Annotated in this window: 60 protein-coding genes and 1 riboswitch (2 of these 61 cut by a window edge); of the genes, 47 read left to right on the top strand and 13 right to left on the bottom strand. The window is 39.4% G+C overall.

The annotated features are described in order from the left end of the window. Window positions 1-127, bottom strand: the start of a protein-coding gene (locus ACSR9O_RS17360) for an AraC family transcriptional regulator (protein WP_260358591.1). The gene continues 776 nt to the left of window position 1, outside the view; 127 of the gene's 903 nt are visible here — the first part of the coding sequence; its start codon is at window positions 125-127; the stop codon falls past the left edge of the window. Window positions 128-437: 310 nt separating this feature from the next. Here ACSR9O_RS17360 and ACSR9O_RS17355 point away from each other — a divergent pair, with 310 nt between their 5' ends. From ACSR9O_RS17355 to ACSR9O_RS17325, 7 genes are all read left to right on the top strand, one after another. Then, the gene (locus tag ACSR9O_RS17355; RefSeq protein ID WP_459735120.1) at window positions 438-1,421 is read left to right on the top strand and encodes an aldo/keto reductase; all 984 of its coding nucleotides are present in this window, start codon (window positions 438-440) and stop codon (window positions 1,419-1,421) included. Window positions 1,422-1,444: 23 nt separating this feature from the next. Next, window positions 1,445-2,296, top strand: a complete 852-nt coding sequence (locus ACSR9O_RS17350; protein WP_101223308.1) for an aldo/keto reductase — start codon at window positions 1,445-1,447, stop codon at window positions 2,294-2,296. A 188-nt stretch (window positions 2,297-2,484) separates the two neighbouring features. After that, window positions 2,485-2,868: a hypothetical protein gene (locus ACSR9O_RS17345; protein WP_491724812.1), complete on the top strand. Its 384-nt coding sequence runs from the start codon at window positions 2,485-2,487 to the stop codon at window positions 2,866-2,868. Between the two features lie 347 nt (window positions 2,869-3,215). Beyond that, window positions 3,216-3,623 carry a YbaN family protein gene (locus tag ACSR9O_RS17340; RefSeq protein WP_260358589.1) on the top strand — a complete coding sequence of 136 codons (408 nt, stop codon included), beginning with the start codon at window positions 3,216-3,218 and terminating at the stop codon, window positions 3,621-3,623. Window positions 3,624-3,901: 278 nt separating this feature from the next. Further along, window positions 3,902-4,609, top strand: a complete 708-nt coding sequence (locus ACSR9O_RS17335; protein WP_491724811.1) for a DNA alkylation repair protein — start codon at window positions 3,902-3,904, stop codon at window positions 4,607-4,609. A gap of 88 nt (window positions 4,610-4,697) precedes the next feature. Further along, entirely contained in the window at window positions 4,698-5,081 is a 384-nt protein-coding gene (locus ACSR9O_RS17330) for a class I SAM-dependent methyltransferase (RefSeq protein WP_491724810.1), read from the top strand. After that, window positions 5,059-5,541 carry a hypothetical protein gene (locus tag ACSR9O_RS17325; protein WP_491724809.1) on the top strand — a complete coding sequence of 161 codons (483 nt, stop codon included), beginning with the start codon at window positions 5,059-5,061 and terminating at the stop codon, window positions 5,539-5,541. Before ACSR9O_RS17330 ends, ACSR9O_RS17325 begins: the two co-directional genes overlap by 23 nt. A gap of 288 nt (window positions 5,542-5,829) precedes the next feature. On the opposite strand, the gene ACSR9O_RS17320 is transcribed toward ACSR9O_RS17325, so the two are convergent. Continuing rightward, a complete protein-coding gene (locus ACSR9O_RS17320) occupies window positions 5,830-6,000 on the bottom strand; it encodes a hypothetical protein (RefSeq protein WP_491724808.1) in 171 nt (56 codons plus the stop codon). A gap of 411 nt (window positions 6,001-6,411) precedes the next feature. Here ACSR9O_RS17320 and ACSR9O_RS17315 point away from each other — a divergent pair, with 411 nt between their 5' ends. The 13 genes from ACSR9O_RS17315 (at window position 6,412) to ACSR9O_RS17255 (ending at window position 21,345) form a co-directional block, all read left to right on the top strand. Continuing rightward, a complete protein-coding gene (locus tag ACSR9O_RS17315; RefSeq protein WP_459735116.1) occupies window positions 6,412-6,855 on the top strand; it encodes a MarR family winged helix-turn-helix transcriptional regulator in 444 nt (147 codons plus the stop codon). 1 nt (window position 6,856) lies between these two features. Continuing rightward, entirely contained in the window at window positions 6,857-7,933 is a 1,077-nt protein-coding gene (locus ACSR9O_RS17310) for a threonine aldolase family protein (RefSeq protein ID WP_101223302.1), read from the top strand. After that, window positions 7,902-8,621: an alanyl-tRNA editing protein gene (locus ACSR9O_RS17305; protein WP_101223301.1), complete on the top strand. Its 720-nt coding sequence runs from the start codon at window positions 7,902-7,904 to the stop codon at window positions 8,619-8,621. The genes ACSR9O_RS17310 and ACSR9O_RS17305 overlap by 32 nt, the downstream gene beginning before the upstream one ends. A 161-nt stretch (window positions 8,622-8,782) precedes the next feature. After that, entirely contained in the window at window positions 8,783-9,598 is an 816-nt protein-coding gene (locus tag ACSR9O_RS17300) for an STAS domain-containing protein (protein WP_491724807.1), read from the top strand. A 252-nt stretch (window positions 9,599-9,850) separates the two neighbouring features. Further along, window positions 9,851-11,122, top strand: a complete 1,272-nt coding sequence (locus tag ACSR9O_RS17295; protein WP_101223299.1) for an MFS transporter — start codon at window positions 9,851-9,853, stop codon at window positions 11,120-11,122. A gap of 462 nt (window positions 11,123-11,584) precedes the next feature. Continuing rightward, window positions 11,585-12,388, top strand: coding sequence for an ABC transporter ATP-binding protein (locus ACSR9O_RS17290; protein WP_101223298.1), 804 nt, complete (start codon window positions 11,585-11,587; stop codon window positions 12,386-12,388). Between the two features lie 55 nt (window positions 12,389-12,443). Beyond that, window positions 12,444-13,433: an ABC transporter substrate-binding protein gene (locus ACSR9O_RS17285; RefSeq protein ID WP_101223297.1), complete on the top strand. Its 990-nt coding sequence runs from the start codon at window positions 12,444-12,446 to the stop codon at window positions 13,431-13,433. Window position 13,434: 1 nt separating this feature from the next. Then, a complete protein-coding gene (gene fhuB / locus ACSR9O_RS17280; protein WP_491724806.1) occupies window positions 13,435-15,414 on the top strand; it encodes a Fe(3+)-hydroxamate ABC transporter permease FhuB in 1,980 nt (659 codons plus the stop codon). Between the two features lie 486 nt (window positions 15,415-15,900). Then, window positions 15,901-16,602, top strand: coding sequence for a response regulator transcription factor (locus ACSR9O_RS17275; protein WP_101223295.1), 702 nt, complete (start codon window positions 15,901-15,903; stop codon window positions 16,600-16,602). After that, the gene (locus tag ACSR9O_RS17270) at window positions 16,599-17,942 is read left to right on the top strand and encodes a sensor histidine kinase (RefSeq protein WP_491724805.1); all 1,344 of its coding nucleotides are present in this window, start codon (window positions 16,599-16,601) and stop codon (window positions 17,940-17,942) included. The genes ACSR9O_RS17275 and ACSR9O_RS17270 overlap by 4 nt, the downstream gene beginning before the upstream one ends. A 28-nt stretch (window positions 17,943-17,970) precedes the next feature. Next, window positions 17,971-18,705, top strand: a complete 735-nt coding sequence (locus ACSR9O_RS17265) for a PepSY domain-containing protein (RefSeq protein WP_491724804.1) — start codon at window positions 17,971-17,973, stop codon at window positions 18,703-18,705. A 272-nt stretch (window positions 18,706-18,977) separates the two neighbouring features. After that, window positions 18,978-19,571: a beta-class carbonic anhydrase gene (locus ACSR9O_RS17260; protein WP_101223292.1), complete on the top strand. Its 594-nt coding sequence runs from the start codon at window positions 18,978-18,980 to the stop codon at window positions 19,569-19,571. A gap of 16 nt (window positions 19,572-19,587) precedes the next feature. After that, complete coding sequence (locus tag ACSR9O_RS17255) at window positions 19,588-21,345, top strand: SulP family inorganic anion transporter (RefSeq protein ID WP_260358583.1); 1,758 nt, start codon at window positions 19,588-19,590, stop codon at window positions 21,343-21,345. Between the two features lie 236 nt (window positions 21,346-21,581). Here ACSR9O_RS17255 and ACSR9O_RS17250 read toward each other — a convergent pair whose 3' ends face one another. Next, window positions 21,582-22,241: a DUF1796 family putative cysteine peptidase gene (locus ACSR9O_RS17250; RefSeq protein WP_491724803.1), complete on the bottom strand. Its 660-nt coding sequence runs from the start codon at window positions 22,239-22,241 to the stop codon at window positions 21,582-21,584. 190 nt (window positions 22,242-22,431) lie between these two features. After that, entirely contained in the window at window positions 22,432-23,223 is a 792-nt protein-coding gene (gene blaOXA, locus ACSR9O_RS17245) for a class D beta-lactamase (RefSeq protein ID WP_491724802.1), read from the bottom strand. Window positions 23,224-23,421: 198 nt separating this feature from the next. Here blaOXA and ACSR9O_RS17240 point away from each other — a divergent pair, with 198 nt between their 5' ends. The 3 genes from ACSR9O_RS17240 (at window position 23,422) to ACSR9O_RS17230 (ending at window position 25,119) form a co-directional block, all read left to right on the top strand. Continuing rightward, window positions 23,422-24,066, top strand: coding sequence for an alpha/beta hydrolase (locus ACSR9O_RS17240; protein WP_491724801.1), 645 nt, complete (start codon window positions 23,422-23,424; stop codon window positions 24,064-24,066). A 94-nt stretch (window positions 24,067-24,160) separates the two neighbouring features. Further along, window positions 24,161-24,547 carry an iron chaperone gene (locus tag ACSR9O_RS17235; RefSeq protein ID WP_101223286.1) on the top strand — a complete coding sequence of 129 codons (387 nt, stop codon included), beginning with the start codon at window positions 24,161-24,163 and terminating at the stop codon, window positions 24,545-24,547. An 80-nt stretch (window positions 24,548-24,627) separates the two neighbouring features. Continuing rightward, on the top strand, window positions 24,628-25,119 hold the full coding sequence (locus ACSR9O_RS17230) for a PTS sugar transporter subunit IIA (protein ID WP_101223285.1): 492 nt from the start codon (window positions 24,628-24,630) through the stop codon (window positions 25,117-25,119). 112 nt (window positions 25,120-25,231) lie between these two features. On the opposite strand, the gene ACSR9O_RS17225 is transcribed toward ACSR9O_RS17230, so the two are convergent. Then, window positions 25,232-25,810: a hypothetical protein gene (locus ACSR9O_RS17225; RefSeq protein WP_491724800.1), complete on the bottom strand. Its 579-nt coding sequence runs from the start codon at window positions 25,808-25,810 to the stop codon at window positions 25,232-25,234. 578 nt (window positions 25,811-26,388) lie between these two features. Between ACSR9O_RS17225 and ACSR9O_RS17220 the strand changes: the two genes are divergently transcribed. After that, a complete protein-coding gene (locus ACSR9O_RS17220) occupies window positions 26,389-26,805 on the top strand; it encodes a VOC family protein (protein WP_101223282.1) in 417 nt (138 codons plus the stop codon). 156 nt (window positions 26,806-26,961) lie between these two features. Further along, window positions 26,962-27,978, top strand: a complete 1,017-nt coding sequence (locus ACSR9O_RS17215; protein WP_260358577.1) for a LacI family DNA-binding transcriptional regulator — start codon at window positions 26,962-26,964, stop codon at window positions 27,976-27,978. Window positions 27,979-28,030: 52 nt separating this feature from the next. Here ACSR9O_RS17215 and ACSR9O_RS17210 read toward each other — a convergent pair whose 3' ends face one another. After that, a complete protein-coding gene (locus ACSR9O_RS17210; protein WP_260358576.1) occupies window positions 28,031-28,546 on the bottom strand; it encodes a GNAT family N-acetyltransferase in 516 nt (171 codons plus the stop codon). Window positions 28,547-28,720: 174 nt separating this feature from the next. Here ACSR9O_RS17210 and ACSR9O_RS17205 point away from each other — a divergent pair, with 174 nt between their 5' ends. The 10 genes from ACSR9O_RS17205 to ACSR9O_RS17160 all read left to right on the top strand — a co-directional run bounded on the left by ACSR9O_RS17205 (window position 28,721) and on the right by ACSR9O_RS17160 (window position 37,491). Then, a complete protein-coding gene (locus ACSR9O_RS17205) occupies window positions 28,721-29,161 on the top strand; it encodes an ATP-dependent metallopeptidase FtsH/Yme1/Tma family protein (RefSeq protein WP_260358575.1) in 441 nt (146 codons plus the stop codon). A gap of 175 nt (window positions 29,162-29,336) precedes the next feature. Then, on the top strand, window positions 29,337-30,200 hold the full coding sequence (locus ACSR9O_RS17200) for an amidohydrolase family protein (protein WP_491724799.1): 864 nt from the start codon (window positions 29,337-29,339) through the stop codon (window positions 30,198-30,200). Then, a complete protein-coding gene (locus ACSR9O_RS17195) occupies window positions 30,181-30,510 on the top strand; it encodes a UxaA family hydrolase (protein WP_491724798.1) in 330 nt (109 codons plus the stop codon). The genes ACSR9O_RS17200 and ACSR9O_RS17195 overlap by 20 nt, the downstream gene beginning before the upstream one ends. Beyond that, on the top strand, window positions 30,507-31,670 hold the full coding sequence (locus tag ACSR9O_RS17190; protein WP_260358572.1) for a UxaA family hydrolase: 1,164 nt from the start codon (window positions 30,507-30,509) through the stop codon (window positions 31,668-31,670). The genes ACSR9O_RS17195 and ACSR9O_RS17190 overlap by 4 nt, the downstream gene beginning before the upstream one ends. Before the next feature lie 30 nt (window positions 31,671-31,700). Continuing rightward, window positions 31,701-32,516, top strand: a complete 816-nt coding sequence (locus tag ACSR9O_RS17185; protein WP_491724797.1) for an SDR family NAD(P)-dependent oxidoreductase — start codon at window positions 31,701-31,703, stop codon at window positions 32,514-32,516. Further along, window positions 32,513-33,286 (top strand): SDR family NAD(P)-dependent oxidoreductase, encoded by a 774-nt coding sequence (locus ACSR9O_RS17180; RefSeq protein WP_491724796.1) that lies wholly within the window; start codon window positions 32,513-32,515, stop codon window positions 33,284-33,286. The genes ACSR9O_RS17185 and ACSR9O_RS17180 overlap by 4 nt, the downstream gene beginning before the upstream one ends. A 15-nt stretch (window positions 33,287-33,301) precedes the next feature. Then, window positions 33,302-34,216, top strand: a complete 915-nt coding sequence (locus tag ACSR9O_RS17175) for a fumarylacetoacetate hydrolase family protein (protein ID WP_427571435.1) — start codon at window positions 33,302-33,304, stop codon at window positions 34,214-34,216. Then, window positions 34,209-34,634, top strand: a complete 426-nt coding sequence (locus tag ACSR9O_RS17170) for an RbsD/FucU family protein (RefSeq protein WP_491724795.1) — start codon at window positions 34,209-34,211, stop codon at window positions 34,632-34,634. Before ACSR9O_RS17175 ends, ACSR9O_RS17170 begins: the two co-directional genes overlap by 8 nt. Before the next feature lie 22 nt (window positions 34,635-34,656). Continuing rightward, the gene (locus tag ACSR9O_RS17165) at window positions 34,657-35,997 is read left to right on the top strand and encodes a sugar porter family MFS transporter (protein WP_491724794.1); all 1,341 of its coding nucleotides are present in this window, start codon (window positions 34,657-34,659) and stop codon (window positions 35,995-35,997) included. A 109-nt stretch (window positions 35,998-36,106) separates the two neighbouring features. Then, a riboswitch (ZMP/ZTP riboswitch) is annotated at window positions 36,107-36,185 on the top strand. A gap of 106 nt (window positions 36,186-36,291) precedes the next feature. Further along, window positions 36,292-37,491, top strand: a complete 1,200-nt coding sequence (locus ACSR9O_RS17160) for a phosphoglycerate dehydrogenase (RefSeq protein WP_491724793.1) — start codon at window positions 36,292-36,294, stop codon at window positions 37,489-37,491. A 94-nt stretch (window positions 37,492-37,585) separates the two neighbouring features. Here the strand turns inward: ACSR9O_RS17160 and ACSR9O_RS17155 are convergent, their stop codons facing one another. From ACSR9O_RS17155 to ACSR9O_RS17145, 3 genes are all read right to left on the bottom strand, one after another. Further along, the gene (locus ACSR9O_RS17155) at window positions 37,586-37,753 is read right to left on the bottom strand and encodes a hypothetical protein (RefSeq protein ID WP_170971670.1); all 168 of its coding nucleotides are present in this window, start codon (window positions 37,751-37,753) and stop codon (window positions 37,586-37,588) included. After that, window positions 37,750-37,911 (bottom strand): hypothetical protein, encoded by a 162-nt coding sequence (locus tag ACSR9O_RS17150; protein WP_491724792.1) that lies wholly within the window; start codon window positions 37,909-37,911, stop codon window positions 37,750-37,752. Before ACSR9O_RS17150 ends, ACSR9O_RS17155 begins: the two co-directional genes overlap by 4 nt. A gap of 400 nt (window positions 37,912-38,311) precedes the next feature. Continuing rightward, window positions 38,312-38,779, bottom strand: coding sequence for a hypothetical protein (locus ACSR9O_RS17145; protein ID WP_491724791.1), 468 nt, complete (start codon window positions 38,777-38,779; stop codon window positions 38,312-38,314). A 379-nt stretch (window positions 38,780-39,158) separates the two neighbouring features. Here ACSR9O_RS17145 and ACSR9O_RS17140 point away from each other — a divergent pair, with 379 nt between their 5' ends. The 4 genes from ACSR9O_RS17140 (at window position 39,159) to ACSR9O_RS17125 (ending at window position 42,045) form a co-directional block, all read left to right on the top strand. Then, the gene (locus ACSR9O_RS17140; protein WP_260358564.1) at window positions 39,159-40,220 is read left to right on the top strand and encodes a M4 family metallopeptidase; all 1,062 of its coding nucleotides are present in this window, start codon (window positions 39,159-39,161) and stop codon (window positions 40,218-40,220) included. 32 nt (window positions 40,221-40,252) lie between these two features. Continuing rightward, complete coding sequence (locus tag ACSR9O_RS17135; protein ID WP_491724790.1) at window positions 40,253-40,570, top strand: protealysin inhibitor emfourin; 318 nt, start codon at window positions 40,253-40,255, stop codon at window positions 40,568-40,570. Window positions 40,571-41,052: 482 nt separating this feature from the next. Continuing rightward, window positions 41,053-41,607: a competence protein ComK gene (locus tag ACSR9O_RS17130; RefSeq protein ID WP_491724789.1), complete on the top strand. Its 555-nt coding sequence runs from the start codon at window positions 41,053-41,055 to the stop codon at window positions 41,605-41,607. Between the two features lie 168 nt (window positions 41,608-41,775). Next, window positions 41,776-42,045 carry an excalibur calcium-binding domain-containing protein gene (locus ACSR9O_RS17125; protein ID WP_101223275.1) on the top strand — a complete coding sequence of 90 codons (270 nt, stop codon included), beginning with the start codon at window positions 41,776-41,778 and terminating at the stop codon, window positions 42,043-42,045. Between the two features lie 208 nt (window positions 42,046-42,253). Here ACSR9O_RS17125 and ACSR9O_RS17120 read toward each other — a convergent pair whose 3' ends face one another. Beyond that, entirely contained in the window at window positions 42,254-42,565 is a 312-nt protein-coding gene (locus tag ACSR9O_RS17120; RefSeq protein ID WP_101223274.1) for a hypothetical protein, read from the bottom strand. 429 nt (window positions 42,566-42,994) lie between these two features. On the opposite strand from ACSR9O_RS17120, the gene ACSR9O_RS17115 reads away from it, so the two are divergent. Both ACSR9O_RS17115 and ACSR9O_RS17110 read left to right on the top strand, forming a co-directional pair. Beyond that, window positions 42,995-44,308 (top strand): Nramp family divalent metal transporter, encoded by a 1,314-nt coding sequence (locus tag ACSR9O_RS17115; protein WP_491724788.1) that lies wholly within the window; start codon window positions 42,995-42,997, stop codon window positions 44,306-44,308. A 96-nt stretch (window positions 44,309-44,404) separates the two neighbouring features. Further along, window positions 44,405-45,382, top strand: a complete 978-nt coding sequence (locus ACSR9O_RS17110) for a 2-hydroxyacid dehydrogenase (protein ID WP_491724787.1) — start codon at window positions 44,405-44,407, stop codon at window positions 45,380-45,382. Window positions 45,383-45,720: 338 nt separating this feature from the next. Here ACSR9O_RS17110 and ACSR9O_RS17105 read toward each other — a convergent pair whose 3' ends face one another. Beyond that, window positions 45,721-46,992 (bottom strand): cation:dicarboxylate symporter family transporter, encoded by a 1,272-nt coding sequence (locus ACSR9O_RS17105; RefSeq protein ID WP_230178133.1) that lies wholly within the window; start codon window positions 46,990-46,992, stop codon window positions 45,721-45,723. A gap of 196 nt (window positions 46,993-47,188) precedes the next feature. Here ACSR9O_RS17105 and ACSR9O_RS17100 point away from each other — a divergent pair, with 196 nt between their 5' ends. Together ACSR9O_RS17100 and ACSR9O_RS17095 are read left to right on the top strand one after the other, a co-directional pair. After that, window positions 47,189-48,460 carry a sensor histidine kinase gene (locus ACSR9O_RS17100; protein ID WP_491724786.1) on the top strand — a complete coding sequence of 424 codons (1,272 nt, stop codon included), beginning with the start codon at window positions 47,189-47,191 and terminating at the stop codon, window positions 48,458-48,460. Then, complete coding sequence (locus ACSR9O_RS17095; RefSeq protein WP_137018319.1) at window positions 48,457-49,380, top strand: response regulator; 924 nt, start codon at window positions 48,457-48,459, stop codon at window positions 49,378-49,380. The genes ACSR9O_RS17100 and ACSR9O_RS17095 overlap by 4 nt, the downstream gene beginning before the upstream one ends. Window positions 49,381-49,579: 199 nt before the next feature. Here the strand turns inward: ACSR9O_RS17095 and ACSR9O_RS17090 are convergent, their stop codons facing one another. Then, window positions 49,580-49,837 carry a zinc ribbon domain-containing protein gene (locus ACSR9O_RS17090; protein ID WP_230178137.1) on the bottom strand — a complete coding sequence of 86 codons (258 nt, stop codon included), beginning with the start codon at window positions 49,835-49,837 and terminating at the stop codon, window positions 49,580-49,582. A gap of 403 nt (window positions 49,838-50,240) precedes the next feature. Between ACSR9O_RS17090 and helD the strand changes: the two genes are divergently transcribed. The 4 genes from helD (at window position 50,241) to ACSR9O_RS17070 (ending at window position 56,704) form a co-directional block, all read left to right on the top strand. Continuing rightward, window positions 50,241-52,580: an RNA polymerase recycling motor HelD gene (gene helD, locus ACSR9O_RS17085; RefSeq protein ID WP_491724785.1), complete on the top strand. Its 2,340-nt coding sequence runs from the start codon at window positions 50,241-50,243 to the stop codon at window positions 52,578-52,580. A gap of 98 nt (window positions 52,581-52,678) precedes the next feature. After that, window positions 52,679-52,894 carry a hypothetical protein gene (locus tag ACSR9O_RS17080; protein ID WP_402939620.1) on the top strand — a complete coding sequence of 72 codons (216 nt, stop codon included), beginning with the start codon at window positions 52,679-52,681 and terminating at the stop codon, window positions 52,892-52,894. A 245-nt stretch (window positions 52,895-53,139) separates the two neighbouring features. Then, the gene (sspL, locus tag ACSR9O_RS17075) at window positions 53,140-53,271 is read left to right on the top strand and encodes a small, acid-soluble spore protein L (RefSeq protein ID WP_034304091.1); all 132 of its coding nucleotides are present in this window, start codon (window positions 53,140-53,142) and stop codon (window positions 53,269-53,271) included. Between the two features lie 262 nt (window positions 53,272-53,533). Then, window positions 53,534-56,704: an ATP-binding cassette domain-containing protein gene (locus ACSR9O_RS17070; protein WP_491724784.1), complete on the top strand. Its 3,171-nt coding sequence runs from the start codon at window positions 53,534-53,536 to the stop codon at window positions 56,702-56,704. Window positions 56,705-57,194: 490 nt separating this feature from the next. On the opposite strand, the gene ACSR9O_RS17065 is transcribed toward ACSR9O_RS17070, so the two are convergent. Next, window positions 57,195-57,671 carry the 3' portion of an ATP-binding protein gene (locus ACSR9O_RS17065; RefSeq protein ID WP_491724783.1) on the bottom strand. It continues 792 nt past the right edge of the window, so 477 of the gene's 1,269 nt are visible here — the last part of the coding sequence; the start codon falls outside the window, past its right edge; the stop codon is at window positions 57,195-57,197.

Genomic DNA, 57,671 nt, shown 5'->3' with positions numbered 1-57,671 from the left:
CGGTAACTGTAGAGAATCGAGAGTAAAATAAAGAAGGAATTGCAGTCGGATGAGACCCGTCCTCGCCTGTGTGACTCTCAATGAGTTGGGTGAGCTCTGCCCGCTGTTTATAGATTTGTTCAGACATAAAAACCTCCTTGATTCCTTATTCTTTCTAGTTCCATTCTAATACATATCGCTCTGGAATTTAAGTGATGTGAGAGGATTAGGCAATGATTTGGCAGGAATGGTATAAGGGTTTCTTATTTATATATTGCATAATAAGGGAGTAATTGAATGTGTTGAAACGCACTATGGCTAACTCTTATCATTTTTTAGTTCGAACATCTCAATTACCCAATCAGATTTTCTTACTGCCGCCCATGTGCTTAACACCACATCGGTTGCGGATAAAATATAACAGCAAAGTGACAATCAAAAAAGAGGAGGGAATAGTTATGCAAAAACGTAAATTAGGAAAAAGTGACTTAGAAGTTTCTTCTATCGGACTTGGATGCATGGGCATGAGCCATGGTTACGGTCCTGCTTCGGACAAGAAGTTGATGATTTCGCTGATTCATGAGGCAATTGACCGAGGTGTTACTTTTTTCGATACTGCTGAAGTATATGGTCCATTTGTAAATGAGGAGTTGTTAGGAGAAGCGCTTGCTCCTTTCAAGGGAAAAGCGGTTATTGCGACTAAATTTGGTATCCAAATGGTAAATGGCAAGCAGGTGCTTGACAGTAAGCCGGAGCGTATTAGGCAATCAATCGAAGGCTCGCTTAAACGGCTTAAGGTTGACACCATAGATCTGTACTATCAGCATCGGGTGGACCCAAGTGTTCCAATTGAGGAGGTTGCCGGAGTAATACAAGACCTGATCAAGGAAGGCAAGATTAAGCATTGGGGACTTTCTGAAGCAGGGGTGGAAACGATTCGTCGTGCACACTCGGTTTATCCACTCACTGCCATTCAAAGTGAATACTCAATGATGTGGAGAAGTCCTGAAGAAGAACTACTGCCTGCCCTTGAAGAGCTTGGAATTGGATTTGTTCCTTTCAGTCCGTTGGGTAAGGGATTCCTTACTGGGAAAATTAATAAGGACGCAACGTTCGGCAGTTCCGATTTCCGCAGTATTGTTCCTCGCTTCAAACCTGAGAATATCGAAGCAAATCAGGTATTGGTCGAACTGATAAAGAAGATTGCTGCAGGAAAAGATGCAACGCCTGCTCAAATCGCTCTATCATGGGTACTTGCTCAGAAGCAATGGATTGTTCCGATTCCCGGTACACGGAAATTGGAGCGCCTCGAAGAAAATCTTGGTGCAGCAGATATTGAACTGACCCATGAGGAATTAAAAGATTTGAACAATGCGCTCTCGAAAATCGAGATTTCAGGAGATCGCTATCCGGCAGAATACGCAAATAGAGTAGGTAAATAACAGATAAAACAGGAGGATTTCATATGCAAAAAGTAATCTTGAACAATGGTGTTGAAATGCCGATACTAGGTTTTGGGGTTTTTCAAATTCAAGATGAAAATGAATGCGAACAAAGCGTTTATGACGCTATTATGGCAGGCTATCGTCTTATCGATACCGCTGCCTCTTATCTAAATGAAGAAGCAGTAGGCAGAGCAATCAAGCGGAGTGGTGTGCCACGAGAGGAATTGTTTATTACTACAAAACTCTGGGTTCAGGATGCTGGTTATGAGAGCACAAAGAACGCATTCACAAAATCGCTGAAAAGACTACAATTGGATTATTTGGATTTGTATCTGATCCATCAGCCATTTGGGGACGTATTTGGTTCTTGGCGTGCAATGGAGGAATTGAACCGTGAGGGAAAAATTAGGGCAATTGGGGTTAGTAACTTTCAGATGGACCGTCTAGTGGATTTGATTATCCACAATGACGTAATTCCTGCAGTAAACCAGGTTGAAACTCATGTTTTTAATCAACAAATAGAAAGTGCGAAACTTATGAAAGAGAACAATGTTCAAATAGAGTCGTGGGGTCCATTTGCTGAAGGAAAAAATGATATGTTCCAGAACGAAATATTAGTGTCCATCGCCGAAAAGTATAATAAATCTGTGGCACAGGTGATTTTACGATGGTTGACACAAAGAGGAGTCGTTGCGATTCCAAAGTCTGTTCGTAAGGAAAGAATCATCGAAAACTTCAAAATCTTTGACTTCGAATTGGACCAAGAAGATATGGAGAAGATTGCTGCGTTAGATACGAAAGAGAGCTTGTTCTTTTCTCATAGCGATCCTGAAATTGTGAAATGGATCAGTACCCGTAAACTTGATATTTAACGCTCTCTTCCAAAATGAAGCGAAGAAATAGTCGATTTCCTTTTAGGAATATCGGCATTTCTTCGTTATAAACATTTGATAGGGATTTTAAAAAGCGGAAAAGGATTTATGCACAAAAAGGATTACTGATGAAGTTTACCAAAGAAATGAGTAATTGTTGTTGATCTATCGGGTGCGTTAGCTGAAGGTTGGAGCTGTCTTTAAGACAGCTTTTTCAAATTGAGGTAAAGGGGCAGGGAAATCTGGTAACTTTATTTGGAAACTATGTTAAGATTGGGGTATTGATTTTTGAAAGGCGTTGGAATATGAGTCAAGACAATCCAAAAACAAAGATACACCTCTGGCTATCTGTTACGCTTTTACTCTGTGGAATTGTTTCTTGGATTCCTTATTTGGTCTTTAAAATTGAAGTATCTTACGGGATGCTAACATTTGTTCTTAACCCAATTGGAGTAATATTAGGTTCATTTTCAAACAATAGATTAATAGCCTTTAGCAATTTATTTATGGTCTTTAGTTTTATTCCTGTTATGATATTTGTATATCTAACAAAAGGGTACATTCCTATGTGATTGGCAGGGGGTTTTTTGACACTCCATCAAACGTTATATAGAAGTAATAGATGCAAGAGCAGTAAATCAGATCTGTCATCTATATAGGTTTAGTTATGTGAAAATGATACTCCATCTAAAAAATAATAAAGAAAAAGTTATTGTATCGCAGTTCGATAGAATTGTGGTAAAAAATAGGATGATAATTGTTCAACTAACAGGTGCTTCACTTCACTAAGAAAGGTTGCTGCGGCATCCTGTTTCATATGAAACTAACGGGGTCAGGTTAGTTCAAGAAGGTAAAGGGAAGATACTAATCAATTAGACTTCCTCTTTATGTAATAACGGAATAGAATATAAATAAAAAGGTGATTACAATTAAAAAAGTAAAAAGTATCCTATTTTTTCTTCTTGGATCCATATCTCTTTTGATTGGTATTGCAGGGACTGTGTTACCAGTTCTGCCGGGCGGTCCATTTTACTTATTTGCTGCTTTTTGCTTTGCTAAAAGTTCCAAGTCGATTGAAAACTGGTTCAAGAGCACCTCATTATATGAAAAATACGTTGAAGCATTCCTGCAAAAAAAAGGTATGACCCGAAGAGAGAAAATCAGAATCAATATAATTGCCGATTTCTTCATCGTAATTTCTGTATTTTATGTGGACATCCTATTAGTGAAAATCTTATTGGTCGTGCTAGCCCTCTACAAACATTATTATTTCATTAAAAAAATTAAGACAATTGACCGAAAAAGTACGGAAAAAAAAGCTTTTTGAGCCTTAATTAACGGAGTTGCATCGGCAGCTCTTTTTTTATGGAGCTAAAGGGGCAGTATAGCTAAATAAAAACAAAGGGGAAATCCCCTGATCCCAAGCAAATCTAACAGAAGGCATTGTTTCTTGCCATAAGTTAAAAAAGTGCCAACATGCATTCCTGCGTAACACTCATGTGCTTAGACGGTGCTGACAAATGGCAGTCTGTTATAGGATAATGGTGATATATATTGATGGGCAAAATATTAGGGAAAACTCCATAATGAAGGAAGTGCTAAACGATGAATTTAGAAATGGTCATGCAGGAGCTTGAAGCCCTTGGCAAGGAACGAACTAAAAAAATGTACATATCCAATGGGGCGCATGAGCCGCTTTTTGGCGTGGCTACAGGCGCCATGAAACCAATTGTAAGGAAAATAAAAATAAATCAGCGTTTAGCTGAAGAGCTTTATTCGACAGGTAACTATGATGCAATGTACTTTGCAGGCATAATTGCAGACCCAAAAGCCATGACTGAGTCTGATTATGATCGCTGGATGGATGCTGCGTATTTTTATATGCTGTCCGATTATGTAGTGGCTGTAACTTTATCAGAGTCAGATATTGCACAAGAAGTTTCCGATAAATGGATTGCAAGCGGTGAAGAGCTGAGAATGTCAGCGGGCTGGAGTTGCTACTGTTGGCTTTTAGGGAATCGAAAAGACGTTGAATTTTCAGAAAGAAAAATTTCCGATATGCTTGACCTTGTGAAAAGTACGATTCACGATTCGCCAGAACGAACGAAATCCGCTATGAATAATTTTCTATACACCGTGGGGATTTCATATTTGCCACTCCATGAAAAGGCAGTCGAGACCGCAAAGGCAATAGGAATCGTAGAAGTCAAACGGGACAAGAAAAAAAGCAGTTTTCTAAATGCTTACGAAAGTATTCAAAAGGAAGTCGGTAAAGGAAAGCTTGGTTTTAAGCGCAAGCATGTAAGATGTTAAAATTGGTTTTGCAAAATTGAAGTGTAATTTCAATAAAGGAGGTTGCTTAGGCAGCCTTTTTCTTTGTTGATGAACCAATACACAATAAATGTGGGGTGAATTATACTTGAAGTCATTTCAACTGAACGAAAAAACAAGATCTTTTTTATCGGAATATCAATTATTTGAAGATGATTTGATACAACAAGTTCAGTTGCAGCACAGTTTGGAATTAGTATCGGCATTTGGGATTCAAAAAGGAATGCGTGTATTAGAAATAGGTTGTGGTCAAGGGGATACAACCGTTGCTATAGCAGACGCAGTAGGGGAAAGCGGACCTGTTGTCGCAATAGATATTGCTAGTCCCGATTACGGAGCACCGTTAACATTAGGTCAAGCAGCAGAACGTATTAAGGAATCTTCATTAGGAGAGCATATTGACTTCCATTTTGAAATGGATTTTAATTTTTTTGAATCACCTATACCCATTTGATGTGGCGGTATTATCCCATTGTTCATGGTATTTCAAGCAACCCGAAGATTTATTGAAATACTTTAAAAAAATTCGTAAATTGGCAGAACATATATGTTTTGCAGAATGGGACCTCGATTTTACCTGCATTTCTCAACGTCCCCATTTTTGTGCAGTTTCCATTTTGGCATTGTACTCAAACTTCGTAAAGAATGAAGGAAATATCCAAAACTTGTTTCATAAAACTCAAATTCACCAGCTACTCCAGCAGGCAAATTTTGAAGTGATAAAACAACTTACCGTAGATGCAGCATTTTTACAAGACGGTCAATGGGAAAAAAGTTATGCAAATAGTATCCGTGCAGAATTTATTAAAGTTCCTTACATGATGCAAACGTTGATAACTGGTTATTATGAACTGATGAACAATTCGAATGAAAAGGAGAATTCATTAAATGGTTTCATTGTTTGTGCAAAGTAATGGGTTCCTCATTTGCGACCGTCACAGCTCATTAAAGCTATAGTACCTTTTAGTTGAATTAATCAAATTTGATGTTTTTTCTCCTTTTTCAGCTTAAGCAAAAAGGAAAACAATTAGGCAGCTCTGATTTTGACCTCGTTTGTTGAAGTACCAAAAAGCATATCTTCAAATAATCAAACTGAATACTGAATCACAAGAAAATCCATTTTGATCAATCTTTCTCAAAATGGATTTTTTTATTTACGCTCGTTAAAGAGGACATTTAGATTTATTTCAAAGCTACAGCAGTTAAAACATTTCATTAACTTCCCATGATTCGACTATTTGATGCGCCAACCTTGGATCATATCCTTTACCCATCAGATAGGCAATAGCTGCAATTTCCATCATTGCATGAGGGACAGATGTTTTTTGAGCTTCGTTTAAACCATACTGTACCCAAGGGCCAACCTGTGACAATGTCTCTTGTTTGAGCTGGTGTGGGTTAGTGTAAGAAGGATACACAATATTACATCCTTTCAAAAATATAGTTAAATATCACAATTCCATTTTATGCACCTTAACTCATCCCGTGTTCGATAATCTCTAATTTTATAGATAAAAGTTATGGGTCAAAGGATGTCCTTCTTCAACAATGGAGGGAGGGGAGTTTAAGTTGGAAATTGCACAAGTGTTTCTAATTAAAGTATTGTAACTTCCTCAAGAAGAAACAATCAGCCTAAAGAATATAAACAGGAAAAGTGAATTTTTTGAAATTGGTTAAACTAGGGGTATCTATTAATCCTTCAAAGATTTATAAAAAATGTTGACAAAGTCCACTAATCACAATAAAGTATTAGTGGATAAAGTCCACTAAAAAGGAAGTCTATAATGAATATAAATAAAAATACCATTGCAGATATCCGGCAATTCAATAGATTTTATACGAATCTACTTGGTGTGTTGGATAAGCATATTTTGGATACCGGATATTCTTTCACTGAGGCACGGGTAATTTTAGAAATCGGTTTGATGGAGCAGTGTATAGCGAACAATTTAGTTGATAAACTGGAAATTGATCGCAGCTATATGAGCAGAATAATTAATAAGTTAAGCAAAGATGGACTGGTTATGAAGGAAAACTCGGCCTTGGACAACAGAACTAGTCTAATTCGGTTGACTCCTGAAGGGTTGACTCTTTTTGACCAGCTTAATGAAAGATCTGATGAACAATTAGTGAGGTTATTCCAAGGATTATCAGAAAACGAAATAAAAGAAATCCACGCTTCTATGATGTTCATTCAGAAGAAATTGGATAGTTTGGGGAGATTATAGGATGATACGTTTTGAAAATGATTATACAGAAGGTGCTCATAAGCGAATTCTGAAAAGGTTAATAGAAACCAATGAAGAACAAACACCTGGATATGGAGTGGATGAACACTGTGAAAAAGCGAGAGCCTACATTCGAAAAGAGTGTGATGCTGCAAATGCAGATATACACTTTTTAGTAGGAGGAACACAAACGAATACAACTATTATCGCTTCAATTTTGCGGCCGCATCAAGGTGCAGTTTCTGCAATTACCGGTCATATCGCGGTACATGAAACAGGGGCGATTGAAGCCACTGGTCATAAAGTGCTTACTTTGCCGAGTGATGATGGAAAAATTCAAGCTGGACAGGTGAAAGAATTATATGATGCTCACTGGAATGATGTTACTCATGAGCATATGGTACAGCCAGGCTTGGTTTACATTTCTAACCCTACAGAAAATGGAACGACTTATAGTAAAGCCGAATTGGAAGCATTGAGTGAAGTTTGCCGGGAATGTGGTTTGCCATTGGTATTGGATGGAGCTAGATTAGGGTATGGCTTGGCTTCGAAAGACAGCGATTTAACCTTGGCGGATGTTGCCAGGCTATGTGATGTGTTCTATATAGGGGGAACGAAAGTTGGTGCAATGTTTGGTGAAGCGGCAGTCATCATGAATGATGCCCTGAAAAAGGATTTCCGCTATTTCATCAAGCAAAAGGGAGGGATGCTGGCTAAAGGGAGACTTTTGGGGATCCAGTTTGAAACCCTATTTGAAGATGGCTTATATTATGAAGTTTCTAATCATGCCGTGGAAATGTCAATGATGATTCGAGAAGCATTTGTTGAAAATGGATTTTCATTACGATATGACTCCACATCAAATCAGCAGTTTCCCATCTTGCCCGAAGATGTAATTTTGGAATTAGGCAAAAAGTATTCATTCTCCTTCTGGGAAAAAGTCGATGCTACACACAGTGCTGTGAGATTTTGTACCAGTTGGGCTACGAAAAAAGAACATGTTGATATGCTCGTAGAGGATATTAACGCAATTAAAGGAGAAAAAAATGGCCACGATAGAGTTATATGTAGAGAATAGTTATCTAAAAGAATGTTCGGCAAATATTGTTTCCATACAAGACCGATTTGTTGTGTTCAATCAAACCATTTTTTATCCTGGCGGCGGTGGGCAGCCTTGTGACCGGGGGATCATTAAACAAGGTGATGAAAGCTATAATGTATTAGCAGTAAAAAAAGTAGATGGTGAAATTATTCATGAACTAGAACGTCCATTACAGGACATTGATCAAACAGTAGAAATGCAGATTGACTGGTCTTGGCGGTATCAGAATATGCAGTATCACACATTATTGCATGTCATTTCAGGTTATTTATATGAACATTACAATGCTTTAGCTACAAGCAGTCAAATTGAAAAAGAACATGCGAGATTAGAGCTGTCTTTTTCTCCTGAAATAATACAAGAAATACCATTCGATCAATTAGAACAAACGATAAAGAAGGTACTGGCCCAACCCCATAATGTTGACACGAATACAATTAGCAGAGCTGAAGCAGAGCAAAAAGAAGGGGTTATTAAAACGGTCATTAATTTACTTCCAGCTTCTATTAACGAAATTCGAATCGTTCAAATAAATGATATTGATGAGCAAGCATGTGGCGGAACCCACGTCAACAACACTAATGAAATTAAAGACTTTTCCATTATGAAAATTCAACAAAAAGGTCCGACGAAAAAAAGGATCAAAATTCAACTATTGGATTAAATTTAATGAGGAATATAAATGGCAGAGATACGTCCTTGTAATTTGGTATTAAGCTAAGTCGGAAACATCGTCCGTGTTTTTTAATTCAATTGACTATCAATGATGTAAATGATTATTATTACTACAAGAGTTTATTCGCTTAAAGAAGGTGTTGGACTAATATGACCTGGGTTTTGAATGTTTCAAACCACCTAACCGATAATGCAGAATCTCTAGCTGAAGAAATTGTTGAAGGTGTTCTGCATAGTATGGAATTAGATATTCCACTGTGGGAAAAAGAGCAAGCAATAAAAATGTATATGGAATTTATAAATTTTTTAGGTGAATCACTTTTGGTCATGGATGAGGGAGTGCCACAGACACTCATTGAATGGAGTAATAAGAACGCAGCTGGACAGGTATCTCCCGAAGGGGCAATTTCAGAGATAATTGTTCGTTATCCGCCAACGAGGGACATTTTTACCGACATTATTACGAAAATCAGCTTAGAGTTCCAGCTTTCATTAAAAGATCATTCCTTCATTATTAAGAGGATAAACAATATGTTGGACATAAGCCTTAATGAAACCATTTTTGCTTTCGAACGCCTTTCCGACGAATATAAGGAGAAAACGCAAAGAGAACTGGATGAGCTTTCAGCACCCATTGTAATGATTAAAGATGGTATTGCGGTACTCCCATTGATTGGTATTATAGATTCATATAGGGCGAATTACATTATGGAAAAAGTCGTACCAAAAATTTCTGAACTACGGTTAAACTATGTGATTGTTGACTTCTCAGGCATATTGAAAATAGATACAGATATTGCAAGTCATCTTCATCAAATAGGACGAATGCTTGATTTGCTAGGAATACAAACCCTTACAACAGGGCTACGCCCTGAATTAGCCAAAACCGTTGTAAAAAGCGGAATTAATATGTCGGAAATTACTTCTTTCGCAAACGTTAAGCAAGCATTAGAAAGCATTAAATAAAACTATTATACCAGCAATATATCTGCTGGATTTTTTTATACAATGGATCGGTTAAAACAATTATGTTGAGTTTCTTCTTAGTCTAACGGGGCAGGTCAGTTCAATAAGCGATTTCTTATTGTCGTGTTGTTACTGTTTAATGTCAGTGGAGGCTGTTGAACTTCTAAGATCCAAAGGTGTTAATGCATTTCGTTTAGAGGAAGGTGTACATGATTGGAAGAAATTATAGAATTATAAATGAGGTCTTAACAAATGTCCAGTAAAACTTTTCAAAAGAACCAGAGTTATGTAGATTCTCAAGAAAAACAAAAGATGTTATACAAACGTACATTAATTATTGTAAGTATTTCACAAATTTTTGGCGGTGCTGGGTTAGCGGCTGGAATTACGGTGGGGGCACTTCTTGCACAACAAATGCTTGGCACAGATGCATTTGCTGGACTTCCTTCTGGTTTATTTACTTTAGGGTCTGCAGGGGCTGCTTTAATCGTAGGTAGACTTTCTCAACGTTATGGTCGTCGTACAGGTCTAACAGCTGGTTTCATGATAGGGGGACTTGGAGCGCTAGGGGTCATAATCGCAGCTATAATAAATAGCGTTTTCCTTTTATTTGCTTCCCTGCTCATTTATGGTGCAGGAACAGCGACAAATTTACAAGCTCGTTACGCTGGTACGGACTTGGCAAACAATAAACAACGCGCTACTGCTATTAGTATTACTATGGTGTTTACAACATTTGGTGCAGTTGCAGGTCCGAATTTAGTGAATGTAATGGGGGATTTTGCTCTTTCCATTGGCGTTCCATCACTAGCTGGTCCTTTCATTTTATCAGCAGCAGCATTTATCTTAGCAGGTCTTGTACTTTTCATTATGCTTCGCCCAGACCCATTAGTTGTAGCAAGAACAATGGAAGCGTCCAACCAGGAAAGTAATCGAATTGAGTATTCGATTGATACTGAACGAATAGAAAACAAAAGAGGTATTATGGTTGGTGCGACAATTATGGTTCTTACTCAAATTGTAATGGTGGCTATTATGACAATGACACCAGTTCATATGAGACATCATGGACATAACTTGGGTGAAATAGGTCTCGTTATTGGTTTTCATGTAGCTGCAATGTATCTTCCTTCACTGGTTACAGGTGTCCTTGTTGATAAGTTTGGCCGTACTGCCATGGCTATTGCCTCTGGAGCTACGCTGCTTCTGGCAGGTTTAATATCAGCGATTGCACCAGGCGATTCTATGATTCTCCTAGTTATTGCCCTTTGTTTACTTGGATTAGGATGGAATTTTGGTTTAATAAGCGGGACTGCTCTTATTGTTGATTCAACTGACACTTCAAACCGGGCTAAAACTCAAGGTACAGTGGATGTTTTAATAGCCTTATCAGGAGCTTCTGGCGGTGCCTTATCAGGAATGATTGTGGCCGGTTCAAGTTATACAACATTATCATTTATTGGAGGTTCATTATCTTTATTATTGATTCCAGTGGTAATCTGGTCTCGGGGAAGTAAAAAATAAAAAACTGATTTCTCTACGAAATCAGTTTTTTTGTTGATCTAACAAGTGCTATACTTCATTGCCAGGAGCTGATCTGCAGCTCCTTTTCTTATGCAACAAACGTGGCATAATGCCCCCTCATATAGCAACATTTGTGGTACCTCAACCACCGCGTAATACTTGCCCCCTTATTTTCTTCAGTATCGACTTCAATCGTTCAATTTTGGAATTCACCTTCACTGTATATCCGTATTGCATATAAACCCGTTTTTCAATTCATATAAAAGGCTTGAAAGCGATTCTAGTTGCTATGCTGCCGTGCTTATTTTCATATATTAGGACAAGTCACCATGCAATGAAGGACTCTCCTTCATAACATATAACAACTTGAAAAAATGGGTAATGACAGGTTGTTAAAAGGACCATTCGAGTTCCTTTTTTATTTATTATATTAAGTTCGGAAGCCATACTAGGAGTGATAACATGCATCCATTGGAAGCAAGATCATTAACGTTAGCCTATGGAGAAACAATAATTATTGACCAACTAAATTTACAAATTCCAAATGGGGAAATCACGGTTTTTATAGGTAGTAATGGTTGTGGTAAATCAACCTTGCTTCGTTCTTTAGCACGTCTATTACGCCCTAAGGAAGGTTCTGTTATTCTCGATGGGAAAGATATTGAAAAATGGCCGACAAAAGAAATTGCCAAACATTTGGCTATTCTTCCACAGGGACCAATTGCTCCGGAAGGACTTTCTGTCACTCAATTGGTAAAGCAAGGGAGATACCCATATCATAATTGGCTGAAGCAATGGTCGGAAGAAGATGAAATTATAGTGAATAAAGCATTGGAAGCTACAGGAATGAAATCTTTAGCAGATCGTTCGGTTGACTCCCTATCCGGGGGACAACGACAAAGAGCCTGGATTGCCATGACACTTGCGCAAGAAACAGACATCATTCTTTTAGACGAGCCAACCACGTATTTAGACATGACCCATCAAATCGAAATACTTGATTTGCTGTTTGAATTAAACGAAAAAGAACAGCGTACTATCGTGATGGTTCTTCATGATATAAATCTAGCCTGTCGATATGCTCAACATATTGTAGCGATTCATAACCGAAACGTTTTTGCTCAAGGAAAACCAGAAGATATTGTAAATGCCGATATGGTTCGTTCGGTTTTTCAAATAGAATGTGAGATTACTGTCGATCCATTGTTTGGGACCCCTTTATGCATTCCATATGGCAAAGGGAGAAAAGTAAGTGATAGGAAGTAATATGCTATTCATTATTGGGTATCTACTATTCTTGAAAAAATCGGGGGAATGAATTATGAAGAAATTATTCAGGGTGCTGTTGTTAGTAACATTTGCAACTATCTTGGCAGCTTGTAACCAATCACAAATGGATGGGACAACTCCTGATGGGCAAACATCCAATGAAAATGAACCAGTAACGATTAAGCATGTATTAGGAAACACGGAACTACACGCAAAACCGAAAAAAATTGTTGTTTTAGAATGGACATACGTAGAAGACTTGTTAGCTCTTGATATACAGCCTGTCGGTGTTACAGATATAGAAGGGTATAACAAATGGGTACAAATCGATGAAGAGCTATCAACTGATGTAACAGATGTGGGCACCAGACAAGAACCGAATCTTGAGGCTATCGCTCAGTTGGAACCGGATCTAATAATTACAACAAAGTTTCGTCATGAGGGAATTAAAAAAGAGTTGGAATCAATTGCCCCTACTATATTCTTTGAACCTTATCCACAAGATGAATCCATTAGCCAATACGATGAAATGGTAACAACCTTCAAAACAATTGCAAAAGCAGTTCAAAAGGAAGATCAAGCTGATGTCATTTTAAATGAATTAAATGAAAAATATAAAGAAACAAAAGAGAAAATCCAAGCAGAAAAATTAAAAACAAATCAATTTGTGTTAACTCAGGCTTATAGCTCGAATCAAGTACCTGTTCTTCGGGTATTTACACCAAACTCAATGGCATCAGTTATTTTGGAGAAGGTAGGGTTACAAAACGCTTATCAAAATGAAAACTTTGAAGTATATGGTTTCTCTACAGTCAATGTGGAGGCACTTCCTGCCTTAGAAGAAGCCAACTTCATTTATGTCGTTCAAGATAATGATAATATATTTGAAAACCAATTAAAGGATAATGACGTTTGGAAAAACATAGCGTTCGTTAAAGAAGATCGTACTTATTCATTAGGGGAAGATACTTGGTTATTCGGGGGCCCGCTATCTGCAAAAGTACTCGTAGATCAAATTGAAAACGCATTGGTGGAAGAATAAAATGGCAAGTTCAATAAAAAAGAGTTCCCCTTGGCTTTTCATTGGGGGCCTCCTTCTATTGTTTGTTCTAAGTATCTTACATTTATATCAAGGCCAAGCAGATTATACGATACGAACATTGATGACAGAGGTTTGGTATGAAGGAAACGTTCAGAATATAGTACTAGGGCTAAGGCTTCCCAGGGTCATTATCGGTATACTTTCCGGGGGAGCATTAGCAGTTGCTGGTGTACTTTTACAAACATTAACGAAGAACCCTCTTGCTTCCCCCAGCACTTTAGGAATTAATTCGGGAGCCTACTTGCTCACTGTTATCGCTATGGTCTTTTTTCCACAATATATAGGGGATTATCCCTTTGTAATTTCCTTTCTCGGTGCAGGGTTATCTGCTGTTCTGTTGATAGCTTTAGTAGGAAGAGTTATGGAGCCAGTTCGTGTCGCTCTTACAGGAATGATTGTTGCCTTACTTTTTTCTTCTATTACAGGAGCTGTACAGCTCCTTTTTGAAAATGAAACAAATGGATTGTTTTTATGGGGATCTGGAACTCTTATACAACTAGATTGGTCTGGTGTGAAATTTTCAATATTTTTCATTTTGATTGGCTTGATTATAGCTTTAGTTCTAGGAAAGTCACTTGATCTCCTATCCCTTGGGGATGACTTGGCCACCTCGTTAGGACAATCGGTAAACCGTGTAAAGGCATTTGCCTGGTTCAAGGCTATTTTACTTTCTGCTGTGACCGTTAGTGTTGTCGGTCCCATCGGCTTTATCGGTTTAATGGCACCACATTTAGTTCGGTTAATGGGGATACAAGGGCACAAGTTGTTAATACTTCATTCTTTCTTATGGGGAGCCAACCTTCTTGTAGCTGCAGATGTATTAGCAATGTGGATTCAACCCGGACAAGAAATTCCGGTTGGGGCCATGACGGCTTTAATTGGTGCCCCTTGGTTAATGTATTTAGCCTATAAAACTGGCAAAAGACAAACAAGGGGAGAAAGCCGTCTCGGCAGTTCACTTCTCCCGATATCATATCGCTGGATCTTGTTTGGATTATTTGGATTGACCATTATGATTATATTAGTTTCAGTTTCATATGGAGCAGGAAGTTTTTTTACATTTCAAGACTGGCTTGATAAGTCATTTAACTCACCGTTTGTTATGCAATTCCGTATTCCGCGGATATTGACTGCTTTTCTAGTTGGGATGCTATTAGCGACAAGTGGATTATTCATACAAGCTGTATTAAGAAATCCTCTAGCTGATCCTTCAGTTTTAGGGATCACTTCTGGTGGTGGAGCTGGGGCATTAATTTTCCTAGTGTTATTTCCTGCTGTTTCTATACAATTTCTTCCTATTGCGGCTATGATTGGTTCAAGTATTTCAATCACTATCATTTTAATTCTGTCATGGAAAACTCAATGGCAGCCGATCCTACTTGCGTTAATGGGGGTAGCGGTTTCTGCATTTGGTTCAGCCATTATACAAATATTAATTGTTAAAGCGAATATTGGCGTAGCCCCTGCCCTAGCATGGCTAGCGGGAAGCACCTATGCCAAGGGCTGGGAAGAATTGAAACTTGCTGGCATTGTCGCTCTCATTACGATTCCTTTGAGCATTTTATTCATTAAAAAATTTGATGTGATTTCCTTTGGAGATGAAGTTGCTGAGGGACTGGGAGTAAATATTATTATGACGAGGCTTTTAGCTATTATGTTAGGAGTTTGTATGGGGGCAGTCAGTGTATCTATTGTAGGAACAGTCGGGTTTATAGGTTTACTAGCACCTCATGCAGCTAGGAGAATGGTTGGATTTGAACATGGAAAGGTTATTCCAGTCAGTCTTTTTCTTGGAGGAATCCTTTTAACTTCGGCTGATCTTATAGGAAGAATTGTTTTAGCCCCTAAAGAAATTCCTTCTGGACTTGTCGTTGCACTAATAGGCACTCCATATCTCTTATATTTACTGAGAAAAATATAGAATACGCCTCCTTTTTCTCTTGAATTTTTCTTTAATAACTTCGGTATACCTTATATAAATTTAGGTGAAGACGTGTAAATTAAGGGGTGGAAAATACTTAAAGTAAATAGGGCTTTTAACATGAGAGTTGCTCTGGCAGCTCTTTTTTTTATGGAGAAAACTGGGTCAATAGCGTCTTTATTTTTGGAATTTTACATGCAATAATTTGTACATTCGTAAAAATAACAAAAAAGTACACGAGGGGAAGTTTAATAGCCAAAGAGATTATTTTTCCGAAACTGCCTTTATCTTGTCTGATTCAAAAAATGATGGCGGCTATGTTGTTCGGATTTTTACACCTGATGAAAGTTTCCTTTAAAGAAGGTTGCTGAGGCAGCCTTTTTCTTATTGAACGAACAGGTATACTTACCGATAATCCAATCCATTTAATTTGAAAATGAATTGATACAAAATGGGGACAGTCCCACCCAAAAGGAGGTCTTCCAAATGAGTAAAGAATCAATACTAATCGTAGAGGACGAAGAAAAAATCTTAAGATTGCTTGAATTGGAGCTTGAAATCGAAGGCTACCAAGTCGGAAAGGCAATGGACGGAAAGGAAGCCCTTGAAGCGTATCGATCACGAAAGTGGGATTTGATCTTATTGGATGTGATGCTTCCAGGCATAAGCGGGATTGAGCTGCTTCGGAAAATTCGTACGAAAAACAATTTCACCCCTGTCATCCTGTTAACTGCAAAGGGCTCGGTTGAAGATAAAGTTTCCGGTCTTGATCGCGGTGCGAATGACTACATCACTAAACCTTTCCAAATTGAGGAATTGCTTGCCCGAATTCGTGCGGTTTTAAGAATGCGGACTGCTGCACCTTCAATGGAAGATGAATACGATGGATGGCTGAATACTGCTGATTTAAAGGTGAATGTCAAAACACGTGAAGTCATTAGAGGTGAAAGCGAAATTGACCTAACGCCAAAGGAGTATGATTTACTTCTTTATTTACTGAAGAATAAGCGTCAAGTGCTAAACAGGGATCAAATTCTCGAAGCGGTTTGGGGGTATGATTTCTATGGAGAAACAAACGTGGTGGATGTGTATATCCGATATGTTCGCAAAAAGCTCGAATATGGCTTTGATACGCCGCTTATCCATACTGTAAGAGGCGTTGGCTACGTCCTGAAGGATGCAAAATGAGACTTCGCAAAAAAATAAATTTATATACAGCGGTGCTATTCATTTTCCTGCTCCTATTGATGAATGTTTCCATTTATTTTGTTTTCAGTAATCTGATGATGGTGAACGAACTTAATCGTGCGAAAGCGGAGACAGAGAAAATTGCCTTTGATGTTAGTGAAAATGTCAATAATATATCTCCAAGTGATTTACTTCGATCCTATCTGCCTATAGATGGCATGATTGGTATTGTAAAAGAGGGTCAACGAAAAGGCACAGCTGTTACATCCAATTCTGAAAAACAATTAAGCAATCGCAATAGCAGCTTTTATCCCGGTGAGAGGAGTGCGATCATCACTTATCATCAGAACAAGTATGTATTCGTTTCAAACCCGATCATTTTGGGGGATGGAAGTGTAGTTAATCTTCAAATCACCAAAAGCATTTCAGCAACCGAGGAAATGCTCGCTGTTCTGCGCATCGTATTAATCGCTGTAACCATCATTGCCATGATACCTGTTCTGATATCAAGCACTATTCTTAGTAACTTCATCGCCCGTCCGATTCGATCGATGATTGATACGATGAAGGAGATTCAAACAAGCGGCCAATTTAAGCGACTTAGCCTGGAAGAAAAGGCAAAAGATGAACTTGTGGAAATGGGGAAAACCTTTAATCACATGATTGATTTGCTGCAGGCTAACTTCGAAAAACAGGAGCAATTCGTATCAAATGCCTCACATGAATTAAAAACACCGCTAACTGTCATTGAAAGCTATGCAAGCCTTTTGAAAAGAAAGGGCTTGGAGCGCCCTGAGTTGTTTGATGAATCAATAGAGGCCATTCATTCTGAAGCCATTAGAATGAGAGAGATGACGGAGCAAATGCTCCTGCTAGCAAAGCATCAGGAAAAATGGAATATAGAGAAGGAAAACGTCAATCTGACCGATATCATGGCAGACTTAGCGAAAGTATATAAAAATGCGTACAATCGAACAGTGGAGATTTATAGTGGCGATGCAATTGAAGCACTTACGGACGTGCAAAAGTTAAAACAGCTATTGTTTATTTTTTTAGACAATGCAAGAAAGTATAGTGACGAGCAAATCTCAGTCTATATAGGACAAACTAGTAGAGAAGCATATATCCGCATCGAAGACAGAGGGGGTGGGATTCCCCAGGCTGAATTGCCAAAAGTGTTCGATCGCTTTTATCGTGTAGATGAAGCAAGAAGCCGAAAGCAAGGCGGATCAGGTTTAGGGCTTTCCGTGGCAAAGGAAATTGCTGATGCAATTGATGTGCGGATTGAAATGGATAGTCTTGAAGGCAGGGGAACGAACGTTACTCTTTTATTTAATTAAGCCAGAATGACGTTGGATGGGTGATATGATGAAGAATGGAAAAGTGCTGATAACAGCTGGATCAACTCTCGTTTTTGGTCTGCTATTATTCTTCGGATTTCAATGGTGGGCTCCATCGTTATCCGCGGAAAGCTTGACGGAAGAAGAAGTGAACCAGACAGCAAAGGATAAATATCCTGGAACCATTATAAAGACAACGAAAACTGAAGGTGAAGATTATCAGATTGAAATGCAGCTTGAAACCGGGGTATATCTTATTAGTATGGATGCGAAAAGCGGTGAAGTTCGTTCTATAAAAAAAGAAACCATAGGTCATGCAGCAGAAGAAACGGCAGAAAAAACACCCCAAAAGCAACTAACCCAAAATGAAATAAAGGCGCGTATTTCCTCACAAGGCGATCTGGAACAAATTGATTTTGTGCAGGAGAAAGACAACTCCCATTATAAAGCAGTGGTAAATAAGAACAATGAAAAAATCACATTAATTCTCGACCCATATACAGGAGCTATAATTGACTCGACAATGGTAGCAGATAGTATCATTACAGAAAACGAAGCAATCGCAATTGCCGAAAAACATGTAAAAGGAACAGGTGACGATACAGAATTTTATCAACCTTCAGATCAGACACCTTATTATTTGGTCGAAGTTGAATTAGAGGACGATCGAGACGCAGTCGTCCAAGTGGACGGCTACACAAAAGAAGTAAAAACAATCACATGGGAAGATGATGAAGTGGATGATAGAGATGGCCACGAATAATAATTGTATAAAACATAAAAAAGGGTGATGCATAGTTAACTATGCATCACCCTTTTTTTAGTAAGAAAAATGCAAAAAAAAAGAGAAGGAACTGTAATAATTCTCACCATTTTCTAATCCTTCTATCATTTAACTCTAATTTAATATCTCTAACATGGAATAAAGCACCAAGTGATAAAACAGAGCCAAATAAGACCGTTTATGAAAGGCATCTGGATTATTGTACATAGAACATATCCATCATATTTCAACACGAGAAAGGAGAATAAATAATGTCAGTCATTTCTAGCATTCTGGATTACAACAAGACGTTTGTCGAACAAAACAAATATAAAGAGTTTCAAACGACAAAGTATCCAGATAAAAAGATTGTCATCATAACATGCATGGACACCCGTCTGTTGGAATTGCTTCCAAAGGCGATGGGGTTAAGAAATGGAGATGCGAAAATCATTAAAAACGCTGGAGCTATTGTTTCTCATCCCTTTGGCAGCATTATGCGCAGTATCCTTGTCGCTGTTTATGAGCTAAAAGTGGAGGAAGTGTGTGTGATCGGACATCACGGATGCGGTATGGTGGGGCTTCAATCCACTTCACTTCTTGATGCTGCAAAGGAGAAGAAAGTCACTCAGGAGCAAATTGATATCCTAACAAACTCTGGTATTGATTTATCAAAGTGGCTGACAGGTTTTCAATGCGTTGAGGAGAGTGTAACGAATAGTGTCCGTTTGATCAAAAATCATCCATTATTACCGGATTCAATCGCCGTTCACGGTATGGTCATCCATCCCGAAACGGGTAAATTGGATCGAATCATAGATGGATATAGAAACGTTGTCAGCAAGGAAGAAATACAAATTCAATAAAAGAAGGAGCGATAAAATGATGAGTTCTAGCAGGCTTGAAGGGTATAACTTAGGCCATTTTCAGAAAGACCTGGTTGCAGGGGTCGTAGTTGGGATAGTAGCAATTCCTTTAGCGATGGCTTTTGCCATTGCTTCCGGAGTAAGACCGGAATATGGACTGTACACATCAATTATTGCAGGAATCATGGTCTCCCTTTTTGGTGGATCGAAATATCAAATTGCAGGCCCGACTGGGGCCTTTGTCCCGGTCTTGTTAGGTGTGGTCATGCAGTACGGATATGAAAAACTGTTAATCGCCGGCTTCCTGGCAGGTATCATGATATTTCTTATGGGTGTCCTCAAACTGGGAAGATTCATCAAGTTTATTCCCCGTCCAGTTACGATCGGCTTTACTGCTGGAATTGCTGTGATTATCTTCTCTGGCCAGATTGCCAATTTCTTTGGACTCAGTAACTTAAAAAAAGAAGAAGCCTTTCTTTTAAATATGAAGGAAATCTTATTGAACTTCAATACAGTGAATATCTATAGTGTACTGGTAGCTATCATAAGTTTAACTCTCGTCATATTAACTCCAAAATATTTACCGAAAATCCCTGGAGCATTGCTGGGATTGATTGTATCAACTCTAGTCGCCAGCTTATTCTTTCCAGGTCAGGTAGCGACAATTGGATCGGCCTATGGCGCCATTCCTAATGCATTGCCCCAGTTTCAGTTTCCCCAGATCACTGGCGGTTTGGTGATTGAACTCCTTCCGGCTGCTTTGGTCATTGCCATGCTAGGAGGAATTGAATCACTATTATCCGCTGTGGTTGCAGACGGCATGACCAACAGTAAACATAACAGCAATAAAGAGCTGATGGGACAAGGATTGACCAATATGATTACGCCTTTATTTGGAGGCATTCCGGCTACAGGTGCCATCGCCCGTACCGCAACGAATATTAAAAACGGTGCTGTCTCCCCCATATCAGGCGTGATTCATGGGCTGGTGGTATTGCTCGTGTTAGTCAGTTTGGCTCCTTATGCTTCGGCCATTCCTTTGGCCAGCATGGCCCCCATTCTTATGTTTGTCGCCTGGAACATGAGCGAACGCAAAGAATTTTCGCATATCTTAAAAGCAAAAACCATGGACTCGGTCGTATTGATCGTTACCTTCGTGTTAACCGTATTGATTGACCTGACAACAGGTGTAGGGATCGGATTACTATTAGCCATCCTGTCGTTCGTTAAACTGATGAGCGGTACATTGAAATTATCAAAGGTATTACCAGATCCAGCTGATAAATTAGTTAAACCAGAAATGGTGCAACAAGGTTCAAGCTGCCCGCAGATTAACATTTATACGATAGAAGGACCTTTATTCTTTGGTTCAATCGAAAGGCTGCAAGAAGAAATCGAAGATATGATGCGTTCTAAACCAAAAGTCCTTCTATTAAGAATGAGCAATGTGTCATTCATTGATACTTCGGGAGAAGCACTTCTCACAGACATTGTGAAGCGATTCAAGTCCCACAAACTACAAGTGTTGATTTCCGGTATTCAACAGGAACCTAAAGAAATGCTCGAAAAAACCGGTTTTACTAAACTGGTTGGTGAAGAGCAGTTCTTTTCCAGTACGGGTGATGCCATTAATATGGCTTTATCCAAACTGGATGAGAATCGTTGTAAAGGGTGTAAACAGTTTTCATTTGCTGAATGTACCGCACTCTCACAGCAAGTTCAAAAGCCAGCGTTATTAAAACAGAAAAGAAAACGGGAGATAGGATTAACTTGACTCCTAAAGAAGAGAAAGGCATCCGCTTTTGGCAGATGCCTTTCTCTTAAACTTTTTTAATTAATTCACCATCACCAAGAGCGATTAATGTGATTTATGATTGCCTAAACGATATTTGCTTTAAAAAACTAAATAAGGATGCGAAAAGGCGTTGATGACCCGATGAAAAATTTAAGACAATAACTAAAATCGTCCAATTTGAAATAGTTAACACATTAGCGTTATTAGCTCAGTGGTTAATCCAGACTATTCAATTGTATGCCACTATAAACATGATCCCAAATGGCCTCATCCCAAATTCGGTTAGGAACTTCTAAAACACAAACATTTTCCAGGTTCCATTCTAATTCAGAAATACTTGTAGCATCATCCGAGGGGACTAATATTAATACATTAAATTCTTTTTCTTTTAACATGTCCTGCATTTCTTGGTGAAACAAATAGGCTTGGTCATATTTTGTTGACCATCTTACAAATAGGATTGAATCACTATTGTTAATCGTTTCATTGAATCTTGCAATTCTTTTATTTAAATTTTCTTTGAAATAAGGATATGTTTCAAACCATTCTTTATCAGGCAGGATGGGGAAATCGTGAACTGAAGTAACTTTATAATGGTTATCTCTGACCAAATAGGTATTTACAGCATTTATATCCACGTCATCATCAAAATAAGTACCGGAACCATCTACTAAAGTCAAATTCTTCAATTCCATATATTCCTTGAACTGATTTTTATACAGCCTGGCCACTTCTGCAAATGACTCAGTATAGACCCAGTCAAGAGGCAAAGAGAATCTTCTTAAACCAAGTCTTCTTAGGTTCAAAGTGGGAGTGCAAGCACTGCCACAAGGAATGATTACATCATAAGATTTCTTGATTTCGGTTAATTTCACTATTAATCCCCCTTTCTATATTATCAATACTATATTAGATGAAAATTTTCTTTTTTTTGATTGGACAAACCAAAAAAAGGCTTCAGAGCATTCAATCCAACTTGATTATTTGTAGGTATTAAAATGGTTTTAAATATCTTTTTAGACAAAGCAAAACGCATGCCCAAGAATTAAGAGCATGCGTGAACTTTTATTCTTCTATGATATCCAACTCTTTCAGGGCATCCAGTGTAATCGTTTTGGCTTTGCTGCCGCTGCCGTCGATGTTCGTTGCGAAGGCCCATTTTCCTTTGTCCGTTTCGATGTAACCCACATACCAGCCCAATCCCATATCAGAAAGGCGTGTCCCGGTTTTTCCATGGAGGACATATGAGTCTGCTTCTTCATTGATCATGATTCTCTTAACGATTCTCATATGCTGCTTATCGATAGGCAGTTTTTCTTCTACAAGGTTTTCGATGAATTGGACTTGTTCCCGGGCAGAAATCCTAATGCTGCTGTCGAGCCAAAACTGGTCGATCCCCCCGGAGATATCATGATTGCCATAATCTATCAGGTTCACATATTGCTGCATATCCTCCGCCCCGATATCGCGGGCCATTGCTTGATAATACCAGATCACTGAATGCCTCATGGCTGAAGCCAGCGTATGATCTCTGTTCCAATCCTCAAATTCCCTGATTACACCATCCCACCGCTTCACTTCATATTCATCGCTTACCGCCTTTGTCTGTAAGCCGATTAATGCATTCGCCACTTTAAATGTCGATTCTGGAGTGTAGCGTACCTTACTTCTCTGTTTATCATAGATGAACACTTTATCATTTTTTAAGTTTTGGAGAACCATTGTACCTTCCGCACCATCGAAAGACTCCCCGATATCCAGTTTTTTCACCTTTTGATCGTTTGCACTTGCATGAATCGTACTCATGGAACCAGTGACTAGCAGGACAAGAATGAAACATAACGCTTTGATTTTCATTACACACTCTCCTTCAAGGCTGGATTGATCGATCATCAGAGTAATTTCCATAAAATAGGTTGATAGCTAAAGTATACCTATTCCTGATAAAAAACGAAACCTAATTCTTGGAATCTAGCTAGATAGTATCGATCGAGGAGGAATTCAGCAGGTAGCTAATGAATATAAAAGCAAACGATAGAAGGGGAGGAATCTATCATGGAGGTTAACCAAAGAAAAATAAATAGTATTGAAAAAGAAATTACATACACACATATTGAAAACGGAAATCCAGCAGTTTGTTTTATGTTTTCAGGTGCGGGGTACACGTATGAGAAGCCGTTATTCTATTATTCGACGATGATCATGCTTCAAAATCAGTATGATGTCGTACATATTCATTACGCTTACGACCAGGATATTTTCAAGCATCCATTGGTAGATATCACCAAAGTGATCGTTAATGATATCAATCCCGTCATTACGGAGGTACTTCAAAATCATGAATATAAAGGAACAGTATTTCTAGGCAAATCACTTGGCACCATACCCATCATCAATGGAATCATGAAAAGTGAGCGGTTTATGAATGCCAAAGTGATATTGCTCACGCCGCTATTGAAGTTCGGTTCGGTTTTTGAAGGATTATTGAGCAGTAATCATTCAGCACATATAGTTATAGGAGAAAAAGATCATCATTATATTCCAGCTAAAATTCAAGCGATTGAAAATAAAACGAATATAAGCATGGATAAAATCCCACATGCAAATCATTCATTGGATATTGAACCTTTCGATACCTCAAGGACGATTATCATGCTAGAAGGTGTAATGAATAGAATGGAAGAGTTTTTAAAAATATAGGTTAGCGAAATGCAAAAGGGACTCAATCCATGGATTGGTGGGGGAGAATGTTATAATAAGAGTATTGTAGTTTGGATTTAAGAAGGGAGAAAAGATGGAGGGTACCAATACATTTCATTCAATTGATGAATACATTATACAATTTCCCGAAGAAGTTCAGGAAATATTAAAAACGTTAAGAAAAGTCATAAAGGATGCAGCACCGGATGCAGAAGAAAAGATAAGCTATCAAATGCCTACCTTTGTTTTATATGGAAATCTGGTGCATTTCGCTGCCTATAAAAAACATATAGGATTCTATCCAACTCCAAGCGCGATCTCTGCTTTTGAATCTGCTTTATCTGAATATAAATGTTCAAAAGGGGCCGTTCAGTTTCCGCTAAACAAGCCAATTCCTTATGAATTAATAACCGAGATGGTTAAATTTAGAGTGGAACAGAATAAAAAGAAAGCAGAAGGTAAATTGAAAAAGAAAAAATAACAAAAACTATTATCGGAATTCACCAAATATTTAACTATTGATTGTGAGATTCAAGAACGAAAGGGAAAGGTGGAAATATTATGTTCAAAAAATTATTCGGTAAAAAAGAGAGTGTGGAACAACTGCTTGCTCCTATTAATGGACAAGTAATAAATATTGAAGATGTTCCAGATCCGGTGTTTTCCGGTAAAATGATGGGGGACGGAATAGCAATTCTTCCTGAGGAGGGGTTGGTCGTATCTCCAATCGATGCAGAAGTAATCCAGGTTTTTCATACTAAACATGCGCTAGGCCTACGCACAAAGCATGGCATAGAATTGTTGATTCATATTGGATTGGAAACAGTTAACCTTAATGGTGAGGGATTTGAAGTCCACGTTGCAGAAGGGCAAAATGTAAAAGCAGGAGACAAGCTAGTTACATTTGATATCGATTTTCTAAAATCAAAAGCTCCAAGCATCGTAACTCCGATCGTTATCACGAATGGCGAGCTAGTTGAAAAACTGGAAAAAACAAATAGTACCCAGGCAAAAATTAAAGAAACACAGATTATGAGTGTTTATTTGAAATAACAAGAAAAGGCCATTAGACTTCAGGTGCCTTCTAGTACATGAAAAGCAGTCCTTGCTGGCGAGTGCCGGCAAGGACTGTTTTAATATAGCTGCAAGACTTCAGCACAGTGTACTAATCCAATTGCACATGTCCTAAATCACTATTAAATGATTTAAGATCGTTAATTAACTGGTTAATATTTTGGCTTGGACCGCTATCATATAGAGCATTTCTAAATCTTAAGTACTTGGTTCCCTTTTCTATTAAATTATTCAATAGCACATTTTCAGGGAATCTTAGTGTGGATTTCTTAGGAATATCATTCCATTCTTTGTTAACTAAACCATGGTACCATGTGAATAATATAGCAGGATTCTTTTCTTTTAGCCTGTGCATTTGCCAACCCATAGAGCGTTCAGAAAAGCCGAAGTTGCCAATATCGGTATTTAAACAATCATACATTGCCTGTAAAATTGAAAACCAAATACCATCAACCTCATCCCAATCATAAAAGCTCGAGAGAAATTGATTTTGATAAGATATAATGACTGTGCCGTATAAGGAAGTTCCTTTTGAAGTAAATAACTGTTGATTTCCCAGTTGGTTAGCGCTTGAGTGATGGATTGGGATAAAATCTTCATTAGCAAATAAATGTTTATTAACAATGGCATCATAACTATTTTTTGATATATATGTTTGAATGGTAACCATTTATGAACCACCTATCCCATAGGGTAATGTTGTTTCCCATCTATTTTTTGAACTTGTGTTGCATTTGCAAAACGAGGATTGCGCTACTTGCATAATAGGGCATGGCTATTGGAGGACGAAATGATTGGGATCAATCCTGGTAAAACAACTGAAATCAGAAAATTTTCCGGATACTTCATGTTTTAATACTAATTTTCATATGCATGCCTCCTTAAAAGTAATTAATTTTAGTAAAGCATGGAATTATATAATTTTTATTTCAAAAAAGAGAAGAAGTGTTTTAGTTATGAAACCATCCGGTATACGAATTTCAATTTTTATGCACGATCCAATGTTGAAGTAGCAAGGGGAGAGGGATATACTTCTTGAAAGTTTCTTAAGGTAAACTCCCAGGTTGTTTTAAAATTGAATCAGCCTGTTTAATATTTGAAATACTTTAAGTAGGTGAATTATGAATGTTCCCCGTGACTAAGGTTGTATCCGTTCAATGTGAATGCAATCACTGCTGCAAGCAGGATAATCGAAAAATGCAGCGAATAGTAGGTGAGTGAACAAATAAATCAAGTGAGGGTGATTGGATGGGAGTTCAAGCAGAAAAGATCTTTGTAAACTTGCCTGTTAAAGATTTGGATGCCTCAGTAGAATTTTTCACAAAGGTCGGCTTTGAGTTTAACGAGCAAATGACCAATGAAAATGCGACATGCATGGTTATCAGCGAGTCCATATATGTCATGTTATTGGTGGAAGACTACTTTAAAACGTTTACCAAGAAGGAGATCCCGGATTCTGCAGCGAGTACCGAAGCCATCGTCGCCCTTTCCGTTAAAAGTAAGGAAGAAGTCGATGAAATCGTGAATAGGGCACTGGATGTTGGCGGAAAGCCTTTTAACGAAGCCATTGATCATGGTTTCATGTATGGTTGGAGTTTTCTGGATATCGACGGACATTCTTGGGAAGTATTTTACATGGACGAAAGCGGATTTAACCAAAATTAAACCTAAAGCAAGGCACAATCCTTCACGAAGGACTGTGCCTTTTTTGAAGTTCAGTGCCGTATCCGGGTCAACATGATCTTCCAAGTGCTAAAGTATAAAATAACCATTTATACTTATGATACAATATAAGGGATAATGTAAAGGCGGGTACAAAAAGTGACGACAATTTACGATATTGCGAAAAAAGCGAATGTATCAACGATGACTGTATCGAGAGTTATTAATAATAAAGGAAATATCAGTGAAAAGACAAGGGAAAAAGTTGAAGCGGTCATTAAAGAGTTGAACTATATACCGAATTCCGCAGCCCAAAGTTTGAATATTAAAAGAACGAAGCTCCTTTCATTAATCATAACCGATATCACCAACCCTTTTTTCACCCAAGTAGCGAGAGGGGCCGCAGATAAGGCCAATCAAATGGGATATCAGCTCATTTTATGCAATACCGATGAGGATTACGAAAAAGAGAGTGAATATATCGATGCATTGATTTCAAAACGGGTGGATGGCGTCATTATTGCACCAACAGGCGATCAATCGACAAAAAATTTGAAGAAATTAATTAAAAACAGGATTCCATTTACATTGATAGATAGGCAAATTCAAGATGTTTCATGTGATAGGGTGCTTGGTGATAACTATGAAGGAACGAAAAAGCTTCTTCAGCATCTCATCGATTTTGGACACGAACGAATCGCGATGGTTCATGGTCCGCTAACGATTTCCACTTCGAAAGAGCGTTATCAGGCGTATATTGAAACGCTGAAAATAAATGATTTGAACATCGATCAGTCTTTCGTAATAGAGACTCATTACAAACAGGAAAAGCAATGGAACGGTATTGACGGATTGATGAATGTTCCGCCCTCTGAGCGTCCAACAGCAATTTTTGCCGCCAATAATTTCATTGCCATCAAAATTATAAAAAGTTTACGAGAAAAACAGATTAAAGTACCTGAAGACATTTCTGTCGTTTGCTTTGACGACTTAGAATTATTCTCGGATTTCGATCCCTTTTTAACCGTATCTTCACAGCCCGCTTACGACTTCGGATATTTAGGAACACAATTAGTGATCGAGCGAGTGGATGAAGTCGGTCCTGCCGACTATCGGACGATCAATTTAAAGCCAGAATTGGTAATCAGGAAATCATCTGGAGCTCCTATAAAATAATAGGAGTTTTTTTTTGGCCAAAGAATAAGTGACCTCTCCAGTGGCATGTCGCTCATAACAATACTTGGCTAATATCCTTCCACACATAAACCAATAGATTCAATTCAGCACCAGCCATTTTGATTTTTTCGGTTTTAAGCAATTCAGCACCAAATGCCTCATAGAAGAATCGAGATTTATTGTCTTCAAGCACCTCAACGAATATTGTCTTAAATCCCAGTGCCTCGAATTTTAAAAATAACTCTTTGATGAGTTTCTTACCTATCCCCATTCTTTGAAAATTTTCGAGGATATATATAGCAGTTAAATCACCGGAATTCTCAACTTGATTCGTATCCCTTTTCCCGCCATCTATAAATCCAACTATTTTTCCTTCGTTATTTTCTGCGACATAAACATAATTACTATCTCTGTTAATATTCTTTATCCATATGTCTTTCCTTTTCTCATAAGACAGATTATCTAAAAAATCACTCGGCATTATTTCTTTATAAGTAGTTCGCCAGCAATCCACATGGACTATTGCTATACCTTCCGCATCTGCAACCGATGCCTGTCTTATTAGCATATTAGTTCCTCCTTTTTTAAGTTTGCTATATCTCCCATATTTTACTAATATTATCCATTTTGCAACTAATCGGCCTGATATATTCCAAGAGTATCCACAGTTTGATTTCTAATAATTAACTTTGTATGTTACTATTTCCTATAGTTTGTTTAATGTGGAAGAAGGTATGAGATGATGCGGAATTTCCGTAGTAAAGTATTTTATTTATTAATCTTCTTGGTTACCTTGGGGGTTGTGCTAGTTTTTTATAATGACGAAGAACCGACTGAGAAATTAACTGAGGATGAATTTTTTACAACTTTAGAGGATGGGAAAGTGACATTTTTAAAGGTGGAGTCACAAAATAGTGTTTATGAAATTAGAGGTCGGCTGGTAGGGTATGAAAAGGATCAATACTTTATCGCGTCTGTAACAAATAGTGAAATATCGCTAGACAGAATGAATAACGCCATAAGGGAACAGGATATAGGAAAAATTGAGTTTATCCCAGACACAGAGACAAGCGGATGGGTCACCCTTTTAACAACGACCATTCCGTTCATGATCATTTTCATCCTGATTTTTGTTAGTTTTCTATTTCTATTTGTCATGAAAAGAATGAAACATTCTAAATGATTAAAAACTCGCCGTTCCAATTGGGAATGGCGAGTTTTCTTATTAACAAGAGTTGAAAATGGTAATTCCGTTTTAGATAGTTTAAAAGATTTCGTTTAATTTATTGACAATTTAAAATATTGCTGTTATTTTAATGTTACCGGTAACATAAAGATAACAAGAGGAGGTCAGCCTGATGATTGATGCACATCAGCATTTTTGGAGAATTGACCGAGGTGATTACTCTTGGCTTACAAATGATATGGGAGTCCTTTATCGGGATTATCTTCCCGACGATTTATCGCCCTTAATACATAAGAATGATATTTCGGGGACCGTCCTTGTACAAGCGGCTCCAACCTATGAAGAGACTTTATTTCTATTATCCTTGTATGACCGCTATGACTGGATATATGGTGTGGTGGGCTGGCTTGACTTATCTGCTCCATCATTCCCGGAGCAATTGGATTCTTTAATGACAAGACCGGGAATTGTTGGTTTACGTCCCATGTTGCAGGATCTGGAAGACAGTGCTTGGATTTTACAGGAACAAGTTGTGGAAAATTTGAAACAGCTTATTCGATATGATCTTCCGGTGGATTTGTTGATTAATCATAAACATATTTCATCTGTTTTAACATTGATGAAAACGCTTCCTAACCTAAAGGCCATCATCGACCATATGGCTAAACCGAATATTTCAGCAGGGAAATTAAACAAATGGCAAGAAGAAATGAATACTTTGTCACAGTTTCCGAACATTTGGTGCAAACTGTCGGGTTTATTGACCCAAGCAGATCCTGCAATGTGGAAGGCGGAAGACTTTAAGCCATACATACAACATATTGTTCGGGCATTCGGGCCGGACCGTTTACTTTTCGGCAGCGATTGGCCTGTATGTTTATCAGCTGGAGGCTATGAAGACGCAGTGAGGGTCATTAAAGGGAATTTACCGGAAACTTTAACACAAGCTGAAGTGGATGGGATATTTTCTGGAAATGCTGAAGCCTTTTACAAACTAAAAGAAAGGGGAGAGCGAAATGGGCCAGTTAGCTTATGAACAGGACGTTACAAGCATCGTCATGTCTGATCAGGATAATGTAGCGACTTCATTGAAAGATGTAAAAGAAGGGGAAACATTACTCTTTGTCATCAATGGACAAAAAATGGAAGTGGAAGCAAAGCATTCGATTCCTTTTGGGCATAAAATCGCAATCAAACCGATTCAGCGATCGGCGACGGTCATCAAATATGGAGAAGTAATCGGTGCAGCCACGATGGATATCGAGCCTGGTGAACATGTCCACATACATAATATTGAGGGAATCAGAGGAAGAGGAGATAAGGCGGAAGGGGAGCAAACACAATGAGCAGGATAAAAGGGTATCGCCGTTCAAATGGCAAATTTGGAATCCGTAATCATCTATTGATCATCCCTACCGTCATTTGCGCCAATCATGTGGCCAACAGAATCCAGCAAGCTGTACCGGAATCAGTGGCCATTCCGCATCAGCATGGGTGCAGCCAGATTGGTGATGACAAAGAACGTACACATAAACTTCTTGGCGGAATGGGGAAAAACCCGAACGTTGGTGCGGTTCTGTTGATCAGCTTGGGCTGTGAGGTGATTGATGCCAAAGTATTGAAACGGGAAATCGAAGAAGAAACGGGAAAACCTGTGGAGTGGCTTGATATCCAAGATGCAGGCGGGACGATAAACGCGATTAAGAAGGGGACTGAAGTGGCGAAGGGTTTATTTCTGGAACTCGAAAAAGTGCCGCAAGTGGATGCCCCCATTTCAGAATTGATAGTTGGTGTGAAATGCGGCGGTTCCGATGCTACATCCGGTCTGTGCAGCAATCCCGCTTTAGGGAAAACCGCTGATCAGCTCTTGAAACAGGGCGGTACGATCGTAATGGGTGAAACCACGGAAATCATCGGAGCTGAACATATTGTTGCCCAAAAAGCAGTGAGCGAAGAAGTGGCCAATAAACTATATGCATATGTTGATAGATTCGAAAAAGAAGTGGAACGCATCGGGGCAGATATGCGTGGCGGGAACCCGAGCCCGGGCAATATTGAGGGAGGGCTCTCGACCATCGAGGAAAAATCGCTTGGCTGCATTAGTAAAGCAGGTACGGCCCCCTTGAACGATGTCTTATCATTTGCGGAAGAGATCCCGGGTAATGGCTATTACTTCATGGATTCCCCGGGGAATGATATCGAGTGTGTTTCAGGCATGGCGGCCGCCGGTGTACATATGGTCTGCTTTACGACAGGAAGAGGGACACCGACAGGAAACCCGATTATCCCGGTCATCAAAATAACGGGAAATGAACATACGGCAATCAAGATGATCGATAACATCGATATTGATACAAGCCCAGTCATGAAAGGGAAAGAAACGACGGAGGATGCAGGAAATCGCATTTTTGAAACGATTGCTAAAACAGCCCAAGGTGAACTGACAAAGGCGGAAATTCTTGGACATCAGGAATTTAGCATCAGCCGGATCAGCATCAGCCTTTAGAAACAGATAGGAAAAGGGAGGAGAATTCATATGGGTAAATTGAATAATCGAACAGCACTTGTCACAGGAGGCAGCCGGGGAATCGGTGCAGCGATTGTCATGAGATTGGCTGAAGAGGGTGCCAATGTGGCGATCAACTATACATCGCCGGGGTCATTTGAAAAAGCGAATGCGTTAAAAGAAAAAGTAGAATCCGAGTTTCATATCAAAGCGATCGTCGTGAAAGCGAACGTTGGGGTGAAGGAAGATGTCGATGCCATGATCAATGAAGTGGAAAAAGAGTTGGGAACGGTGGATATTCTAGTGAATAATGCTGGTATTGCACCGTTTGAGCCTTTTTTGAGCCTTTCGGAAGAGACATGGGATGATACGTATCGAACAAATGTGAAATCAATCTTTTTGACGACGCAAAGAGTGGCGAAGCGAATGATTGAAAATAAATATGGCAAGATCATCAATATTACATCAACGGCTAGCGTCCTTGTCACGAGTCCGGTCATTCCCCACTATATTTCATCGAAAGCAGCCGCCTCGCATTTAACGAAGGCATTGGCGATTGAGCTAGGCAAATACAATATCAATGTGAATGCTGTCGGCCCAAGCACCGTTGCGACGGATATGTGTGAGGAATATTTAGAGGATCCGCAAATTCTCGCAAAAGAAATTGAAGCCAATCCGATGAAGAGACTTGGGACCGAAAAACAAATTGGCGACTCCGTCGTATTTTTGGCTTCCGATGAAGCCATGCAAATTAACGGGCATCTGTTAATGGTGGATGGCGGTTTAACGGTGAAAGCGGCGCAGCCTGAAGATCATATGAATCATGAGCAGGAGGTAACGTTATGAGACTGCAAAATAAAATCGCTGTCATCACTGGCGGTGGAAGCGGGATCGGGAAGGAATCAGCCCGTTTATTCGCTAGTGAAGGCGCATTTGTCATCATTACAGATATTCATGCTGAAAACGGGCAGGGCACCGTTTCTGAAATAGAGGAGGATGGCGGGAAAGCGGCATTTTATGAGGTGGATGTAACGGATCCGGAAGCGGTTCAATCCGTAATCTCCCAGATAATCGAAACCTATAAGAAAATAGACATATTATTCAACAATGCCGGAATCTCAAACGTAGGCAGGGTGGACGAAGTGGAACCGGATGTGTGGGACCGCATCATGAGCGTAAATGTGAAGGGGGTTTATCTGCCTTCTAAATACACGATTCCTTATATGATGGAACAAAAAAGCGGGGTCGTTATCAATATGTCATCATGTGCAGCGGAAATGGGTCTCGTGAAACGAGCCGCATACTCTGCAACGAAAGGAGCCGTACTGGCTTTAACGAAAGCGATGCAAGTGGATTATGCACCTTATAATATTCGGGTGAACGCTTTATTGCCGGGTACGATCTTGACACCGTTCGTCGAAAATTACTTGAAAACTTCATATGACGATCCTGAGGTTGCCATCGGCACGATCAAGAAAAGACAATTGAGCGGCGATTTGGGCAGACCTAGTGATGTAGCAAAAGCGGCACTGTTCCTAGCTTCGGATGAGTCTGCATTCATGATGGGATCGCCTTTATATATCGATGGTGGGGTTGTTTTTGGGAAAAATGCATAAAAGGGGGAAGAAACGATGAAATTGGCTACTTTTATTAAAGACGAACAGCAAAAACTGGCCGTTCAAGTTGAGGATCATTTAATAGATATCGAAGAAACGGCGAAGAGGAATGAATGGAACCAAATCGTGTCGGATGTGATGCAAGTGATAAACTTCAGCCAATCCGAACGGGACGAATTTGAAAATAAGGTCCATGAAGCTGTCAAAGAAGGAATGGCTGAAGTAATTGAAGAGAAAGGGCTCACATTCGGTCCCAGTATAACAAAGCCGCATAAAATCATTTGTGTTGGGTTGAATTACAAAAGACATGCAGATGAAACCAATGCACCGTATCCTGAAGTGCCAATCTTATTTAACAAGTTTGATAATACATTAACGGGTCACGGATGTGAGATTGCCATACCAATCGTAACGAATGAACTGGACTATGAAGTGGAACTCGGAATCGTGATCGGCAAAAAGACAAAAAACGTTTCCGAAGAAGCAGCACTCTCCCATGTGTTCGGGTATTGTACGGTCAACGATTTGTCGGCAAGAGATCTGCAAATGAGGACGCCGCAATGGCTGCTTGGGAAAACCTGTGATGATTTCAGTCCTGTTGGCCCTTACCTGGTAACAGCGGACGAAGTGGGGAATCCAAACGACCTGCAATTGAAAACGTATGTTAATGAAGAACTAAGACAGAATTCCAATACATCAGATATGATCTTTTCATGTGCGGAAATCATCAGTTATATTTCCAAGCATATGACATTGGAACCGGGCGATCTTATATTGACAGGTACACCTGAAGGAGTCGTATTGGGTTTACCGGCCGAACAGCGTGTTTATATTCAGCCAGGGGATGTGGTCACCGTTGAAATCGAAAAACTGGGATCACTCACGAACACATTTGTCGCTGAAAGCGAAGAGGCTTTGACGAATGCTTAAAGGAATTCCGCCAATACTTTCTCCTGAATTGATGAAGATCATGATGGAGATGGGGCACGGTGATGAAATCGTACTTGCAGACGGGAATTATCCGGCTGCAAGTCATTCAAGCCGGATCATCAACGGCCATGGACATGGCGTGGCCGACTTCCTGCAAGCGATATTGTCATTCTTTCCACTCGATACGTATGTGAAACATCCCGTCATATTGATGAATCCTGTGGAAGGCGATGAAAAAAGCCCTGCAATCTGGAAGAGTTATGAAGATATAATGAAAAAAACGAACGATATTCCTATCAAAATCGGAAAACTGGAACGAATGGACTTTTACGAACGAAGTAAAGCGGCCTATGCCATTATCGCAACTAGTGAACGAGCACAGTATGCAAATCTCATATTGAAAAAAGGTGTACTTTAATTTACTAAAAGGAGTGATTGCTTTGCAAAAGATTCCGAATATTATGTATGTTTATGCGATTTTTGGCGGGTTGGCCGGACTATTATATGGTTTCGATTCCGGTGCCATTTCTCCAGCGATTCCATTCATCACCGAAGAGTTTGGACTAAGCCCGTCGGGTCAAGGATTGATAGTAAGTTTCCTGTTATTAGGGGCATTGCCTGCTATCGTCCTTTCCACTTCACTATCTAAGGTGCTTGGAAGGAAATCACTCCTGATTGGAGCGGGCATCACATTCATCGTCGGGTCGATTGGTTGTGCCTTCGCTACAAATGTAAGCGTTTTAATTGCATCGCGGTTCATCCTGGGAATCGGCTGCGGAATAGCCAATATGTGTTCACTTATTTATTTGGTGGAATTGGCTCCTCCTAAAATCAGGGGATTGATCGGCGCTTTATATCAACTAAGTGTAAACGTCGGGATATTGAGTGCTTACATAGTGGGTGCTTCCTTCTCCGCTAGCGGATCTTGGAGAATCATGCTCGGAATCGGGATCATTCCAGCAGCAATCTTCACATTTGGAATGCTTATCTCACCGGAAAGCCCACGGTGGCTCATGGCTGCAGGAAAGGAAGACCGTGCAAGGAAGGTCTTGATGAAACTAAGGGGAACGAAGCAAGAAGTGGAAGATGAAATAAGTGATATCAATCATTCCCTTAAACAGCAAAGCGTAGGATTCAAACATTTAGTACACCAATATAAAAAAATATTGAATATGAATTTCATCTTAACATTCTTCCAAGTCTTCACGGGAATCAATGCCGTTGTATACTTTGCCCCGATCATTTTCGAAGGGGTTGAAATCAACGGATGGAGCGGTTCCAATATAGCAAACTTCGGAATCGGGACGGCCTTGGTCGTTTCCACTGCCATCTCGTTATTCATCGTTGATAAACTAGGCAGAAAAACGCTGCTAATCTACAGTGTTGGCGGTCAGGTCCTGCCACTGATCGGATTGGCACTATTTTCGGATTATACGATCTTCAGCATGGTTTGTGTGTTCTTATATGTCTTCGCATTCGGAATCGGCCTTGGCCCTGTCTTCTGGCTATTCATACCGGAAGTGCTGCCATTGCAGGCAAGAGCGATCGGAATGGGAGTCATCACCTTTTTACAATACACATTGAACTTCCTTTTTTCATACACGTTCCCGCCACTGTTAAGTGTCATTGGCAATAACGTCTTTCTCATCTATGCGTTCTTATCAGTGGTAGCTTGCGTATTCATACACTATAAAACTCCTGAAACAAAAGGGAAATCATTGGAGGAAATTGAAGAATACTGGCGTGAACAAGATTTGGCAAAAGCGATTAAACCTGCTTGAGTCCGGCATTCGCAGTCGTGGTGAGTTGTGACTTCTGCAAAAAAAGGGATAAACATATAATTTGATATTGAAGATTGCAGAATAGTTTGATAGAATGAAATAAATGAAAAAGACTATGTGCAACTGGCGAAACACGGATAACCGTGAGGGAACACATAGTGTCGTAGCCGTTCGCCTGGGCAGAGGTAAGGGATTTTATCCCTTGCCTCTTTCTGTATATTAACAGATAGTGAAGGTTTAAAGTCAGTATTTTTAAATTTCAAAACCATCATATTCAAAAGAGGAGCAAACAAAATGAGCACAATTCTTTTAGAAAAAGTGAAAACGATCAAGGCGTTAAATAATATTGCCGAAAGCGGACTGAATGTATTCAACAAAGGGGATTTTACGGTAGATAATGACAGTGAAAACCCTGATGCAATCGTTCTTCGCAGCTTTAACATGCATACTATGGAATTCGGCGATCAGTTAAAGGCAATCGCAAGGGCAGGGGCTGGAGTCAATAATATTCCGGTCGACAAATGCACCGAGCAGGGAATTGTCGTTTTCAATACACCTGGGGCTAACGCAAACGCTGTAAAAGAAATGGTGCTGACGACATTAATGGCTTCATCTCGTAACCTTTTTGCCGGTGTAGCTTGGACAAAGACGCTTGAAGGCGAAGGAGAACAAATTCCGAAGCTTGTTGAAGCAGGAAAGAAACAATTCGTTGGTAAAGAAATCAAGGGAAAAACACTTGGCGTAATCGGTTTAGGAGCGATCGGTGCACTTGTAGCGAATGATGCGCTTGATTTGGACATGGATGTCATTGGCTTTGACCCGTTCATCTCTGTTGATACAGCTTGGAACTTGTCACGCAATGTACAGCGCGCCATGACGATTGAAGAATTGTTTGCAGAATCTGATTATATTACAGTACACGTTCCATTAACTGACGACACAAGAGGAATGTTCAACCAAGAAACATTCAGCATCATGAAGCCGGGCGTACATATCTTGAATTTCTCACGTGGCGAGCTAGTGAATGAAGATGATATGCAAGCTGCACTTGAAAGCGGAAAAGTAGGCAAGTTCATTACAGACTTCCCGAATGAAAACGTGTTGAAAATGAAAAATGTCGTTCCAATTCCGCATCTTGGTGCCTCTACGCTAGAGTCAGAGGAAAACTGTGCCATCATGGCAGCTCGTCAGTTGAAGAGCTTTTTAGAAACAGGGAACATCAAGAACTCTGTGAATTTCCCGAACACTTCCCTTCCTTATACAGGAAACCGTCGTGTGGCAACTTTCCACGAAAACGTTCCGAACATGGTTGGGCAAATCACGCTGGCTGTATCTGGCTTTAATTTGAACATCGCTGACATGGTTAACAGAAGCCGTGGGGGATATGCATATACGATCATCGACATTGACGGTGAAGTAAACGGCGAGATCATTCCTGGCTTGGAAGAAAAAATCAAACAAATCGAAGGCATCGTTACAACTCGTATTATCTAATTGGAAACGGAAGAAAGATGATTAATAGTGAAAGCCTCAATTCCTTTAAGGAGTTGAGGCTTTTTTAGGCTTTGTGTATTAAACTAAAAATCTTTCAGGGTTTCACCTCCGTTTTTTCTTCATAATGTACAAACAACATTAAGTAGAGTGCGAATAGAAGATGCAAATAAAGCGGAATATCCTTATCGTTTTGAATGGCAACAAATACGTAGATTCCATATAGCAATATAGGAATGGTTAAAAGGATTCTGAGCTTAGTCATATGCCACCCTCCTCTTTAACCTCAAATATTAATACATCAGGCATTTGAGCCACTTGGAAATCCTTTTCTGCTGTTGCGTTTATTAAACTTGTACAATTATTTTCCCTGAGAACATCTGCTGATAATTGTAAATCCATTGTCATTATTGCTGGTTTCATTGATTCATCCTCCTAATTAACCAAATATTCAGTCACTTCTATTAATACAATAGTATGAAGTACTGAGAAAATGCTGTCAATCTATATTCCATCTGTACTCATTTTAAGTTAATGGATTCATAATTTATCTACCAAAATAACTATCTCTTATAAATATCTACTTAGTGAGATAGGCAAAACGGTACCCAATAGGGGAAGCATTGCTATCAGCTGAACGCCAGGGAGCAACTTGTTGCGAACCTAAATCAATGTAACCTTAAATTCTCAGCCAACCTTTCAGTTCAATATGACTTTTGTTAATTTCCTCTAAGTAAAAGAATCGTCCCTATGGAATACAGAGACGATTCCTAATGTGAAACACCATTTCTACACAGAATGGATTACTCTATACTGTTCTTCCTCAAAAATTCTGATGCTGATGAAGGATATTCGATGTTAAAAAAGCTCCAACAGGAGGTAATTGCCCGGAATAGGCATTACCGCTAACAGGATATTCATTCAGAGCTATATCAGTAGTGGCAATCCATGATCCAGACTCACCTGCTTGCAGAGAGGGAGGCTTCATAAGAAAACGTCCTTGAAGAATGAAATGTCGAATCCTAATCTGGAAATCATCCATTATGGTCAAGTTGCCAGAGAATGTGGCATAGGGTGAATCAAATGCGATTTGTTTGTTGCTTTCATTCCAAAATCCATTAATCGGAATGGGTCTGCCACGAAAATTAACAGTACCAACCACCCTGTTATCTATAATGGAGTTAATGGTAAGTGTGCCCCAAATAATCGTCCTGCCAGCTATTGAAGAGTGGATACCCCAAACAGATGGGAATGGAAAGCTAATTGAAGCAGTTCCCTGTGAAGTTACCAATGCTATGCCCTCCCTTAAAGGTTGTTTATGTTCTGAGGAAGATTCCTTGTTTAAAGCAGTATATGCAGCACGAGCAGAATAATTTAATAAACAAAGGTGAAGTACTGCTTCCCCTGCCTGAAGTTGCATTCCTGATGAGTTAACAGTACTGCTGGAAAAAAGGAATGAACGGGTCAGAGGAAGGAATGGAGGGAAATGAGGTATTTACGGCGAAAGTAATCTATAGAAATGTGTTGAAAATAGGAAGAGCATCAAGGTAACCATGTAAACGGATTTAAACTGCTAATGAACCGTTGTTGAAGCCAAAAGCATTAAGAAAGCAGCACTCTTGAAAAAAGAAATCGTAATAGATCGTATAAAACATGAAGGAGTGACGGATATGCACAAAAGAGATTGTTCCAAATTGAAGTGTCATTGTTTCATCGTACCAAACTATATTCTTGAGAATCTGGCACAAAATGAAGTGGAAGAAGCACGGATCAGTTTAGCGAAAAGCCGTCAAGTGCGCAGGCGCAGAATTATGAAAGAATACGATATTGACGGTGTTGTCGCTTTAACGGATGCAGGATCTGGTCGTCAAGGTGAATCTGCCCGCCATGTTTATGATTGCAGGGGGGGAACGAAACTCCGGGAGAATGAGGCAAGAAAAGAAGGAGATCGATCGAGTGCAGATCCTGTTGTTAATGCTGCATATGATTATAGCGGAGTTGTGCGTGATTATTTCAAGGATGTCTTACACCGTAATTCAATTGATAACCAAGGCCTTGATCTCATTCTGAACGTTCATTATGGGAATAAATTCACGAATGCTTATTGGGACGGAGATGAAATGGTATTTGGTGATGGCGATGGGGTCATTTTTAGCAATTTTGCCAATTCACTCGATGTAATTGGCCATGAACTGACACATGGGGTTACGCAGTTCACAAGTGGATTGGAGTATGAAGGCCAGTCCGGGGCATTGAACGAACATCTTTCAGATGTGTTTGGAGTTGCCATAAAACAATTTCATTTAAAGCAAACAGCAGGTGATGCCGATTGGCTAATCGGAGCTGATATAATGGGACCAACACTCAAAGGGCAGGCCCTCCGTTCGATGAAAGCGCCAGGTACGGCATTTGACAATAAGTTAATGGGTAAAGATATTCAGCCTGATCATATGAAGAACTTCTATAAAGGAGAACGCGATAATCATGGTGTCCATATCAATAGCGGCATACCAAACAAGGCCTTTTATCTAGTATCGATGGAAATCGGAACAGACAAAGCGGCATTGATCTGGTTCAATGCGATGCAGAATTTATTTGCGACGGCGAATTTCAATCAATTCGTGCAAATTGTCATCAAGGCAGCGCAAAAACTTGTTGATAGCGGAGAAGTTACGAAAACAGCCATCAAGACAATTGAAAATGCTTTTAAAGCGGTTGGACTGCCTGAGTAGTCATATTCCATGAATAGGAGGCTCCATCTACCATGCATATCAAATTTAGCTGCATAGGGGGATTTGCCAACCTCGACTTGAATTTTCAAATCGATACAGAGAAATTACCGAAAGAGAAAAATGAGGAATTGCAGAACTTAATGAAGACAGCTGACTTACCTAATGCTAGCCAAAGTATAATGGCAGGAGCTAAAGCGCAAGGGTTCGACGCATTTTCATACCAGCTGGATATAGCCGATGAAAAGAAGAAGCAGTCTTACTCATTCACTGACATAACAGCTCCAGAGGAAGTAAGACCCTTATTGGATTATCTACGGAATTTAGCAATTGAAATAAAGATGGCAGAATAACCAAGAAAAAAGTCTATCATCACGATAGACTTTTTTTGTGGTCTTAAAATTTCACAAAAATGTCATTTCATTTCACTTTTATATGAATTTTGGCTGTTTGTTCGCTAAATGGACACATATTAACAAGAAAATAGCAATTTAGAACAGCAGATTTTAAAAGGAAATTCGAAAGTATAGACCTTTAATGGGATTTTGTAAAGAGTCAGCCAATCAAACAGGCGATGCATTCAAAAAAGGGAATCAATTTTGAAAGAGGTGAAATTAGCTGGATTTTACAAAAAAATCATAAAATAGGATAATAGTCGCATGGAGGTGAATGACATATCAAGAAATGAAAGTGACGATAGACGGAAATCAAAAAACCCCTAGGTGAGTACGTCCTGGAAGACATCACCTAAGGGCTTGCGAGCAGGAGTATACCTGCCTCTATATCCAGTATACTCCAAAAAATATTAATAGGGAAATGGGGAGTGAATGGAAGGATGATACGAAAAAACTATTTATTGAATAAGGAAACGGTAGGATTGATGGAGCGTTACGATTCCAATGGTGTGGAGATGTCCACGGTAGTGGAGGGAGAGAACACATTCCATGTTGCCCAATCGCGCCAGGAAATCCTGAATAACACGTTAAACTACTTTGGGTTGAATCTGGATGGCGGACTTGCAGCAGCCAAATCCGTGCTTGGCGGAAAATATAGGCTGCCAGTCTGCATAAACGCCCAGCAGGGAATGGTCTGGTTCTCCTCCCGCTCATTCCGGAAAAGAGGAGGAATCTGGTTTTCCTACATCCACATTCGTGACTTGGAGGAAATGAACGAAAAAGAAACGCTGGTCCACACAAGCTATGGACATTGCCTTCCTGTATCATTATGCAAAAATCAGCTCGCCTTCAAAAGGGACCAAGCGTCCTATCTGCATACTACCTTCCATGAACGTTCATTGGGAAAAAAGACCTTTTATTACGAACCGGGAAGCGGAATCACCTTTTGCAAAGAACCCGGGGAGGCCCATTACAAGGTGAAAGGGAAGGAATAATAAGATGAGATGAAAACCGCCGCATTGGCGGTCTTTTTTAGGATTAGATAAAGTGAGAGCGGGTTTTATTCAAGTAAACTCTAACTATAGAAATATAGTTATTGTAAAAAAAGAAATGATACATTATGATTAGTAAATAGTTAATATTTAGGAAAGGGAGTACGTATTTTGAAAAGATTATTTGCTATTTTACTATCTTTTGGTCTAGTATTGGGTCTCTCGTTTGGCGCGAATGATGTTGCCAGTGCGAAAACAAAGGTGAAGACGTATAAAAACTGTACAGCATTGAATAAAGACTACAAAGGAGGCGTAGCTCGTACATCTTCCGTTAAAAATAAAGGAGGAAAAACGAAATACAAGCCTCACGTTTCAAAGGCGCTATATGATGCCAATAAAAAAAGCGATCGTGACAAAGATTTGATCGCTTGTGAAAAATAAGAATTATTCTGAGAGACCTTTTATAGGAAGGTCTCTTTAATTTGTAGATAAAAGGTGTTCCATCTGAATTATTAAACAAAGTTGATTGGAACGGAAGGTGAGAGACTCCTTCGGAAAGCGAGTGCCTGGAGAGGAAGGTTCATTTTTGTACAAAACTAAAAAAACGGAAGCTAAAGCCTATACAGGTCTTTAGCTTTTTTCTCGTGGGTTATCTTTCAAACCGTCCAAAATGTGTATTTTCCCGATTTATAAGTGCATCCCCAAGATTAATTCTGCTCATAAGTCTTTCATGGTCCGAAGGAAAACGTTCTTTAATGTTTGCAACTCCCTCTATTGTTGGGATATTACCATTAGTCATAGGACGTTCTTCTCTTTGAAATCCGGGGTTCAAACTATCATTAATCATTACGGGTCTGTCAATTGTATCGTTGTCATCATTATTAGTAGTGGGATTATTAGTTGGGTCTCTATCAAGGTTTTCGGCATTATTGAATGGATCATTGTTAGTATCTTGTGGCATATATTTCACTCCTTCACTATATATTATCCGCTGATAGCATTAATCTATTCGCACGCTGTACTTATCCTTTTTTATATAGTAACAACAATCCTGTATTTTCTAATCAGCAACAACTTGAATTTGTCAACAAGTACGAAGGGTCAAAAAAACTTCTAAATATTATGATTGACTTACATTTTAATTTGTCTTACAATTTCAATGTAAATAGTCAAAACATTCAATTAAATGGAAGGGGAGCTTTTTAACATTTTTGATTCACTTCAACATGAAGCATGACAACATAAACAGCATCGTAAACTTTATGTCAGTTTCAGAAATGACATAAAGCTCTGTCATAATTTCAATAACTGTTTGTCCAGAGTTATCAAAGTATTAATGCTTTAGAAAAAATGAAAGCGAATACATACTCTTTGGGATGGAGTGAATAACATGAAAAATCAATCAAATCTTGCTGAATCCACTGTGATTGTTCCTGAGGTCGTAAGTAAGAAACCAAATTTCATCACGAAGTTTAAAACATCCTATGGTCCGGGGATCCTTGCCGTGTTGACGTGGCTTGGAGCCGGGGATCTGGTGACTTCTTCTGTTGCCGGGGCAGATTATGGATATAGTTTAATGTGGATTTTAGCACTGTCATTAATCCTTCGTTTTCTTATCGTTAATGTTATCGCCCGGTTCCAGCTTTGTAACACAGAAGGGTTAACCATACTTGAAGGGTATGGACGTATCCACCCATTTTTCGGTTACTTCATGTTTGGTTATGCATTAATAATGGGTCATCTATTTAATGCCTATATGATTAAGGGAGCGGGAGAGGTATTATCGACCCTATTCCAAGTTAATCAGCCATTCTTAGCTTCAATGGTAGTTGTAGGATTAGTTTTTATGCTTATTGGCAGGAATATTTATAATAGAATCGAAAGTGTAATGAAAGTGCTTTTGGCATTATTGACGATTGCTTTCTTGTTCCTCGCCATTCAGGCTACACCGGATGTGGGGCAAATCATTAAAGGAACAGTTGGGTTTAGCATTCCAAGTGATACTGGCGTTCATGGAGCATTATTGGTAGCAGTTTCAATTATCGGTGCAGTGGCAGGATCGATTTCGAACTTTGTTCATCCATATTTCATGAGGGAAAAGGGCTGGACGAAACCGAGTCATCTAAAGGTTCAAAGAAATGATTTGCTGTTTGCCATAGGAGTTTGCATTGTAATCAACTTGGCCATTTGGGTTGTTGGGGCAGAAATTTTAAAACCGAATGGAATTCATGTGGAAACGATTGATGACTTGGCAATGGCATTACAAATGTCGTTAGGAAAATTTGGCTGGTACATTTTCTATCTCGGTGTTTTTGGGGTATTATTCGCGAGTGTAGTAGGCAAGTCAACTGGTTTTCCAAGATTGATTGTAGATGCCTTTTACGTAATAAATAAGGATCGTCGTGAAAAGTACAATGGTAAATATGAAAAAGATCCAATGTATAAATGGGTTATGATTTTTGTATTGGTTACGCCAATCATTTGGTCCATTCCCGGCATGCCTGGTTTCATTGCATTGACAATTGGAGTTAATGCAATAAACATAATCGGTTTTCCGGTAATCGCAATTGGCATGCTGGTGCTATCAAATAAAAAAAGCTTGATGGGAAAATATAAAAACAATTGGTTCGAAAATATCATTCTAACTTTAGCTTCCGTTTTAGCGGTTTGGTCTGCCGTTCAATTAGCTACTACCTTTTTTTAAATAATGGTAGATTATAGATAGAGGAATAAAACATAAAGGTTATGTCGACTTTTGATCCCGACGGGGTCCTACTTTATTGGAAGTGAGGTATCAGTGATGAAACCGAAAGTAATTGTTTATAAGAAAGTGGATCAGGAAGTGCTGCAATATATTCAAGAGACTTGTGATGTTGTTTATTTTGAAGGCCTTGACTCACGAAATCACTCTGAATTCCTACAAGAGCTGAAGAACGCACAAGGTATATTAGGGTCAGGATTAAAGGTGGATAAAGCTTTACTGGATCAAGCACCGCAATTAAAAATCGTCTGTAATTCATCGGTTGGATACGACAATTTGGATGTAACCGAGCTGTCCAATCGCGGAATCATGGCTACGAACACTCCCGAGGTATTGAATGAGACAGTCGCAGATACGATCATGGGCTTGATGCTGTCCACAGCAAGAAGAATGCCAGAGCTGGATCAAATGGTAAAGTCAGGGCAATGGACATCGAACATCGGAGAAAAATCGTTTGGGTTGGACGTGCATCATAAAGTATTAGGCATAATCGGCATGGGCGGAATAGGCTCTGCCGTTTCGAAAAGGGCCCGTTTTGGATTCGATATGAACATCTTATATCACAACAGATCCAGAAATGAAGAAGCGGAACAAAAGTATGGAGCTACATACTGTTCTCTGGAAGATCTGTTAAAGCAATCTGATTTTGTCTGCTTGATGACACCGCTAACTCCCCAAACTGAAAAAATGATGGGAGAAAAAGAATTCAAGCTCATGAAAGAGTCCGCGATCTTCATCAATTGTTCAAGAGGGAAAACGGTGGATGAAGAAGCCTTGATCACTGCGCTTAAGACTGGTGAAATTCATGCGGCAGGACTGGATGTCTTTGTACAGGAGCCCGTCAAGGAGGACAATCCTCTGCTTTCCATGAAGAATGTCGTCACTTTGCCTCATATCGGTTCCGCAACATATGAAACCCGCAAGAAAATGGCTATGCTGGCAGCAACCAACCTTGTAGCAGGATTACAGGGAGAAACTCCGCCTACCTTGATCAAATCTGGGGTAAAGGTAAAGTGATCTTTTAGACAGCATTTATAAATTAAGCTGGATAGCCTTTATTTGGGGCTATCCATTTTTTTAGTTCCGGATTATTCAATATTTTTACTTATTCTGCAAAACAAAAAAGCCCTCACTATAAAGGAGGGCTTTTATATGTAATTCAACTACTTCAGCCATTCCATCAATCAATCTTAATTACGGCTCAGCCCTGAAAAACCTGGGTTTGTCATCTCGTAAGGATAACTTGTAATCGGAAGGTTTTCAACTGCATGCAATGTTTGGATACCTTACTATGCATGCACTGGTACTTGTTATATCTTTCTCAATACGTACGGTATGATTTATATGGATATAGTTTATGCTACGTCTGATTGTTTAATGGAATCAACGTAATGGTTTGCTTTCTTCTGGTCAAATTCTCCTTCCCACTTCGACATGACAATCGCCGCCAATGAGTTCCCCACGACATTAACCGCTGATCTTCCCATATCCAAAATTCGATCGATACCGGCAATGAACGCAACACCTTCCACCGGCAGTCCCATCGAACCAAGAGTTGTTAAAACAACAACAAATGACGCCCCCGGAACGCCAGCCATTCCTTTTGACGTTAACATCAATACTAGTAACAAAGTAATCTGTTGTGTAATGGATAGATCAATACCATACATTTGTGCTACGAAAAGTGAAGCAAGTGCTTGGTAAATCGATGAGCCATCTAGATTAAACGTATAGCCTGTTGGAATAACAAAAGAAGTAATGGATTTCGGGCAGCCAAACTTCTCCATTTTATCCATAAGCCTTGGTAATACCGACTCTGAACTTGCTGTTGTAAAGGCCAAAATCAGTTCATCCTTTAACACTTTCAGGATAACAAAAATGCTTGTCCCAGACATTTTCGCTATAATTCCAAGAATGACGAACACGAAGAATACCATCGTCACATAAACAGCAACTACCAGGTTCCCTAAAGGAATCAATGTTGCGATACCAAATTTTGCAACGGTTACACCAATGAGTGCAAACACACCAAAAGGGGCAAATTTCATGACTAGATTCGTCACCCAAAACATAACTTCCAACACACCTTCAAAGAATCCAAGAATAGGCTTTCCTTTTTCGCCTATCGCAGCCACACCTAAGCCGAATAAAACAGAAAAGAAGATAATCGGTAATAAATCCGCTTGAGCCATTGATTCAAATACATTTTGAGGAACAATATGAGAAATTGTTTCACCAAAGCCACTGCTTCCAGCCGTCTTTGTTGTTTCTTCATATTTTGAAATATCACTTTTTTCAAGACTGCTTGTATCTAAGCCAGCCCCCGGATGGAACAAGTTTGCCGCCAGTAATCCAAGAACAATGGCAATTGTAGTGACAATCTCGAAATAAAGAAGGGTCTTCCCGCCTAATTTCCCTAGTTTTTTAATATCGCCGACTCCCGCTATTGAAACCACTAATGCAGCCATGACGATCGGGATGACAATCATTTTAATTAAATGAATGAAAATATCGCCGATAGGTACCATAATGGCCATGGCTGCTTCATTACCATGGAATAAAGCACCGACAACGATACCTAGTACAAGTGCAATGAAAATTTGAGTAGCTAAGCCAAACTTTTTCATTTAAATTCCCCCTTTTATTTTGTTAACGCTTTCAATTTTTAGATTATTTTAAGTTTATGATCATCCTACCGGAACCTACTGAAACCTACTGATATTTACAAGTGATAGAAAAAATAAAAATTTCAGTTAAAAGCCCTCTCTCTTTTTAATCATTTCATGTGTTATGTTTTTATAAAGTGACTGGGGAGGGACCGTGTTGAAAAAGAGTATAAGGATATTATTATTGATTATGATTGCGGTGCCTCTTGCGGGTGAATTCAAGTTTTATCCATTCGACGGTACATTCAGAGTCAGTTTGGGAACTCCCGTCTTTTTCTTGTTTTTGCTATGGGGGAGGGGGATCCACCCGATTATTGCAGGTATTTTAACGGGGATGAGTGTGTTTGTTTTTCGTTTTTCAATGGCTGTCGGAATACGGGACATATCTGTTGAGGAAGCGATGTATCTTCATTTTCCCGCCTTTTTCTATTATTTCATCTACGCGTTCGCATTTCATAAGACTAAATTGAACGAACGCCACGATCAGCCTTTAATGGTCGGGCTTTTAGGGGTATTGATCGAGCTTTTTGCAAGTGTATCGGAAATGGCGATCCGTTCCTTCTTGGCGAATCAGGACACACCCTTGCTAGCCATTGACCAACTCGTTTTAATCGCCTTTATTCGAAGCTTTTTCGTCCTCGGCTTTTTTAATATATTAAAGCTGAGAGAAGCAAAGTTCGCAGAAGCGGAGCAGCGCAAGCAAAAGGAACAAATGCTGCTTTTCATTTCAAGTTTGTATGAAGAATCGGTTCAACTGAAGAAAACGATGCAAAATGCGGAAGAAATCACCCGCACTTGTTATGACTTTTACCGTCGGTTAAAATCAGAGGGTAATAATGGAAGCGATCCGCAAACTGCGTTGCAGATTGCAGGTCTCGTGCATGAGATCAAAAAAGATAACCAGCGGATTTATGCGGGGCTGTCGGAACTCATGTCTTCCGAAAACCTGCTGGAATATATGAATATCGAAGAGCTTGGTAACATCATGATCGTGTCCAATAGACGATATGCAGAGTCCCTTCGCAAAGATATTTCATTTTCCTTGCATATAGATGGTGACCATCCGCCCTACCATGTATATATGGTATTATCATTAATAAATAATTTATTGGCCAATGCAGTGGAAGCCATTAAAGAAGAGGGATACGTATCTCTGCATGTGAAAAGGAAAGATCAATTCGTGGAGTTTTACATCAGTGACAATGGCCCCGGCATTGCACCGAAGCAGAAGGAAGTCATTTTTACAGCAGGATATACAAAGAAATTCGATGCGGCGGGAAACCCTTCGACGGGAATCGGTTTATCGTATGTGAAACAAACTGTTGAAAAATTTGGAGGACATATCAGGCTAATGGATAACTATAAAGAAACCGTATTCATCGTTGGACTTCCGATTGATGCGATTATGGAGAAAGGGTTAACGAGATGAATTATTTCATTATAGATGACGATCCTGCCATTCGAGGAATGCTGACAGAGATGATTGAAGATGAAGATTTAGGCAAAGTGGTGGGAGAAGCGGAAGACGGATCGATAGTGAATAATGGCTTGCTGTTTTTAAAGAAAGCAGACGTTGTCTTAATTGATTTGCTCATGCCAATAAGGGACGGAATTGAAACGATCAGGGCTCTTGCTGATGGATTTCAAGGAAAGTTCGTGATGATTTCGCAAGTGGAATCGAAGGAACTGATTGGAGAGGCATATAGATTAGGGGCGGAATACTACATTACAAAACCGCTGAACCAAGTTGAAATTTCATGCATATTAAACAAAGTGAACGAGCGAATACTGGTGGATCAATCGATCCAGGGCATTCAAAAATCGTTGAACGTGTTTACGGGACGCCCGAAGTCTTCGAAAAAAGTGTCCTCCTTTCATACAAAAAATATCATGGAAGCCGGACGTTCCTTAATTTCTGATTTAGGTATGATTGGCGAAGGGGGAAGCGAGGATTTACTAAACATTTTAGGGTTCCTCCAAAATGAAAAGCAAAGGCTCGGTCCAGCCTATACGTTTCCATATTTAAAGGAAATTTTTGCTGGGATTGCTGCTGAAAAGCTGGGAGATCAAGCGAAAGAGGCCGAAATCCAGAAAGAAATGAAAGCCTCTGAGCAGCGTGTCCGCCGTGCTCTTAATCAGGCCCTCATCCATATCGCTTCATTAGGATTGACGGATTATATGAATCCAAAATTCGAAGCCTATTCATCCACATTTTTTGATTTCTCGGAAGTCCGCAAAAAAATGCTGGAGCTAGAAGACAAAAGCAAAAAAGTAAGCAGCCAGAGCCGTAATAACATGAAAAAGTTTATCCAAGTGCTGTTTATGGAAGCAAGACAGATGATGAAATAATAAACCGGAAACACAAGTTGAATAGATTGAAAATTCACAAAAACATTTTCGTATTATTCAATTGAAGAAACAAAAAGACAAATCCGTTTATATGGATTTGTCTTTATCGCCTTTTTCTTCGCATTTTTATAAACAGTACGACTTTCTTTCAAATCTACAGAAAAAAGATAAAAAAGTTCATTCGTTTTCTAATAGTTGATTAATTCCATCGCTCTAACTTTGGGATGCCTCTAGTGAAAAACTTAGCAATAAATTTAGGCATTTTCATATTTTCCATCATATGATTTTGAACAAATTTTTGCATTTCTATCGCAGTAATATTTTGAGTGAAGTCACCATTTATATAACAATGACTGCAATATTTAGTACTTTTACTACCGTCTTTTTCAGTTCCTCCACCTAATTCATCCTTAGATAGCGGCATTCCACAACTTTGACATGCTTTATATTTTTTCATTATAAATTCTCCTGCAAAAAGTTTTATTCTAAACATTATCTAACAAACAATATTAAGTCAAGACAATATCACATGTCATCGTTACAACGAATCAACCGTTAATGTGAGTGTTGCAGCAAAAACAGGACTAGGCTTTCGAGATGAAAATAGTCATAAAAAAATAACCAGTCAAGCTACTTGCTCAAATGGTTACTGACTTTAAATGTTAAATTAGAGTTTAAAATGACGATTCATTATGGCAACTGTTATGAAATATACATTGATATAATTCTGCAATTATGATAAATTAGTATAGAAACACATTTAATTATATACCAAAACAGTTTACCCCTTACTATAAGTATAAGGTAAAACTCACCTCTAGTCAACCCCTAATTTCTCATTTTTTAAAGGAGTGTCTGTTATGACCAATGAAATTCGGCAGGAGCAAGAACGTTTGGATGAGGTGATAGAAACAATCATGATACAAATCAGCAAAATAGAAGGAGAGACTTCACAGCGCAGAAAAGAAGTTGTTAATATCCGTAAACATTTCTGGGATGACCTCAAGGTTAATATCGATACTTTCGATGATTACCTCGAGACCATCATTGGCTTAAGGCAGCAGGCTCAAGACTTGTCACAAAGCGAAGGCGCACATAGATATTCCTTCAAGAGGTTGTCAACACTGCGCCGCATGCAGGAAGTGCCTTATTTCGGCCGGATCGATGTCACTGAAGAAGGGTCTTCCCTTACGGAACAAATTTATATTGGGACCTCCACTCTTACTGATACAACAGGAGAAAACTTCATTATCTACGATTGGAGGGCTCCGATTTCGAGTGTTTATTATGACTATCCTCCGGGTCCTGTAGAATACTCCACTCCCGGTGGCATAATTCGGGGGATGCTGGAGAACAAGTGGCAATACATGATCAAGGGAGGCGTTATCGAATCAATGTTCGATACGAGTCTCACCATTGGAGATGAGATACTGCAGCAGGTACTTGGCAAGGGAACGGATAAGCATATGCACAGTATTGTTGCCACCATTCAACGGGAGCAAAATAGGATCATCCGGAACGATCGCGGACGTCTGCTCATTGTTCAAGGTGCAGCTGGCAGCGGCAAGACATCAGCTGCCCTTCAACGGATCGCTTACCTGCTCTACAAGAATCGAGAAAGGCTGAAAGCGGATCAAATCATTCTATTCTCTCCTAACTCAATGTTTAATAACTACGTATCCAATGTGTTGCCCGAACTTGGCGAAGAGAATATGCAGCAGGTAACATTCCAGGAATATCTGGATCATCGTCTGACTGACTCGTTTCAAGTTGAGGATCCTTATGAGCAATTAGAATTTTTGTTGACTGCAGCGGATGATCCTTCCTATAGCACTAGGACAGCGAGTATCCAATTTAAGGCATCGATTCGCTTCTTTGAAATCATCAAAACATACAGACAATCATTGGAGCAATCTGGAATGATCTTTAGAGGGGTAAAGTTCCGAGGGGAAACGCTCGTCTCGGCCAAACAAATCTCAGAAAGATTTTATAACACAGACACCACACTAAGGTTTCACAATAGGATTGAAAAGTTGAAAGATTGGTTATGTGAGATGCTTGATGAAACGGAAAAGTCCGAGTTGGAAAAACCATGGGTCCAGGAGGAAATCGAGTATCTTAGCAAAGAAGAATATCAGAAGGTATACAACTACTTAGAGAAAAAACGCGGCCTTAATGAAGATTCCTTTGACGATTATGAGATGGAAAATAAAATGCTCGCGCGTATGATTGTTCGTAAGAAATTGAAGACGTTGCGCAAACGGATAAAAGCACTTCATTTTATCAATATTAAGGGAATATACAAGCAACTTTTTGACGAACAAATAATGATCGAACTGTGGAATGAGGGTGAAACACCTGCCGAAATGGAAATTTGCTTATCAACGCAAAAAATGCTGGACGAAGGTAAATTGTATTACGAAGACGCGACTCCGTTTTTGCTGCTGAAGGAGTTAATTCAAGGATTTCAGACGAATACCGCTATAAAATACGTGCTTGTCGACGAAGCACAAGATTATTCCCCATTTCAATTCGAGTTTTTGAAACGGTTGTTTCCTTCGGCAAGGATGACCGTGCTCGGTGACTTTAACCAAGCAATATTTGCTCATGCCAGCGAACGGGTAGATTTCCAGACCCTTACCAGTTTATATGGGATAGATGAAACCGAGAGTATAACCTTGGATCAAAGCTACAGATCCACAAAGCAGATTATAGAATTCACACGTGAACTAGTTCCTGAAGGCCATCGAATTAAGGCATTCGAACGTGAAGGCGAGAAGCCTGTGCTGACTCAAGTGTCCAGCCGTGATGAATTGCACCGTAAAATTCTGTCTAAAGTTAAAGACTTTCAAAGCCGCGAGTACAATACAATCGCAATAATCTGTAAATCTGCTGCCGAAAGTGCCACCGCATACGCTGCCCTTAGTGTCCACGGTGAAATTAAACTCGTTCAGAAGGGCACAAATGAATATGAACAGGGTGTTGTTGTTATTCCGGCTTATTTGGCCAAGGGCATCGAATTTGATGCTGTCATCATTTATGATGCATCCATGCAAACATACGATGATGAGAGCCTGCGTAGATTGTTCTATACCGCATGCACCAGGGCTATGCATAACTTACAAATATATACTGTTGGCGAACCAAGTCCTTTCTTGAAAAACGATGCAACGGAGTATTTGCTTCTGACCTCCAAATAACAAAGAATGGAGTCATTATTTGTTCTTCCTTTTTTCTCCTTTAATTTTATTGCTCTTTTATCAAATACTATAAAAGGTATAGAGAAGGAGGAGATGGATTGAATAACGAGAAAGAACAAGTGGAAACGGGAGGAAGCCAGGCGACTGGTGAATCAACAACTCAATCAGTTAATGATGGTCATTATCATTATCCAGGGCCCATGGAAGAAGGCTATAGCGGAAATACAGGAAGAGCAGTACAGCCTGCCGGGAAAAAAGATCCTGACGTTCCTCAGAACAAAGACACATTTAATTACACGCGTAATTTAAAGTAGATCACTCCAACATAATAGGATATTAAGGGTTATTACAGGATAGATTATGAGTTCATGGTTATGCAATTTCCATAGTCGAAATGTGGAAAACAGATTTTGAAACCTGTGTAGAATTTAGTTCTATGCAGGTTTTTTATTGGGGTAATCTTTATAAGTTCCTGATTTTAGAGAGGCGTTCACAGAAAGAAAGTCCTTCGTTTTTAATTTATAACAGTTCGGACATAATATACTTGGAGGTGAAGGAAATGAGTAAAAAGACAGGAAGAGGTCGCATCGCACCAAGTGTTAACCCGCAGGGACATGGAAAAGATGTGGAATTCTCCACCGAGCCTAAAAGCGATCTTGAAAACAAGGCAAAAAAGTCCAATACAAAATAAGCGTATTGGATAAAAATGTGGTCATACTTTATAAGAAATGCCCTTCTCTTAGTCGAGAGGGGCTTTTATAATCTAAAAGAAGGTTTTAATCATCTTAAAAATCCAATCCTTACTCCTCGTTTTTTGTCGATGAATCATACGTTTTTGAAACAGCGGAATGTGAAAGAATAGAAGGATGTGGTTACCGTTAAAAAAATACCAAATACATATACCGCTATGCTAATATGGAAGACTGAGCTTAAAAAATGGAGAGGAGTTACATATGAAAATAAATCGATTAATAGCGAACAATATAAACCATTTAGATTCATCACTGCCAGACGACCAATCATTAGGAATTGCTGGATTATCAGGTTCCGGGAAGACGACTTTTTGTCAAACCATTGGTGAAGAATCCAAGAAGCGTCTCGTTTCCTTATTGCCCAAGTCTGAATATCAGTATTTATTTCCTAATATTATGGAAACCAACTTCAGTGCCATCAAGATGGAGGAAATGCCGCTGGTCCTTTTTCTCGGCAAATCATCCATTTCAGCTAATCCCCGTTCGACCATTGGTACACATACTGGTGTGTTTAAAGAGATTCGTGTTTGTCTTGCAGAAAAATTCAATCTTTCTCCGGAAGTTTTTTCATTTAATAATGCCTTAGGCTGGTGCCCCACTTGTAAAGGACGCGGTACGACGAAAAACGTCGAATGTCCAAAGTGTGAGGGGAAGCGCTACAATCAAGAAGTCGAGCAATATACCATTGAATTATTAGACCGCCCGCATACTATATCCGATATCAACAACTTAAGCATCGAAACGATCCTTTCACTCGCAGAGACCTTACATATTAGTGAAGCTAAACAGCATATTCTCCAAAATATAATCAATATGAATATTGGTTATTTAGGCTTGAACCGTATTATGGGGACAGTGTCAGGAGGGGAATTAACCCGGCTTTATTTGGCCGAATTCATGGCAACAAGTGAAAATACCGTGATCATCATCGATGAAATCTCCGTCGGTCTTGATCATCAAACCCTTTTGAAAATTTTGGAACAGATTAAGCAATTAGGTTATAAAAATCAAATTTGGCTCATTGATCATTCAGATACGGTGCTGGATAGCACTGATGACCAATTGTTCTTTGGACCCGGCAGCGGAAAATATGGCGGGAAAATCGTTGCGGAATCACCGCGGCCCAAACCAATCAGCTGGAAGCGAAATGAAGCAGCACCAACGGAATACTATCAATTTCAGGATCTTTACTGCCGTAATATTCAAATGGAAGAAATTCGGATTCCCAAGAATAGACTCGTTACCTTTTCGGGTGAGTCAGGCTGCGGTAAATCTACACTAGTCAATGAATGTATCTCTAAAGATTTTCAGAAGCGGTATCCAAAGGATAAGCTGGTCATGGTCGGGCAGGATCGAAACAAATCGATTACAAGTCGTTCAACCGTTGCGACGTTTCTTGATATTAAAAAGAAACTAACCAAATACAGTGATGAAATTGATGATATTTTTCAGCGTTCGATCGAAGATATCATTGAAGAATTGCCAAAAGAAGACATCGCTCATAAACGCTTGAGCTTATTGATCAAACTTGGGCTTGGTTATTTGACGTTAGAAAGAAAAACACAAACACTATCGACGGGTGAATTTCAATGTGTCCACTTAGTTTCCGAGCTGTTTGCGAAGACAAGAAATCCGCATACGCTGTTCATTTTTGACGAGCCTTCAAAAGGGCTATCGCAAAATATTTTAAACCAATTCATTGATAGTGTCAGAGTCATTCTAGATGATGAATCCGTCTCCATCATCATGATTGAACATAATGCCTATATGCTGGAAAGCTCGGATTATATCGTTGATTTTGGTAAAAGACAGCTAACGCCTGTCCAGCATCTTGACGTTGTCAGTCATGATGATTATGATCGTCACAAAAACAGTGACGATCAAGTGGAGCCATTGCAAATCTCTTCCACACTGCGGTCGAAAAATGGCATCAATTATTTAAAGGAAGATCATCTGGACTATTTCAAAAAGGCTGAGAACGTCTATAAGGGCGGCATTTTAAAAAGCTTATCACCAATCGCTCGTGTGATTTATGGGGAGTACGAGTCAGACACGATTGCACCTGTCATCGCCATCGACCTTGAACGGCACTTGTACAGTCAATATACGTTTCTTTATGAATTGGGAGGAATGATCAACCATATAGTGGCTGCACATCCGACCAATAAGGATACAAGAAGCTTTGATTTCTATTCTGCAGAAAATCATTGTCCAAGCTGTTCGGGGCGCCGGGTCATTGAAAAATTCGACATTGATGTAGTCATACAAGACAAAAACGTGCCATTCTGGGATGGTTTATTACATCCGGACGTGATGGAGGTATTAAAATATTATCAACATTCAAAGCTGCAATTCCTGTTTGATGAGATCAAGAATGAACTCGGTCACGACATTAGTAAAAGCTATAATGAGATGACAGATGCCGAAAAGCACACCTTCTTATATGGGTATTGGGAAAAGTCCTTTTACGATAAAGCAGGCAAGGCATCGCGAATTTGGGAAGGGTTCAATTTCATCATAGGGCGTTATATCTTCGTATCGAAATCAATCATTAAAGAGCAGATGAAAGAAACAAAAGAGATGATCGACTGTCCAGTCTGTCAAGGAACGGTCCTGAACCATCATAAAAAACTGATGTTTGGTGATACGGACATTCGCGAGCTCATCCAACAGCCGATTGATCAAGTCATCAAAATTGTAGGGAAGCTGCCGGAACTGGAAAAACTAAAAGCGATTGTGGGCGGCGATATCGCACTTACTGATGATGTCTCATTCCTTCCACGTGAAACAAAAGCGGCGTTAAAAATGCTCGAATTGGAACTGGCAAGCTTCGTCGGGTATGAAGTGGTTTTACAAAATACCCAGCCATTCTGGGGCAGCATTAAAGGCAATGTCGAAGCAATCAGCAGCAAAAACCAGATCACCATCTGTGACTTTGCCAATATTAATGAAACAAGAGAAATCATTATTGATAAATATTTCACCAATGGCAAGTACAAAAAATTAACCTATGTCTATGAAGCATTTGGCTACAAAAAAATCGTTACCCAAATCAATAAAATTAAAGCAAGTCATAAATGCCCATTCTGTAATGGTAAGAAAGTCATTTCAGAAGATAACATCCATGACGGTGTGTATAAATTAACGATCCCTTGTGTGAGCTGTCATGCCAGTGGCATCGATGATGAAGGGCGTAAAGAAATCGTCGAAAGCATCGACGTGCAGACCTGGCTGACAGGGAAAGTGAAGGATGTCGTGGCTGAAAGAGAACGTACCGAGGCCGTTGCCGATATCCCCATATTCGCCCGGATTCGTGAATTGAACAAACGAGACATGATGGCGGTTTATCACTGCCTTGACCAGAAAAAATAAAGTAAAAAGTCCGCCGATAATGGCGGGCTTTTATGTTGCGGACATAAGGGGCTAAGAGTCCGAATAGTGAGGTGAAGGTCGAAAAAAATTCGCAAGCGGTCGAATATAGTGCAGGGTAGGTCGAATACTATGCGGGGTAGGTCGAATACTATGTGGTTTAGGTCGAATACTGTGCGTGAACGTCGAATATTGTGTAGTTCAGGTCGATAAACTTCGTCAATGGCCCAAGACAGTGTAGCTGGTCGTATAAAGTGCTCCGGTTTTTATGGTTTTTTACTTTAATCCTTATTGGATGGAGGAAATTTGCGACACTCCTGCCGAATAAACTGTCTAGCCGAGACCCAACAGACGCTTACGGTGAGGAGGCTCCCGGACCGCCCGCGGAAAGCGAGTGCCTGGAGTGGAAATCAACGGTCAAATTTTAAAAACCTAAAAAACCTTAGACAAACTAAAAGTCCGCTGTAAATAACGGACTTTTTTTATATGAGTGTTATTTTGCAGAATGATCTTCATGATAAACGGGAAGTGTTACTGAAATAGTTGTTCCCTTATTCAAAAGACTTGTTATATGAAGTGTACCTTTCATCGTTTGGATGGTCTTAACAGCCACCATTGATCCTAACCCAGTCCCTTTTTCTTTGGAACTGTAATAAGGCTCTCCAAAACGATTTATTTGTTCTTTGTTCATTCCCACCCCGTTGTCACTGATTTCGATAATGATATCGAAATTATTTACATAGGAAACAATACTAAGCTCCCCGCCGTTTGGCATTGCCTCTATACCATTCTTGATGAGGTTTAGGAAGCATTGCTTGAAATGTTGAATATTCCCCCGGGTAATGCCTGGAGTCAACTGATTAGATATAGTAACTAAATTCATGCTAGCCAATGGTTTGATCATTTCAATTACATATCCTATTTCACGGTTGATTGAAATAGGATCCACTTTCTCAAGTGCAGGTTTTGC

The organism is Peribacillus sp. B65, assembly GCF_058513295.1.
Note: the sequence above shows the minus strand (reverse complement) of the source record. Positions and strands in the feature narration are given on the sequence as shown.

Bases quoted from the DNA above. Each gene is read 5' to 3' on its own strand.
- ACSR9O_RS17310 (WP_101223302.1), top strand. From the start codon at position 6,857: ATGATACGTTTTGAAAATGATTATACAGAAGGTGCTCATAAGCGAATT.
- ACSR9O_RS17260 (WP_101223292.1), top strand. From the start codon at position 18,978: ATGTCAGTCATTTCTAGCATTCTGGATTACAACAAGACGTTTGTCGAA.
- ACSR9O_RS17195 (WP_491724798.1), top strand. From the start codon at position 30,181: ATGGGCCAGTTAGCTTATGAACAGGACGTTACAAGCATCGTCATGTCT.
- ACSR9O_RS17135 (WP_491724790.1), top strand. From the start codon at position 40,253: ATGCATATCAAATTTAGCTGCATAGGGGGATTTGCCAACCTCGACTTG.
- ACSR9O_RS17115 (WP_491724788.1), top strand. From the start codon at position 42,995: ATGAAAAATCAATCAAATCTTGCTGAATCCACTGTGATTGTTCCTGAG.
- ACSR9O_RS17350 (WP_101223308.1), top strand. From the start codon at position 1,445: ATGCAAAAAGTAATCTTGAACAATGGTGTTGAAATGCCGATACTAGGT.
- ACSR9O_RS17275 (WP_101223295.1), top strand. From the start codon at position 15,901: ATGAGTAAAGAATCAATACTAATCGTAGAGGACGAAGAAAAAATCTTA.
- ACSR9O_RS17200 (WP_491724799.1), top strand. From the start codon at position 29,337: ATGATTGATGCACATCAGCATTTTTGGAGAATTGACCGAGGTGATTAC.
- fhuB (WP_491724806.1), top strand. From the start codon at position 13,435: ATGGCAAGTTCAATAAAAAAGAGTTCCCCTTGGCTTTTCATTGGGGGC.
- ACSR9O_RS17120 (WP_101223274.1), bottom strand. From the start codon at position 42,565: ATGCCACAAGATACTAACAATGATCCATTCAATAATGCCGAAAACCTT.
- blaOXA (WP_491724802.1), bottom strand. From the start codon at position 23,223: ATGAAAATCAAAGCGTTATGTTTCATTCTTGTCCTGCTAGTCACTGGT.
- ACSR9O_RS17205 (WP_260358575.1), top strand. From the start codon at position 28,721: ATGCGGAATTTCCGTAGTAAAGTATTTTATTTATTAATCTTCTTGGTT.
- ACSR9O_RS17265 (WP_491724804.1), top strand. From the start codon at position 17,971: ATGAAGAATGGAAAAGTGCTGATAACAGCTGGATCAACTCTCGTTTTT.
- ACSR9O_RS17175 (WP_427571435.1), top strand. From the start codon at position 33,302: ATGAAATTGGCTACTTTTATTAAAGACGAACAGCAAAAACTGGCCGTT.
- ACSR9O_RS17330 (WP_491724810.1), top strand. From the start codon at position 4,698: ATGTGGGGTGAATTATACTTGAAGTCATTTCAACTGAACGAAAAAACA.
- ACSR9O_RS17160 (WP_491724793.1), top strand. From the start codon at position 36,292: ATGAGCACAATTCTTTTAGAAAAAGTGAAAACGATCAAGGCGTTAAAT.
- ACSR9O_RS17180 (WP_491724796.1), top strand. From the start codon at position 32,513: ATGAGACTGCAAAATAAAATCGCTGTCATCACTGGCGGTGGAAGCGGG.
- ACSR9O_RS17230 (WP_101223285.1), top strand. From the start codon at position 24,628: ATGTTCAAAAAATTATTCGGTAAAAAAGAGAGTGTGGAACAACTGCTT.
- ACSR9O_RS17270 (WP_491724805.1), top strand. From the start codon at position 16,599: ATGAGACTTCGCAAAAAAATAAATTTATATACAGCGGTGCTATTCATT.
- ACSR9O_RS17220 (WP_101223282.1), top strand. From the start codon at position 26,389: ATGGGAGTTCAAGCAGAAAAGATCTTTGTAAACTTGCCTGTTAAAGAT.
- ACSR9O_RS17105 (WP_230178133.1), bottom strand. From the start codon at position 46,992: ATGAAAAAGTTTGGCTTAGCTACTCAAATTTTCATTGCACTTGTACTA.
- sspL (WP_034304091.1), top strand. From the start codon at position 53,140: ATGAGTAAAAAGACAGGAAGAGGTCGCATCGCACCAAGTGTTAACCCG.
- ACSR9O_RS17225 (WP_491724800.1), bottom strand. From the start codon at position 25,810: ATGGTTACCATTCAAACATATATATCAAAAAATAGTTATGATGCCATT.
- ACSR9O_RS17140 (WP_260358564.1), top strand. From the start codon at position 39,159: ATGCACAAAAGAGATTGTTCCAAATTGAAGTGTCATTGTTTCATCGTA.
- ACSR9O_RS17300 (WP_491724807.1), top strand. From the start codon at position 8,783: ATGACCTGGGTTTTGAATGTTTCAAACCACCTAACCGATAATGCAGAA.
- ACSR9O_RS17090 (WP_230178137.1), bottom strand. From the start codon at position 49,837: ATGAAAAAATATAAAGCATGTCAAAGTTGTGGAATGCCGCTATCTAAG.
- ACSR9O_RS17295 (WP_101223299.1), top strand. From the start codon at position 9,851: ATGTCCAGTAAAACTTTTCAAAAGAACCAGAGTTATGTAGATTCTCAA.
- ACSR9O_RS17335 (WP_491724811.1), top strand. From the start codon at position 3,902: ATGAATTTAGAAATGGTCATGCAGGAGCTTGAAGCCCTTGGCAAGGAA.
- ACSR9O_RS17150 (WP_491724792.1), bottom strand. From the start codon at position 37,911: ATGAAACCAGCAATAATGACAATGGATTTACAATTATCAGCAGATGTT.
- ACSR9O_RS17190 (WP_260358572.1), top strand. From the start codon at position 30,507: ATGAGCAGGATAAAAGGGTATCGCCGTTCAAATGGCAAATTTGGAATC.
- ACSR9O_RS17070 (WP_491724784.1), top strand. From the start codon at position 53,534: ATGAAAATAAATCGATTAATAGCGAACAATATAAACCATTTAGATTCA.
- ACSR9O_RS17095 (WP_137018319.1), top strand. From the start codon at position 48,457: ATGAATTATTTCATTATAGATGACGATCCTGCCATTCGAGGAATGCTG.
- ACSR9O_RS17285 (WP_101223297.1), top strand. From the start codon at position 12,444: ATGAAGAAATTATTCAGGGTGCTGTTGTTAGTAACATTTGCAACTATC.
- ACSR9O_RS17155 (WP_170971670.1), bottom strand. From the start codon at position 37,753: ATGACTAAGCTCAGAATCCTTTTAACCATTCCTATATTGCTATATGGA.
- ACSR9O_RS17255 (WP_260358583.1), top strand. From the start codon at position 19,588: ATGATGAGTTCTAGCAGGCTTGAAGGGTATAACTTAGGCCATTTTCAG.
- ACSR9O_RS17240 (WP_491724801.1), top strand. From the start codon at position 23,422: ATGGAGGTTAACCAAAGAAAAATAAATAGTATTGAAAAAGAAATTACA.
- ACSR9O_RS17210 (WP_260358576.1), bottom strand. From the start codon at position 28,546: ATGCTAATAAGACAGGCATCGGTTGCAGATGCGGAAGGTATAGCAATA.
- ACSR9O_RS17355 (WP_459735120.1), top strand. From the start codon at position 438: ATGCAAAAACGTAAATTAGGAAAAAGTGACTTAGAAGTTTCTTCTATC.
- ACSR9O_RS17315 (WP_459735116.1), top strand. From the start codon at position 6,412: ATGAATATAAATAAAAATACCATTGCAGATATCCGGCAATTCAATAGA.
- ACSR9O_RS17130 (WP_491724789.1), top strand. From the start codon at position 41,053: ATGATACGAAAAAACTATTTATTGAATAAGGAAACGGTAGGATTGATG.
- ACSR9O_RS17305 (WP_101223301.1), top strand. From the start codon at position 7,902: ATGGCCACGATAGAGTTATATGTAGAGAATAGTTATCTAAAAGAATGT.
- ACSR9O_RS17185 (WP_491724797.1), top strand. From the start codon at position 31,701: ATGGGTAAATTGAATAATCGAACAGCACTTGTCACAGGAGGCAGCCGG.
- ACSR9O_RS17110 (WP_491724787.1), top strand. From the start codon at position 44,405: ATGAAACCGAAAGTAATTGTTTATAAGAAAGTGGATCAGGAAGTGCTG.
- helD (WP_491724785.1), top strand. From the start codon at position 50,241: ATGACCAATGAAATTCGGCAGGAGCAAGAACGTTTGGATGAGGTGATA.
- ACSR9O_RS17235 (WP_101223286.1), top strand. From the start codon at position 24,161: ATGGAGGGTACCAATACATTTCATTCAATTGATGAATACATTATACAA.
- ACSR9O_RS17170 (WP_491724795.1), top strand. From the start codon at position 34,209: ATGCTTAAAGGAATTCCGCCAATACTTTCTCCTGAATTGATGAAGATC.
- ACSR9O_RS17290 (WP_101223298.1), top strand. From the start codon at position 11,585: ATGCATCCATTGGAAGCAAGATCATTAACGTTAGCCTATGGAGAAACA.